At 64.6% G+C, this 56,296-nt stretch carries 55 protein-coding genes and 1 pseudogene (1 of these 56 cut by a window edge); 30 read left to right on the top strand and 26 right to left on the bottom strand.

What is annotated here, in order from left to right:
* Window positions 1–1,441: the 5' portion of a molybdopterin cofactor-binding domain-containing protein gene (locus PSV40_RS05460; RefSeq protein WP_300535212.1), read on the bottom strand. It extends 839 nt beyond the left edge of the window; 1,441 of the gene's 2,280 nt are visible here — the first part of the coding sequence; the start codon lies at window positions 1,439–1,441; the stop codon falls past the left edge of the window.
* Window positions 1,438–1,920, bottom strand: coding sequence for a (2Fe-2S)-binding protein (locus PSV40_RS05455; protein ID WP_300535209.1), 483 nt, complete (start codon window positions 1,918–1,920; stop codon window positions 1,438–1,440). The genes PSV40_RS05460 and PSV40_RS05455 overlap by 4 nt, the downstream gene beginning before the upstream one ends.
* Window positions 1,921–2,062: 142 nt before the next feature.
* On the opposite strand from PSV40_RS05455, the gene PSV40_RS05450 reads away from it, so the two are divergent.
* Together PSV40_RS05450 and PSV40_RS05445 are read left to right on the top strand one after the other, a co-directional pair.
* On the top strand, window positions 2,063–3,991 hold the full coding sequence (locus tag PSV40_RS05450) for an ATP-binding cassette domain-containing protein (protein WP_300535207.1): 1,929 nt from the start codon (window positions 2,063–2,065) through the stop codon (window positions 3,989–3,991).
* Window positions 3,992–4,106: 115 nt separating this feature from the next.
* Window positions 4,107–5,810, top strand: coding sequence for a phospholipase D family protein (locus PSV40_RS05445; RefSeq protein WP_300535204.1), 1,704 nt, complete (start codon window positions 4,107–4,109; stop codon window positions 5,808–5,810).
* A 119-nt stretch (window positions 5,811–5,929) separates the two neighbouring features.
* Here PSV40_RS05445 and PSV40_RS05440 read toward each other — a convergent pair whose 3' ends face one another.
* Window positions 5,930–6,445: a DUF2141 domain-containing protein gene (locus PSV40_RS05440; protein WP_300535202.1), complete on the bottom strand. Its 516-nt coding sequence runs from the start codon at window positions 6,443–6,445 to the stop codon at window positions 5,930–5,932.
* Between PSV40_RS05440 and PSV40_RS05435 the strand changes: the two genes are divergently transcribed.
* On the top strand, window positions 6,444–6,593 hold the full coding sequence (locus PSV40_RS05435) for a hypothetical protein (RefSeq protein WP_300535200.1): 150 nt from the start codon (window positions 6,444–6,446) through the stop codon (window positions 6,591–6,593). The genes PSV40_RS05440 and PSV40_RS05435 overlap by 2 nt on opposite strands.
* Window positions 6,594–6,609: 16 nt before the next feature.
* Here PSV40_RS05435 and PSV40_RS05430 read toward each other — a convergent pair whose 3' ends face one another.
* The 4 genes from PSV40_RS05430 to PSV40_RS05415 all read right to left on the bottom strand — a co-directional run bounded on the left by PSV40_RS05430 (window position 6,610) and on the right by PSV40_RS05415 (window position 10,679).
* Window positions 6,610–7,020, bottom strand: a complete 411-nt coding sequence (locus tag PSV40_RS05430) for a low affinity iron permease family protein (RefSeq protein WP_300535198.1) — start codon at window positions 7,018–7,020, stop codon at window positions 6,610–6,612.
* A gap of 215 nt (window positions 7,021–7,235) precedes the next feature.
* Window positions 7,236–8,414, bottom strand: a complete 1,179-nt coding sequence (locus PSV40_RS05425; protein WP_300535196.1) for an adenylate/guanylate cyclase domain-containing protein — start codon at window positions 8,412–8,414, stop codon at window positions 7,236–7,238.
* A gap of 118 nt (window positions 8,415–8,532) precedes the next feature.
* Entirely contained in the window at window positions 8,533–8,886 is a 354-nt protein-coding gene (locus tag PSV40_RS05420) for a GNAT family N-acetyltransferase (RefSeq protein ID WP_300535194.1), read from the bottom strand.
* Between the two features lie 296 nt (window positions 8,887–9,182).
* Window positions 9,183–10,679, bottom strand: a complete 1,497-nt coding sequence (locus tag PSV40_RS05415; protein WP_300535191.1) for a PLP-dependent aminotransferase family protein — start codon at window positions 10,677–10,679, stop codon at window positions 9,183–9,185.
* A 132-nt stretch (window positions 10,680–10,811) separates the two neighbouring features.
* Between PSV40_RS05415 and PSV40_RS05410 the strand changes: the two genes are divergently transcribed.
* The 9 genes from PSV40_RS05410 to PSV40_RS05370 all read left to right on the top strand — a co-directional run bounded on the left by PSV40_RS05410 (window position 10,812) and on the right by PSV40_RS05370 (window position 18,267).
* Window positions 10,812–11,432 (top strand): LysE family translocator, encoded by a 621-nt coding sequence (locus PSV40_RS05410; RefSeq protein WP_300535189.1) that lies wholly within the window; start codon window positions 10,812–10,814, stop codon window positions 11,430–11,432.
* Window positions 11,429–12,346 carry a DMT family transporter gene (locus tag PSV40_RS05405; RefSeq protein WP_300535186.1) on the top strand — a complete coding sequence of 306 codons (918 nt, stop codon included), beginning with the start codon at window positions 11,429–11,431 and terminating at the stop codon, window positions 12,344–12,346. The genes PSV40_RS05410 and PSV40_RS05405 overlap by 4 nt, the downstream gene beginning before the upstream one ends.
* Window positions 12,343–12,672: a DHCW motif cupin fold protein gene (locus PSV40_RS05400; RefSeq protein WP_300535183.1), complete on the top strand. Its 330-nt coding sequence runs from the start codon at window positions 12,343–12,345 to the stop codon at window positions 12,670–12,672. Before PSV40_RS05405 ends, PSV40_RS05400 begins: the two co-directional genes overlap by 4 nt.
* Before the next feature lie 20 nt (window positions 12,673–12,692).
* A complete protein-coding gene (locus PSV40_RS05395; RefSeq protein WP_300535180.1) occupies window positions 12,693–14,024 on the top strand; it encodes a PLP-dependent aminotransferase family protein in 1,332 nt (443 codons plus the stop codon).
* Complete coding sequence (locus PSV40_RS05390) at window positions 14,025–14,645, top strand: glutathione S-transferase (RefSeq protein ID WP_300535178.1); 621 nt, start codon at window positions 14,025–14,027, stop codon at window positions 14,643–14,645.
* A gap of 89 nt (window positions 14,646–14,734) precedes the next feature.
* On the top strand, window positions 14,735–15,718 hold the full coding sequence (locus PSV40_RS05385; protein ID WP_300535175.1) for a PhzF family phenazine biosynthesis protein: 984 nt from the start codon (window positions 14,735–14,737) through the stop codon (window positions 15,716–15,718).
* On the top strand, window positions 15,715–16,428 hold the full coding sequence (locus PSV40_RS05380) for a VOC family protein (protein WP_300535172.1): 714 nt from the start codon (window positions 15,715–15,717) through the stop codon (window positions 16,426–16,428). Before PSV40_RS05385 ends, PSV40_RS05380 begins: the two co-directional genes overlap by 4 nt.
* Window positions 16,429–17,460 carry a threonine dehydratase gene (locus PSV40_RS05375; RefSeq protein WP_300535170.1) on the top strand — a complete coding sequence of 344 codons (1,032 nt, stop codon included), beginning with the start codon at window positions 16,429–16,431 and terminating at the stop codon, window positions 17,458–17,460. It abuts the gene before it with no gap.
* Window positions 17,461–17,598: 138 nt separating this feature from the next.
* A complete protein-coding gene (locus PSV40_RS05370; protein WP_300535167.1) occupies window positions 17,599–18,267 on the top strand; it encodes a histidine phosphatase family protein in 669 nt (222 codons plus the stop codon).
* On the opposite strand, the gene cutA is transcribed toward PSV40_RS05370, so the two are convergent.
* The 4 genes from cutA to PSV40_RS05350 all read right to left on the bottom strand — a co-directional run bounded on the left by cutA (window position 18,262) and on the right by PSV40_RS05350 (window position 22,714).
* The gene (gene cutA / locus PSV40_RS05365) at window positions 18,262–18,597 is read right to left on the bottom strand and encodes a divalent-cation tolerance protein CutA (protein WP_300535164.1); all 336 of its coding nucleotides are present in this window, start codon (window positions 18,595–18,597) and stop codon (window positions 18,262–18,264) included. The two genes, PSV40_RS05370 and cutA, sit on opposite strands and share 6 nt — an antisense overlap.
* A 7-nt stretch (window positions 18,598–18,604) precedes the next feature.
* Window positions 18,605–19,954, bottom strand: coding sequence for a sorbosone dehydrogenase family protein (locus PSV40_RS05360; protein ID WP_300535161.1), 1,350 nt, complete (start codon window positions 19,952–19,954; stop codon window positions 18,605–18,607).
* Between the two features lie 126 nt (window positions 19,955–20,080).
* Complete coding sequence (locus PSV40_RS05355; protein WP_300535157.1) at window positions 20,081–20,899, bottom strand: creatininase family protein; 819 nt, start codon at window positions 20,897–20,899, stop codon at window positions 20,081–20,083.
* A 165-nt stretch (window positions 20,900–21,064) separates the two neighbouring features.
* Window positions 21,065–22,714 (bottom strand): DUF4080 domain-containing protein, encoded by a 1,650-nt coding sequence (locus PSV40_RS05350; RefSeq protein WP_300535154.1) that lies wholly within the window; start codon window positions 22,712–22,714, stop codon window positions 21,065–21,067.
* A gap of 17 nt (window positions 22,715–22,731) precedes the next feature.
* Here PSV40_RS05350 and PSV40_RS05345 point away from each other — a divergent pair, with 17 nt between their 5' ends.
* The 8 genes from PSV40_RS05345 (at window position 22,732) to priA (ending at window position 32,262) form a co-directional block, all read left to right on the top strand.
* A complete protein-coding gene (locus tag PSV40_RS05345) occupies window positions 22,732–23,520 on the top strand; it encodes an alanyl-tRNA editing protein (protein WP_300535151.1) in 789 nt (262 codons plus the stop codon).
* A 159-nt stretch (window positions 23,521–23,679) separates the two neighbouring features.
* The gene (locus PSV40_RS05340) at window positions 23,680–24,018 is read left to right on the top strand and encodes a DUF167 family protein (protein WP_300535148.1); all 339 of its coding nucleotides are present in this window, start codon (window positions 23,680–23,682) and stop codon (window positions 24,016–24,018) included.
* Between the two features lie 63 nt (window positions 24,019–24,081).
* Complete coding sequence (locus PSV40_RS05335) at window positions 24,082–26,235, top strand: thioredoxin family protein (RefSeq protein ID WP_300535215.1); 2,154 nt, start codon at window positions 24,082–24,084, stop codon at window positions 26,233–26,235.
* Between the two features lie 39 nt (window positions 26,236–26,274).
* Window positions 26,275–26,907: a thioredoxin family protein gene (locus PSV40_RS05330; protein WP_300535145.1), complete on the top strand. Its 633-nt coding sequence runs from the start codon at window positions 26,275–26,277 to the stop codon at window positions 26,905–26,907.
* 8 nt (window positions 26,908–26,915) lie between these two features.
* On the top strand, window positions 26,916–27,353 hold the full coding sequence (locus tag PSV40_RS05325) for a CoA-binding protein (RefSeq protein WP_300535142.1): 438 nt from the start codon (window positions 26,916–26,918) through the stop codon (window positions 27,351–27,353).
* 218 nt (window positions 27,354–27,571) lie between these two features.
* Entirely contained in the window at window positions 27,572–28,315 is a 744-nt protein-coding gene (locus PSV40_RS05320; protein ID WP_300535140.1) for a hypothetical protein, read from the top strand.
* A 246-nt stretch (window positions 28,316–28,561) separates the two neighbouring features.
* Window positions 28,562–29,662: a uroporphyrinogen decarboxylase gene (hemE, locus tag PSV40_RS05315; protein ID WP_300535137.1), complete on the top strand. Its 1,101-nt coding sequence runs from the start codon at window positions 28,562–28,564 to the stop codon at window positions 29,660–29,662.
* Window positions 29,663–30,027: 365 nt separating this feature from the next.
* Entirely contained in the window at window positions 30,028–32,262 is a 2,235-nt protein-coding gene (gene priA / locus PSV40_RS05310; protein ID WP_300535133.1) for a primosomal protein N', read from the top strand.
* A 183-nt stretch (window positions 32,263–32,445) separates the two neighbouring features.
* Here priA and PSV40_RS05305 read toward each other — a convergent pair whose 3' ends face one another.
* Entirely contained in the window at window positions 32,446–33,399 is a 954-nt protein-coding gene (locus PSV40_RS05305) for an AEC family transporter (RefSeq protein ID WP_300535131.1), read from the bottom strand.
* 135 nt (window positions 33,400–33,534) lie between these two features.
* Here PSV40_RS05305 and PSV40_RS05300 point away from each other — a divergent pair, with 135 nt between their 5' ends.
* From PSV40_RS05300 to PSV40_RS05260, 9 genes are all read left to right on the top strand, one after another.
* A complete protein-coding gene (locus tag PSV40_RS05300) occupies window positions 33,535–35,667 on the top strand; it encodes an ATP-dependent helicase (RefSeq protein ID WP_300535128.1) in 2,133 nt (710 codons plus the stop codon).
* A 20-nt stretch (window positions 35,668–35,687) separates the two neighbouring features.
* Entirely contained in the window at window positions 35,688–36,227 is a 540-nt protein-coding gene (locus tag PSV40_RS05295; protein ID WP_300535126.1) for a hypothetical protein, read from the top strand.
* Complete coding sequence (locus PSV40_RS05290; RefSeq protein WP_300535124.1) at window positions 36,221–36,361, top strand: hypothetical protein; 141 nt, start codon at window positions 36,221–36,223, stop codon at window positions 36,359–36,361. Before PSV40_RS05295 ends, PSV40_RS05290 begins: the two co-directional genes overlap by 7 nt.
* Window positions 36,362–36,376: 15 nt before the next feature.
* A complete protein-coding gene (locus PSV40_RS05285) occupies window positions 36,377–37,435 on the top strand; it encodes a phospholipase A (protein ID WP_300535122.1) in 1,059 nt (352 codons plus the stop codon).
* A gap of 285 nt (window positions 37,436–37,720) precedes the next feature.
* Complete coding sequence (acsA, locus tag PSV40_RS05280) at window positions 37,721–39,499, top strand: acetate--CoA ligase (protein WP_300535121.1); 1,779 nt, start codon at window positions 37,721–37,723, stop codon at window positions 39,497–39,499.
* A gap of 287 nt (window positions 39,500–39,786) precedes the next feature.
* Window positions 39,787–40,827, top strand: a complete 1,041-nt coding sequence (gene pdhA, locus PSV40_RS05275) for a pyruvate dehydrogenase (acetyl-transferring) E1 component subunit alpha (protein WP_366914962.1) — start codon at window positions 39,787–39,789, stop codon at window positions 40,825–40,827.
* Window positions 40,827–41,816 carry an alpha-ketoacid dehydrogenase subunit beta gene (locus PSV40_RS05270; RefSeq protein WP_300535117.1) on the top strand — a complete coding sequence of 330 codons (990 nt, stop codon included), beginning with the start codon at window positions 40,827–40,829 and terminating at the stop codon, window positions 41,814–41,816. The genes pdhA and PSV40_RS05270 overlap by 1 nt, the downstream gene beginning before the upstream one ends.
* The gene (locus PSV40_RS05265) at window positions 41,813–43,042 is read left to right on the top strand and encodes a dihydrolipoamide acetyltransferase family protein (protein WP_300535115.1); all 1,230 of its coding nucleotides are present in this window, start codon (window positions 41,813–41,815) and stop codon (window positions 43,040–43,042) included. The genes PSV40_RS05270 and PSV40_RS05265 overlap by 4 nt, the downstream gene beginning before the upstream one ends.
* On the top strand, window positions 43,039–43,302 hold the full coding sequence (locus PSV40_RS05260; RefSeq protein ID WP_300535113.1) for an acyl carrier protein: 264 nt from the start codon (window positions 43,039–43,041) through the stop codon (window positions 43,300–43,302). Before PSV40_RS05265 ends, PSV40_RS05260 begins: the two co-directional genes overlap by 4 nt.
* Before the next feature lie 29 nt (window positions 43,303–43,331).
* On the opposite strand, the gene soxB is transcribed toward PSV40_RS05260, so the two are convergent.
* The 10 genes from soxB to PSV40_RS05210 all read right to left on the bottom strand — a co-directional run bounded on the left by soxB (window position 43,332) and on the right by PSV40_RS05210 (window position 52,789).
* Window positions 43,332–45,068, bottom strand: a complete 1,737-nt coding sequence (gene soxB, locus PSV40_RS05255; RefSeq protein WP_300535111.1) for a thiosulfohydrolase SoxB — start codon at window positions 45,066–45,068, stop codon at window positions 43,332–43,334.
* Between the two features lie 65 nt (window positions 45,069–45,133).
* Window positions 45,134–45,781, bottom strand: coding sequence for a sulfur oxidation c-type cytochrome SoxX (soxX, locus tag PSV40_RS05250; RefSeq protein WP_300535108.1), 648 nt, complete (start codon window positions 45,779–45,781; stop codon window positions 45,134–45,136).
* A gap of 12 nt (window positions 45,782–45,793) precedes the next feature.
* Complete coding sequence (gene soxA, locus PSV40_RS05245) at window positions 45,794–46,597, bottom strand: sulfur oxidation c-type cytochrome SoxA (RefSeq protein WP_300535106.1); 804 nt, start codon at window positions 46,595–46,597, stop codon at window positions 45,794–45,796.
* An 84-nt stretch (window positions 46,598–46,681) separates the two neighbouring features.
* A complete protein-coding gene (gene soxZ / locus PSV40_RS05240; protein ID WP_300535103.1) occupies window positions 46,682–46,993 on the bottom strand; it encodes a thiosulfate oxidation carrier complex protein SoxZ in 312 nt (103 codons plus the stop codon).
* A 46-nt stretch (window positions 46,994–47,039) separates the two neighbouring features.
* A complete protein-coding gene (gene soxY / locus PSV40_RS05235) occupies window positions 47,040–47,498 on the bottom strand; it encodes a thiosulfate oxidation carrier protein SoxY (protein WP_300535100.1) in 459 nt (152 codons plus the stop codon).
* Between the two features lie 69 nt (window positions 47,499–47,567).
* A complete protein-coding gene (locus PSV40_RS05230; protein WP_300535097.1) occupies window positions 47,568–48,692 on the bottom strand; it encodes a c-type cytochrome in 1,125 nt (374 codons plus the stop codon).
* Window positions 48,676–50,043, bottom strand: a complete 1,368-nt coding sequence (gene soxC, locus PSV40_RS05225; RefSeq protein ID WP_300535095.1) for a sulfite dehydrogenase — start codon at window positions 50,041–50,043, stop codon at window positions 48,676–48,678. The genes PSV40_RS05230 and soxC overlap by 17 nt, the downstream gene beginning before the upstream one ends.
* Window positions 50,044–50,353: 310 nt before the next feature.
* The gene (locus PSV40_RS05220; protein ID WP_300535093.1) at window positions 50,354–50,671 is read right to left on the bottom strand and encodes a hypothetical protein; all 318 of its coding nucleotides are present in this window, start codon (window positions 50,669–50,671) and stop codon (window positions 50,354–50,356) included.
* Between the two features lie 162 nt (window positions 50,672–50,833).
* The gene (locus tag PSV40_RS05215; RefSeq protein WP_300535091.1) at window positions 50,834–52,108 is read right to left on the bottom strand and encodes an outer membrane protein transport protein; all 1,275 of its coding nucleotides are present in this window, start codon (window positions 52,106–52,108) and stop codon (window positions 50,834–50,836) included.
* Window positions 52,109–52,150: 42 nt separating this feature from the next.
* Window positions 52,151–52,789: a DUF302 domain-containing protein gene (locus PSV40_RS05210; RefSeq protein WP_300535088.1), complete on the bottom strand. Its 639-nt coding sequence runs from the start codon at window positions 52,787–52,789 to the stop codon at window positions 52,151–52,153.
* Between the two features lie 163 nt (window positions 52,790–52,952).
* Here PSV40_RS05210 and PSV40_RS05205 point away from each other — a divergent pair, with 163 nt between their 5' ends.
* Entirely contained in the window at window positions 52,953–53,270 is a 318-nt protein-coding gene (locus PSV40_RS05205) for a metal-sensitive transcriptional regulator (protein ID WP_300535085.1), read from the top strand.
* Window positions 53,271–53,437: 167 nt separating this feature from the next.
* Here PSV40_RS05205 and PSV40_RS05200 read toward each other — a convergent pair whose 3' ends face one another.
* From PSV40_RS05200 to PSV40_RS05185, 4 genes and pseudogenes are all read right to left on the bottom strand, one after another.
* Window positions 53,438–53,746, bottom strand: a complete 309-nt coding sequence (locus PSV40_RS05200; protein ID WP_300535083.1) for a c-type cytochrome — start codon at window positions 53,744–53,746, stop codon at window positions 53,438–53,440.
* A gap of 122 nt (window positions 53,747–53,868) precedes the next feature.
* A complete protein-coding gene (fba, locus tag PSV40_RS05195) occupies window positions 53,869–54,906 on the bottom strand; it encodes a class II fructose-bisphosphate aldolase (RefSeq protein ID WP_300535080.1) in 1,038 nt (345 codons plus the stop codon).
* A gap of 81 nt (window positions 54,907–54,987) precedes the next feature.
* Window positions 54,988–56,181: a phosphoglycerate kinase gene (locus tag PSV40_RS05190; RefSeq protein ID WP_300535077.1), complete on the bottom strand. Its 1,194-nt coding sequence runs from the start codon at window positions 56,179–56,181 to the stop codon at window positions 54,988–54,990.
* Window positions 56,178–56,296 (bottom strand): annotated as a pseudogene (locus PSV40_RS05185) (type I glyceraldehyde-3-phosphate dehydrogenase); the annotation flags it as partial. The gene PSV40_RS05190 and the pseudogene PSV40_RS05185, both read right to left, overlap by 4 nt.

Genomic DNA, 56,296 nt, shown 5'->3' with positions numbered 1-56,296 from the left:
GATGCATGGGCCGGTAAAAGTCGTGGGTGGTGTCTTCTTCCCGGGACCAGATCAGCTGCACCGGGCGACCGCCACACTCCATGGTCACCCGGACCGCCTGGGCGATGTAGTCCACCTCCAGCCGGCGGCCAAAACCGCCGCCCAGCAGGGTGACGATGACGCTGACATCTTCCACCGCCACGCCGGCCACACGCGCCGCGATCGCCGCGCCCATCTGCGGCACCTGGGTCGGCACCCAGAGAAACACCTTGCCGTCCCTTACCTGGACCGTGCAGTTCATGGGCTCCAGCGCGGCGTGCGCCAGGTAGGGCGCGCGGTACAGCGCCTCCAGCTTGCGGGCGGCGCCCGCCTCGGCCTGTGCCACCGACCCCTTTTCGTAAAAGGTGAAGCCCTTTTCGCTGTCTTCCCCGTCTTCCCCCTGCAGCGCAGCTTCCAGCGCGCGCTCGATCTGGCGCGAGTCGAGCGCGCCGGCGGGGCGCTGGTGCCAGTCCACCGGCACCGCCTGCGCAGCCTGCTGGCATTGCCACCAGCTTTTCCCCACGACGGCAAAACCCGCGGTGGAACCGGCGTAAGGGGGCAGGCGCACCAGGCGCTCCACCCCCGGCATGGCCAATGCCGCGTTCACATCGATAGACCCCGGTGCACCGCCCAACATCGGACACATGCGGATCGCCGCGTAAAGCATGCCGGGCAAACGCACATCGAGCCCGAAGCGGGCCGTGCCATCGACCTTGGCGGGAATATCCTTGCGCGCTGCGTTCCGGCCAATGACCTTCCAGTCCTTGCGCGCCTTGAGTGTCACACTGCCCGGCGGCGTGGCGACGGCAAAGCGGGCCAGCTCACCGTAATGCGCAGATTTGCCCGAGGGGTGCGAAATCACGCCGTTGCTGACCGTGAATTCGGCCACCGGCAGGCGCCACTGCAGCGACGCCGCCCCCAGCAGGGAGGCGCGCGCGGTGGCGGCCGCCGTGCGCAGCACCAGCCAGGCGTCGGCCACACTGCTCGATCCGCCCGTTGCATTGATGCCCAGCTCCCGTGCCAGCTTGCGAACCACCCATTCGCCCGCCCTGACCTTGAACGGGCGCTCCTCGAGCTCGAAGGGATGAAAGGGCAGGCCGGCGACCAGCATCGCCACATTGCCGTAAATGCTGTCGGCGCCGGCCTGCTCAAGATGGACGCGCGACAGCGGCAGATCCAGCTCTTCGGCCACCAGCATGGGCAGGGCCGTGTGGACACCCTGGCCCATCTCGCTGCGCGCCATGGCCAGCACCACCGAGCCGTCGGCGGTGATCTTGATCCAGCCGTTGAGCGCCACCTCACCCTCGGCCGGCGGCCAGAGCCGGCCGGAACCGGTGCGCGAGCGCGGCGGCAACGCACCCCAGCCCACAATCAGGGCGCCGGCGGCACCCGCCGCGCTGAGCAGCCAGGTCCTTCTTTTCATGAACGCTTTTTCACCGGCGCCCGGACGACACCCCCCATGCCTGCGGCCCGCTTGATCGCGAGGCGGACGCGCTGGTAGGTCCCGCAGCGGCAGATGTTGGTCATGGCGGCATCAATGTCGGCGTCGGTCGGTTTGGGCGTCTTTTCAAGCAGGGCCGCCGCCGCCATCAACATGCCGGACTGGCAGTAGCCGCACTGCGGCACCTGTTCGGCGATCCAGGCACGCTGCAGCGCGTGTGGCCTGGCGGGCGTGCCCAGCGCCTCGATGGTCTGGATGCGCCTGCCCGCCAGGGTGGCCACGGGTGTGACGCAGGCGCGCACCGCCTGCCCGTCCACCCGCACGGTGCAGGCACCGCAGGCCGCCACGCCGCAGCCGAACTTGGTGCCCGTCATATTGAGCAGGTCGCGCAGCACCCACAACAAAGGCATGGCCGGGTCGGCGTCCACCTGCACGGCCTGGCCGTTGATTTGTAGTTCCATAAAACGTCCGGTGGTGTCGGGCTGGCCCGATCCAAGCGGCTGCCCGCCGCAGATGTCCATTGCACTATAGCCATCCGGCCCCCATCTCCCAAAGCCCGGAAACCAGCATGCGAAATGGCGCACCCGGATAATCCCTGACAACATGGCATTAATTACACTTCTTGACGCTCAACTCGCTTTTGGGCACGTCGCACTGCTGGACCACGCAGATTTTTCACTGGAACCGAACCAGCGCATTGGCCTGATCGGCCGCAATGGCACGGGCAAGTCCTCCCTGCTCAAAATCCTCGCGGGCCTGGAAAAACCCGACGACGGCACCTTGCAGCTACAGCAGAACCTGCGCATCGCCTACGTGCCGCAGGAGCCCAGCCTCGATCCGCATGCTACTGTTTTCATAGCTGCCAGCGCAGGACTGGCAAGGACACGGCATGTGGTGGAGCTGTATCTGGCGGCCGACGAACACACCGACCTGGACGCCCTGCAGTCGGAAATCGAGGCGCTGGACGGCTGGAACTGGGAGCAACGCGTGGAGGAAACCCTGCACCGGCTGCACCTGGACAAGGACGCCATCGTCGGCTCGCTCTCGGGCGGCACCAAAAAGCGCGTGGCCCTGGCCCAGGCGCTGGTCGCCAAACCCGACGTGCTGCTGCTGGATGAGCCGACCAACCACCTGGACCTCGATTCGATCGCCTGGCTCGAAGAGCTGCTGGTCAACTTCAACGGCAGCATCATCACCATCACCCACGACCGGGCCTTCCTGGACCAGGTCGCGACCGTCATCGTCGAGCTGGACCGCGGCAAGCTGCTGAGCTACCCCGGCAACTTTGCGCAGTATTTGGTGCAAAAGGAAGAGCAGATGGCGCAGGAAGCCGTCATCAACGCCAAGGCCGACAAGTTGCTGGCGCAGGAAGAGGTGTGGATCCGCAAGGGCGTGGAAGCGCGCCGCACCCGCAGCGTGGCGCGCATCGGCCGGCTCGAAGCCCTGCGCGACAACCGCTCGGCGCGGCGTGATGCGGTCGGCCGCGTCAACCTCGATGTCTCGAGCGGCGACAAGAGCGGCAAGATCGTGGCCGAACTGACCAACGTGACGAAAAGTTTTGGCCACCCGGGTGCCTCCAAAATCATCGTCAACGGTTTCAGCGCCACCCTGCTGCGCGGCGACAAGGTGGGCCTGCTGGGACCCAATGGCGCCGGCAAAAGCACGCTGCTCAAGCTGATTCTGGGCGAGTTGCAGCCCGATGTGACCCTGCCCCCGGGCAAGGTGCGCCAGGGCGCGAACCTGCAGGTGGCCTACTTTGACCAGATGCGCGACGCACTGGACCTGGACGCGACGCTGGAAGACTTCATCAGCCCGGGCAGCGAGTGGGTCGAAATCAATGGCCAGAAAAAACACGTCAAGAGTTACCTGACCGACTTTTTGTTCAGCCCCGAGCGCGCCCGCTCCCCCGTGCGCAGCTTGAGCGGCGGCGAACGCAACCGCCTGCTGCTGGCGCGCCTGTTCGCGCGTCCGGCCAACGTGCTGGTGCTCGACGAGCCGACCAACGACCTGGACATCGACACGCTGGAACTGCTGGAAGACCTGCTGCAGAACTACGAAGGCACGGTCTTCCTGGTCAGCCACGACCGGCGTTTCCTCGACAACGTGGTCACCAGCACGATTGCCTACGAGGGCACGCCCGGCAACCCGGGCTTCTGGCGCGAGTACGAGGGCGGCGTGACGGACTGGATCACCCAGTCGAAACGTGCGGCGCAAATCACCGGCGGCGGCAAGGCGACTGCGACTCCTGCCAGCACCAAAAATACAGGCAAAAACACGCCGGAGCCCAGCAAGGACGTGCGCGAGCCGCTATCAAAAAAGAAGCTGAGCTACAAGGAACAGCGCGAACTCGACGGCTTGCCGGCGCTGATCCAGCAGCTCGAGTCGCAGCAGAAGGCGATCGAGCAGGAGCTGTTTGACGGCACGCTGTACACCACCAACGCCAAACGCGCGGCCGAACTGAACGCCCGCAACACGAAAATCGAGGAAGAACTGATGGCGGCGCTGCAGCGCTGGGAGATCCTGTCCAGTTAGTCGCCAACGGGGTCGGGTGAAACACCTACAGGATTTCGCGCCGGTGTCGGGGCGCGCGGCCCCCTTTGACACAGCGGCCTGCGCTACAGTGGCAGCATCCTCCAGAACTGGTTCCATGCCCCCACGTACGCCGCCTCCCGCCCGCCTTTTTCTTGCCCCCTGGCGCTGGATCGCTGCGCTGATGCTGGGTCTGTGGCTGACCGGTTGCGCTTCCCTGCCCAGCGAGGTGGACAGGCCGGTCTCGTCGGCGCTGGCCGACCCGACGGAAACCCGTATCGGCCGGGCCGTGCAAGCCCGCGCCGCCCAGGCGGAAACCCACAACGATTCCGGTTTTGCGCTGGTCAACAGCGCCGAGCTGGCCTTCACCAGCCGCATGGTGCTGATCAATGCCGCGCAAAAAACACTGGATATCCAGTATTACGCGATCCATGCCGACGAGACCACACTGCGGATGTTTGACGCCCTGCGCGCCGCCGCCGCCCGCGGCGTGCGCATCCGCATCCTGCTTGACGACTTCAATACCGCCGGCAAAAACGCCCAGGTGCTCAAACTCGCCTTTGAGAAAAACATCGAGCTGCGCCTGTTCAATCCCCTGTCCGGCGGGCGCGGGTCGATGTTTTTTCGCGTCCTCGGGGCGCTGAAAGACATGGACCGCCTCCAGCGGCGCATGCACAACAAGATTTTTGTCGCCGACAACGCGGTTGCCATCACCGGCGGGCGCAACCTCGGCGAAACCTACTTCGGCCAGGGCGAGGCCACCAACTTCATCGACGCCGACGTGCTGGCCGCCGGCCGGATCGTGCGCGACCTCTCACACAGCTTTGACCTGTACTGGAACAACCCGCTGGCCTACCCGGCGCAGTCATTGATGACCGCCGCGCAGCTGGAAGCCATGAAGCCACCGCCGGCAGCAACGGCCCCGCGGGCGGGCCAGGCCGGGCCTGTCCACGGCGAAGCCAGCGCTTCTGCCGGCGGCAATGCCACCGGCGCCGCCCGGCCCCCAACCGCGAAATCCGCCGTGCGCAAAGTCACCGCGCTTGACGGCTCGGTCAGCGTGGCCGAACCCCTGCCCGACAGCACCAACCTGGCCTTGCTCGAATGGATCTGGGCACCGTCGACGCTGCTGGTCGACAAGGCCTCCAAAATCGCCGCGGATGCCGATGCGGTGGAAGCGTCACAGGACACCACGGTCGATGGCCTGCTGCAGCTGATGGCAGAGGCCAAAAGCGACCTGCTGATCGTCTCGCCCTACTTTGTACCGGGCCGGCGCATGATGGACCAGTTCGCGGCCATCCGGCGCAAGGACGTGCGCATCCGGGTGCTGACCAACTCCCTGGCGTCCAACGACGCACCCGCCGCACATGTGGGGTATGCCCGTTACCGCAAGGAACTGCTGGGCCTGGGCATTGAACTGTATGAAATGCGCGCCGAGCAGGAAGGCACGCTGAGCGGCCTCAGCTCTCTCGGCAGTACCGGCTCGGCCGGCGGCTCGCGCGCCAGCCTGCACGCCAAGATCGTGGTGCTGGACGACACCCTGCTGGTGATCGGCTCCATGAACCTGGACTTGCGCTCCCAGCTGCAGAACAGCGAGGTCGCGCTGGTGATCCGCAGCAGCAAACTCTCGGCCGACACCACCCGGCTGATTGAACCGGCGCTCGCCAAGGGTGCGTACAAGGTCGAGCTGCAGGACGGCCAGCTTGTCTGGCGCGCGCCTCAAGGTTCGCAGCTGAAAGACTCCCGCACGGAGCCGGACGCGAGCCTGGGGCTCAAGCTCATGCTCATGCTGATCGGACCCCTCGCGCCCGACGAGATGCTCTGAGCGGCAACGCGGCGTTTCCTGTGCTGATTGTCAACCGCTGACGACACCGCAGGCCGGAAGGGCCCGCTTTTCCGGGGGGAGGCACAGACGGCCGGCCGGTCGCCAGGCGGCAAGCGTCGTCAGTAATTCAGGCTGATCGTCATCTCCAGGTTTTCTCCGTCATAGGGAAAGCTGGCGGCCGCAAACGAGGGGGCCCCGAGCAGGGCGCTGGCGTCGTTTGAAAAGCCGTAGCCCTCCACCGGGATGCCCAGCCAGTTCACATCCAGTTTGCCGTTCATGTTTTCATCATGCACAACGGCCAGGGCATAACTGCCCGGCGCGATGTCTTCAAAGTCGCAGCGTGCCTGCCTGTCCCGGACCTTGATGACCATGATCTGGGTGGCGGCGTGCAGGTACTCCGTCGGGAACCCCACCGACGACTCGAAAAGCGCGCAGGCCACGGCGCCTGTGCTGCTCCGGATGTCCAGAATCTTCACGTGAATGCCGGGGCAGGCCGACTGCGCCAGGACGCTGGCAGGAAGCGTCGCCACCAGCAGCATGGACCACCACGCTGCCCAACGCTGGCCCCGCGTGGCCCGCCCCGCCGGCGGGCGCGTGGCGCAGCAGGCACACTTGCTCGTGCTTGAGTGATTCATGGTCTTCCTCGCAGTCCTGGATGGCGCAAGCCGGGCCGGTCTTGTGTCAGGGTTCCTCGAGTTTCAACTGGATGACTTCGATATCCCGATTCTGCGTGTTCTGGAGCAGAAAAACCATGGGACGGTGATGATGGACGAGATGCCCTGATCGGCCGGGCACCCCCTCAGGCTTCCGGCGTGTCGGTGTCGCGCAGGCCGTCGCGTAGCCCCTTGCGCGCGGCGGCCGCCAGCGCGCCGTACCGGATCCTGAAGGCGTCCAGCGACTCTTCGTTCAGTTCCTCAAGATCGAGCAGCGCGTTGTGGGCGCCCTGGGTCGCCCGTATGAGTTCGTCCAGCTTGATCTGGATCGCCTCCGTGTCGCGGTTCTGCGAGTTCTGGATCAGAAAAACCATCAGGAAGGTGACGATGGTGGTGCCGGTGTTGATCACCAGTTGCCAGGTGTCACTGAAGCCGAACAAGGGGCCGGTGACGATCCACGCAGCGATCACGCCCACCGCGAGCACGAACACCTTGGGACGGCCGCAGAAGTGCGACGCCTGTTTCGCGAACCGGGAGTACCAGACGGTGTTATGCATGTAAAGCCTCATTGTTTGAAAGGAGTCGGACAACAGCTGCAACGACGGGCCATCCGGTCCGTCGTCCGCGCAAAGGGGTTTCAGGCACTTGCCGCTTCAAGCCAGCAGGCTCAGGCCGTCACGCCAAACAAAGCCCCGACAGCGACGGCGGTCACCCCCAGGACCGGTCCCATCGTTGCAGCGGCGCCTGTGCAACAACCCGCTTCGGCGATCACTCATGCAAACACAGCCACGCGCAAAGGCTCACGCTTGCCTTTGGCCAGGATGTCGCGCTGCTGCATGGGCGCAAGGCCTGCGGCGTCGCAGGCGACGATGCTCACCAGCAATTCGCCGGGCGCCGCGGCATCGCACAGGCGTTGCGCGGTATTCACCGTGTCGCCTATGAAATCATAGGCCTTGGCGCCCTCGCCGCCGAGCACCCCTTCGACGACTTGGCCACAATGCACGCCGGCACCGGCCGTCAGATTCGAAGCCGTCAGCAGCTTGCGCGTCGAGGCTAGCATGCGCGAGCCCGCGGTCACGGCCTGGGCAGCATCCGCAAACACGGCCATGACTTCATCGGCGGTGTATTTGAGTTTGATCGGAGGGTTCTCGCCCAGCGCCTCTTCCGCCATCCGGTAATAGGCGTTGAGCATGCGGACCACGGCCTCGGGCGTCTGCGACTCGCTCCAGGCGGTAAAGCCGCGAATGTCCATGAACAATATGGCGCGGCCCACGCGCTGCAGCGACAGGCTGCGCTCGTCAGCAATCGCACGGTCAAGAATGCCACGCCCGAGCGACCACTCCGAATACTGGCGCAGGCGCGCCGTCAGCGAGCGCACCGTAGCGAGTGAGCGGCGCAGATGGATGTCGGCAAAGCCCAGCAACACCCCGAGCAAAAGCAGCACCACCGCGAGAAAGTCATGCGCGCGGTCGGCGAAGAAGAGGTCGAACGATAAGGCGGTATTCTTGCTGCGGGCCTCGAACAGCGCATACATCACCAGCGGGATCGCCGAGCGCAGCACGTTCTCGGCCAACACCAGAGGGGCCGCGCCCCCCGCTTGCCTGGCCTGCGCCGATTGCAGCAGGGCGAAGCCGAACGCAAAAGCCCAGTAGGCCTGGTGATGCCACTGCTGGAAGAAAGCCGCGCCCTCGAGGCCCGTCTCGACCACGGAATAAAGCAGCGGGCCGGCCAGATTGGCGAGAAAAGGCCGCGGCCGGCCGCGCAGGGCCAGCCACTCCATCAGCCAGGCCTGCCCCATGCCCGAGGCCAGCAACAGATAGGGGTCGGCGCCGGCAAAGTAACCGGGGCGCGCCAGCAGCGCCTCGAGTATCAGCAATACCAGTGGCACATGACCACTGTGGGTGAAGAAGTTGCGCGCAGCGCGTGCGGAAAGCGTTTCAGCAGCATTCATTCGGTCAGTATGGCGGAATTCGACCCGGTTCCAGGAGCCGGTCGGCCGGCGTAACGCGAGGCGGCCTTGGCCGCGCTGGAATACCAGTTGTTCTTGCCTGCCATGGTGTGTTCCCGGGTCAGGAGAGGCTGGCATCGGGAAACCCGATGTTGCACCACATGTGGATCTTGGAGACATAGGCCGGACCTGCGGCGACGGCAAAGGGCTCGACACCGTAAGCGACAAAACCGCAGCTTTCATACAGGGCGCGGGCTGCATCGTTCCCCTGCGTGACCGTGAGCTGGACCAGCCGGACCCCGGGGCGGGCGCCCGCTTGGGCCAGCACGGCCTGCACCAGCCCACGCCCCAGCCCCTGCTGGCGACACCGGGCGGGCACATACATGCCGAAGAGGGTGGCCTTGTGGCGCAACTTCTCGCGCGTCTCGAACGACAGGGCCGGCAACGCCGGCGAGCCGGTCGTCCTGAAAAACACCAAGTACCCGCTCCGCGGCAAGCGGCTCTTCGCTGAGCCGCGCCTGCCACCACGACAGCGGCAGGGCGGCGCGCTCGGCGACGCTGGAGGTGAAGGCAGCGGGATGCAGGGCATAGGCCTCCAGCATCAGGGCCCGGTAGTCATGCGCATGGGCAGGCCGGAGCTGCTCGATCAGCATGGCTGGACCCCCTGCCTCTTGCTATTCCAGGGGACCGAACTTGCTATGGATTCAATAGCTGCCTGCGCCCGTCTCTCAAGGGCTGGAGGCCAAAAATACATGAAAACCGGAAGACGGCTCACGTCATTCCGTCCCGCAGCCGCGCAAACACCTTCCAGAACGCCGCCTCCTGGGTGGTCGCAAAGTTGATGCGCATCAGGGTGCTGGGCTTGCGCACCGCGTGAAACAGCGCACCGGGCGCGATCAGGTAACCCTCGTCGAGCATGCGCTGCGCCAGCGCGTCGGTGTCCACACCGGTCTCCACCCAGCCGAACAGCCCGGCGGGTTCCGCCGCAAAGCTGCAGCCGTGCGCCAGGGCCAGCTTGACGCTGCGCGCGCGGGCCGCGTCCAGCCGGGTGCGAATGCGTTCGGCATGGCGGCGCAGCTGGCCCTGGTCGATGCACCAGGCCAGCGCTTTTTCCAGCAGCGAGGGCGTGGTCAGCGTGCCCAGCAGTTTGGTGTCGAGCAGGCGCTCCACCAGGTCGGGCGGCGCGGCCATGAAACCGACGCGCCAGCCGGGCGCGAGGATCTTGGCAAAACCGCTGACATAAATCGTGCGCTGCAGGCCGTCGAGCGCACACAGCCGCGTCGCATGTTCGGGCGCCAGGTGGCTGTAGGTGTCGTCCTCGACGATGTGGAAGTTGTGCTGGTTGGCCAGCTGCAGCACGCGGTGCGCGCTGCCCGGCGCCAGGCAATAACCGGTCGGGTTGTGGAACACGCTGACACTGACAAACAGCTTCGGGCTGTGCAGCGCGCAGTACTGCGCCATGACCTCCAGGTCGGGCCCGTCGGCACGCCGCGGCACCGGCAGGATGCGCATGCCCAGTGCGTCGAGCCGCGCAAACTCCACGGCCCAGCCGGGCTCCTCGACCATCACGCAGTCGCCGGCGCGCAGCAGCGTGCGGCTCACGATGTCCAGGGCATGGGTGGCACCCACGCTGGTGATGATTTGTTCGGGCACCGCATGCACATTGAGCGCGCTGAGTTTTTGCGAGAGCGCGCGGCGCAGGCCGCTGTCGCCCATGGGTTCGCCGTAACTGAGTGAAAACTCGCGCAGCGCGCTGCCGCTGGTGACCCTGCGCACCGCCGCCGGCATGAAGCTGGTCTCCAGCCACTCGGGCGGAAACACGCCCATGCCCGGTTGCGGCTTGTTGCTGACCTTGTGGAACATGCCGCGGATCAGCGCCGTGGCATCCACCGGCGCCTGCCGGCTCGCCATCCAGGTCGCGGTGCTCCAGCTGCTCAGCGGTGGCGGGGTTTCGGGTGCGCCTGCCTCCAGCGCCCCGGACGCTCCGGTTTTTGCAGCAACATGCGCTGGATGGACGGGCGCCAGGACCGCATTGAACGATGCATCGCGGACAAAAAATCCGCGGTTCCTGCGCGCCACCACCAGGCCCTGCGCCTGCAACTGGTCATAAGCCGCGACCACGGTGGACACACTGACGCCCTGCTGCCCGGCACACAGGCGCACCGAGGGCAGGCGCGCGCCGGGCGCCAGCAAGCGGCTGCGAATACGCTCGGCAAACCGTGCGCTGAGCTGCTCGGTCAGGGACTGGGAAGCGGTTTTCATCAACATGGCGGATCCCGGCGGCCCCGGTGCAAGGCAACACCTGCGGCCTGTGTGCTGACAATTTGACCAGCACAGTTTGAAAATTTGTCACTACAACTGTATTGGTAGTGTGCTGGCTTGAACTATAAAGTCTGAGTCATGAATTGGCAAGAATTTACAGCCCTGCTGGTGCTGGCGACGGCGATGAGCTTTTCGCCCGGCCCCAACACCACTCTGTCCACCGCCCTGGCGGCCAACCACGGCCTGCGCCGCGCCATGCCGTTTGTCTGCGCGGTGCCGGTCGGCTGGGGCGTGTTGCTGAGCCTGTGTGCGCTGGGCCTGGGCGCGCTGCTGCTGGCGATTCCGTTGCTGGGCCTGGCAATCAAGCTCATCGGCGTGGTTTACCTGCTCTGGCTGGCCTCGAAGATTGCGCGCACCCGGCAGTTGGGCCAGCTCAGCGAAGCCGACGCAGAACGCATGAACGTCGGTTTCTGGCAGGGCGCGGCGCTGCAGTTCGTCAACATCAAGGCCTGGATGCTGGCGCTCGCGATTGTCAGCGGCTGGATCGCCGGGCGCAGCGACCCCGGCCTGCGTTTTGCCGTGGTGCTGCCGGTGATGCTGGCCTATGCCTTTGTCAGCAACCTGACATACGCGCTGGCCGGCTCACTGCTGCGCGAGTGGCTCAGCGGCCCGGCCGGCAGCGGCCGGCGTCTGGTCTGGTTCAACCGCGCCATGGCGGCGGTGCTGGTGGCCACGGCGATCTGGATGCTGTTTTTATGACGCAACAACAGATCAACAAGGGCCTGTGGCTGGGCCTGCTGGGCATTGTGATTTTTGCGGTGACCCTGCCGATGACGCGACTGGCCGTGGGCACGCCCGAGGCGCCACAGATGTCGGGCGTGTTCATCGCGCTGGGCCGGGCCGTGGTCGCGGCAGCGCTGTCGGCGCTGTTCCTGCTGGCCACCCGCGCACCGCTGCCGCAGCGGCAGGACTGGCTGCCGCTGGCCATCACCGCCGGTGGCGTGGTGTTCGGCTTCCCGCTGTTCACCTCGATTGCCATGCGTTATGTCGAGGCCATGCATGCCAGCGTGATCGTCGGTGTGTTGCCGCTGGCCACTGCCGCCGTCGGCGCGCTGCTGCACCGCCAGCGGCCCTCGGCCGGCTTCTGGCTGTGCGCGGCACTCGGCAGCGCACTGGTGGTGGTGTTTGCCGTGCTGCGTTCCGGCAGCACTGCCGGCCTGTCCATCCATTTCGCAGACGGGTTGCTGCTGGCCGGCATGTTGTGCGCGGCCGTCGGTTACGGCTACGGCGCGCGGCTGTCGCAGCACATGCAGGCCGAACATGTGATCTGCTGGGCATTGCTGATCTCCCTGCCCTTGACCCTGCCGTTGTCACTCGTCAACTGGCCAACGGTTGAACTCAAGACCAGCGCCTGGGCCGGCTTTGCCTACCTCGGCGTGTTTTCGATGTGGCTGGGCTTTTTTGCCTGGTACCGCGGGCTGGCGCTGGGCGGCACGGTGCGTGTGAGCCAGGTGCAGCTGGTCCAGCCCTTTTTGTCCATGCTGTTTGCGGTGCCGCTGCTCGGCGAGCGCCTGGACGCAGTCACCGTGGGTTTTGCCCTGGCCGTGATCGCCACCGTGTTTGCCGGCAAGAAAATGCCCGTCCACACCGTCACCTTGAAGGCAGCCACATGAAGATGAGCCACATTCCTTTCGGAACGACCGACTGGTCCACCGTGGCGCGCACCGAGCATTCGGCGCAGGCCGGTCAGGCCTTCTGGCGCACGCAGCAGTTTGGCGAGGTGCGCGTGCGCATGGTCGAGTACACGCCCGGTTACCTGTCCGACCACTGGTGCAGCAAGGGCCATGTCCTGCTGTGCCTGGCGGGTGAACTGCACACCGAGCTCGACAACGGCAGCCGGCATGTGCTGCTGCCCGGCATGAGTTACCAGGTGGCCGACGGCGCCGAGGCGCACCGCTCCAGCGCCCCCAAAGGTGCGACACTGTTTATTGTGGATTGACACAGGAAAAGACAACAACCATGGACACCAAGAATATGCACTGGACCCTGGCCGCACGCGCCGAAAAAATGAACCCTTCGGTGATCCGCGAGATCCTCAAGGTCACCGAAAAGCCCGGCATCATCAGTTTTGCCGGTGGCCTGCCCTCTCCCAGGACCTTTCCGGTCAGCGCGTTTGCCGAGGCCTGCGCCAAGGTGCTGCGCGAAGACGGGCCGGCGGCCCTGCAATACGCCGCCAGCGAGGGTTACGGGCCGCTGCGCGAGATGGTGGCGGCCATGCTGCCCTGGAAAGTGGACCCCGCGCAGGTGCTCATTACCACCGGCTCGCAACAAGGCCTTGATCTGCTGGCCAAGATCCTGATCGACAAGGACAGCCCCATCCTGGTGGAAACGCCGACCTACCTCGGCGCGCTGCAGGCCTTCACGCCAATGGAGCCGCAGGTGGTGAGTGTGGCCAGCGACGACGAAGGCATTGACGTCAACGATCTGGCGATGAAGGCAAAAGGCGCGCGTTTCCTGTATGTGCTGCCCAACTTCCAGAACCCGACCGGCCGCACCATGAGCGAGGCGCGCCGCGCCGCGTTGTCGGCCCGCGCCGCCGAACTGGGTTTGCCGATTGTGGAAGACAACCCCTACGGCGACCTGTGGTTCGACACGCCGCCGCCGCTGCCGCTGAGCGCACGCAACCCGGACGGCTGCCTCTACCTCGGTTCGTTTTCCAAGGTGCTGGCGCCCGGTCTGCGTCTGGGTTTTCTGGTCGCACCGAAAGCGCTCTACCCCAAGCTGCTGCAGGCCAAGCAGGCGGCCGACCTGCACAGCCCCGGCTTCAACCAGCGCATGGTGGCCGAGGTCATGAAAGACGGCTTCCTGGACCGCCATGTGCCGACCATTCGCGCGCTCTACAAATCGCAGCGCGACGCCATGCTGGCCGCGCTGAAACGCGAGATGCCTGAAGGCGTCAGCTGGAACACGCCCGACGGCGGCATGTTTTTGTGGGCGCGTTTGCCGGCCGGCATGAACGCAGTGGCGCTGCTGCCCAAAGCCGTCGATAAAAACGTGGCCTTTGTGCCGGGCGCCGCTTTTTACGCCGACAACGCCGACGAGCGCACCCTGCGCCTGTCGTTTGTCACGGCCAGCATCGCGCAGATCGACACGGGCATTGCTGCGCTCGCGGCAGCGATCCGGGAGAGCCGTCCCGCCCAGGCTCGCGCAACGACAAGCGCGGGGTTCCCCTCTTCACAAACAGGGGCCGCGGAACCGGCTTCGCCGGGCCGCAGGCGCAGCGCCCCCCCGGGGGGCAGCGAACCACACGCAGTGGGGAGCGTGGGGGCCAACAGTGTAGAGGTCAAATAGATGCTCAAGATCTGGGGGCGCATGAGCTCCATCAACGTCAAGAAAGTGGTGTGGACGGCACAGGAGCTGGGCCTGGACTTTCAGCGCACCGAAGCAGGCGGTTTGTTTGGCCTGGTCAAGACGCCCGAATACATGCAGCTCAATCCCAACTCGCTGGTGCCGGTGATCGAGGACGACGGTTTTGTGCTGTGGGAGTCCAACGTGATCGTGCGTTACCTGTGCGCCCGGCATTCATCGGGTGACATGTACCCAACCGACCTGCACGAGCGTTTCGACGCCGAGCGCTGGATGGACTGGCAGCAGACCACGCTGAACCCGGCCAGCCGCCCCGGCTTCTGGCAGCTGGTGCGCACGCCGCCCGAGCAGCGCGATGCCGCGCTGCTTGACGAGTCCAACGCCGCAGTCGAGGCGCTGATGGCGATGCTGGATGCCCACCTCGCGCAGCGTCACTTCATGGTCGGCGAGCATTTCACCGTGGCCGACATTCCCGTGGCCTGCGAGGTGCATCGCTGGTTCGGCCTGCCGCAGCCGCGCCAGAGCCGTCCCCACCTCGAACGCTGGTACGACAGCCTGTGCGCCCGGCAGGCCAGCAAGGGTGTGCTGGACCTGGCGCTAACCTGACAACTTCCACCTCTCACCTCTCACCTCTCACCTCTCACCTCTCACCTCTCACCTCTCACCTCTCACCTCTCCCCTTCTGATCCCGCACCATGAAAACCAGGCCCTTCAACCAAGTCGACGTCTTTACTGACCAGCCCTATTTCGGCAACCCGCTGGCCGTGGTGCTGGACGGCAGCGGCCTGGACGACGAAACCATGCAGCGTTTTGCGCGCTGGACCCACCTTTCGGAAACCACCTTTGTGCTGCCGCCCGCCGATCCTGCTGCCGACTACCGCGTGCGTATCTTCACGCCAGGCGGCGAACTGCCTTTTGCCGGCCACCCCACGCTGGGCAGTTGCCACGCCTGGCTGCAGGCCGGCGGCACACCCAAACGCCAGGACTTCATCGTGCAGGAATGCCAGGTCGGCCTGGTGAAAATCCGGCGCGACCCTTCGACCCTTCGACATGCGCAGGACAGGCCAAGCTCAGGACAGGACGGCGGGCTCCTGGCTTTTGCTGCGCCGCCCCTGCAGCGCTCGGCGCCCAGCCCCGCAGTACTGGCGCAGGTGGCCGCCGCCCTCGGCCTGAAAGCACAACACATCCTGGCCGCGCAGCTGCTCGACAACGGACCGGTCTGGCTGGGCCTGTTGCTGGACAGCGCCGACACCGTGCTGCAGCTGCAACCGGATCACGCCGCACTCAAGAAACATGGCCTGAAAGTAGGTGTAGCCGGCGCCCATCCAGCGCAGACAGCTCCTGTTTTAATAGCACGCACCAACCGCGAAGCGCGCGCTTTTTCCGGCAGCGCGCCCACCAGCCCCGCAGAAACAGCCACGGCAGACTTTGAGGTGCGGGCTTTTGCAGCGCCCATCGGCATCGAGGAAGACCCGGTCACCGGCAGCCTGAACGCCAGCCTGGCGCAATGGCTGATCGCCGAAGGCCACGCGCCCGAGCGTTATGTGGCCGCGCAAGGCACTTGCCTGGGCCGCGCCGGCCGCGTCTGCCTGACGCGCGAGACGGATGCGCAGGGTTCTGTGCAGGTCTGGGTCGGCGGTCAGTCGGTCACCTGCATCAACGGCACGGTGACGCTGTGAACCGTGCCCAGGTCGATCACCTGGTCGTCGTGGCGGCCAGCCTGGCGCAGGGCGTGGCGTGGTGCGAGGACACCCTGGGCATCACGCCCGGCCCCGGCGGTGAACATCCGCTGATGGGCACACACAACCGCCTGTTCAGCGTGGCCGGCCCCGCCTTCCCGCGCGCCTACTTCGAAATCATTGCGATCCAGCCCGGCGGCACGCCCCGCAGGGCGGCCGGCACGCAGCGCTGGTTCGACATGGACGACCGCGAACTGCAGGCGCGTGTGGCCGGTGAGGGCCCGCAGCTGGTCCATTTTGTCGCCAGCGTGCCCGGCGTGGTCTCGGCCGTCAAGGCACTGGCCGCCCTCGGGCTGGACCGCGGCAGCGTCGTGGGAGTCTCGCGCCAGACCGCGACGGCCCTGCTCCAGTGGCGCATCACCGTGCGCGACGACGGCCAGCGGCTGTTCTACGGCACGCTGCCGACCCTGATCCAGTGGGGTGAGGCCGGCGAGGACCCAGCGCGTGCCGCCCACCCACTGGACGCAATGCCGGCTTCGGGCGTCACGCTGCAGGCGCTGCAGGTCAGCCACCCGCGTCCCGAAAAACTGGAGGCCGCGTATGCCGCCATCGGGCTGGCCGGTGTGACCGTGACCCTGGGTGCACCCAATCTTCTTGCCACGCTGCAGACGCCGCGCGGCTTCGTCACACTCGAATCGAAAGGCGTCTGAATGTACCGAACGCAAGCGCTTGCTCCGCCCGCTACCCGCCCCAGTACCGGCCTGCCCGACCTGCCCTCGCTGACGGAGATCGAAGCCGCGGCCCGCGTGGTCTACCGCGAGTTCCAGGCCACGCCGCAATACCGCTGGGGCCTGTCGAGCCAGCGCCTGGGCACGGACTGCTGGATCAAACACGAGAACCACACGCCGGTGGGTGCTTTCAAAATCCGCGGCGGCCTGACCTACTTCGACGCCTTGAGCCAGGCCGGCACGTTACCGAAGGAAGTCATCAGCGCCACCCGGGGCAACCACGGCCAGAGCATAGGCTGGGCGGCACGCGCGCACGGCGTGGCATGCACCATCGTGGTTCCGCGCGGCAACTCGCTGGAGAAAAACGCCGCCATGCGCGCGCTCGGCGTCACGCTGGTTGAACACGGCGAGGACTTCCAGGAAAGCCGTGAGTTCGCGATGCGCCTGGCGACCGAACGCGGCGCCCACATGGTGCCGAGTTTTCACGCCGACCTGCTCAGCGGTGTGAGCACCTACTGGTGGGAGTTCATGGTGGCCGTGCCGCAGCTCGATGTGGTCTATGTGCCGATCGGCCAGGGTTCGGGTGCGTGTTCGGCGATTGCCGCCAAACTGGCGCTGGGGCGAAAGCTGCGCATCGTCGGCGTGGTCAGCGCCCATGCCACGACCTATGCCGACTCGCTGGCTGCCGGCCGCGTCGTCGAAGCGCCGGTCAGCACCCAATTGGCCGACGGCATGGCCTGCCGCATCGCCGACCCGGCCGCGCTCGACATCTTGCTGCCGCACCTGGACCACATCGTGAAGGTCAGCGACGACGAGGTCGCGCAGGCCATGCGCGACCTGTATGCCGACACCCACAACATCGCCGAAGGCGCGGGCGCCGCGAGTTTTGCCGCCGCCATGCAGGAACGCGCGCAGCTCGAGGGCCAGGTGGTGGGCACCACGCTGTGCGGCGGCAACGTGGACAGCGCCACTGTCGCCAAGGTATTGAGCCCCCACGCTTCTCGCTTCGCGTAGTGCGCTGCCCCCCGAGGGGGCGCTGCGCCTGCGGCCCGGCGAAGCCGGTTCCGCGGCCCCGGCTGGACTGACTGCTTTTTAGCGCTATCGGTCACACGCGTGACTAGGCGCACCTGCGGCACGCGCCACAATTTGCCCATGGGAACCCTTTACCTCGTGCGCCACGGCCAGGCATCGTTTGGCGCTGAAAACTACGATGTGCTGAGCAGCATGGGGCACAGGCAGAGCGTGCGCCTGGGGGAGTACTTCAAATACAAGGGCGTGACTTTCGACGCGGCGCTGACCGGCACGCTGAACCGCCAGATCCAGACCTTTGCCGGCATCTGCGAAGGCATGGGCACGGCGCTCGATGCCTTGCGGCAGCCAGGGCTCAACGAATACGACGCGGAGGCGGTGATCGCAGCCATCCATCCGGCGAAACTCGACAAGCCGACCTCGCCCGAGATGTATCGCAGTCACTTCCGCCTGCTCAAGGACGGCCTGGCGCAGTGGATGGCCGGCGTGGTCAGCCCGCGCGGCATGCCCAGTTACACCGATTTTGTGGCCGGCATCACCGGGGTGCTGGACCACGTCAAGACCAGCTACACCGGCAATGTGCTGCTGGTCTCCAGCGGCGGCCCGATTGCCACCGCCGTCGGCCATGTGCTGGGCACCAGCCCCGAGGCCACCGTCGACCTGAACCTGCGCATACGCAACTGCTCGCTGACCGAGTTTGCCTTCACGCCCAAACGCCACATGCTGGTGACCTACAACACGCTGCCGCACCTGGATGCACCGGAACACGCGGACTGGATCACCTACTCATAGGGTCTGGCTGCCCGTCCCCAGCGTGGAGGCGCCCAGCCATTGCAGGTAGGCGCTGGAGCCCGCGGTCACCGGCAACTGCAGAATCTCCGGCGTTTCGTAAGGGTGATGGGCAAGAATGAAAGTCTCCACCTGCGCATACAGCGCCGCGCGGGTCTTGATCAACAGCAGGTATTCGGCTTCGCGCCGGCTCTGGCCCTGCCAGACATAAAAACTCTTCACGGGCATCACCTGCACGCAGGCGGCCAGCTGTGCTTCAACCAGTTGCTGCGCCAACATTTCCGCCGCGTCCTCGCTGCCCATGGCCGTCATCACCATGCAGACCGCGTCCATGGTGACCCTAACGCGGCGCCTGGCTGCTGACGCGCCAGACCACATTGCCCACATCGTCGGCCACCAGCAAGGCGCCGCGTTTGTCCATGGCCACGCCGACCGGGCGGCCCCAGGCCTTGCCGTCCGGACTCACAAAACCTGTCAGCACATCAATCGGCAGGCCGCTGGGCTGTTTGTCCTTGAACGGCACAAACACCACCTTGTAGCCGCTGCGCGGCTTGCGGTTCCAGGAGCCGTGTTCGCCGACAAACACGCCACTGGACAAGGCTGGCGGCAGCGCACTGCCCTCGGCAAACGCCATGCCCAGCGGCGCCACGTGGTTGCCCAGCGCATAGTCGGGCGCAACAGCCGCCGCCACCAGGTCGGGACGCGGCGGCTTGACACGTTCATCCACGTTCTGCCCGAAGTAGCTGTAAGGCCAGCCGTAAAACGCACCGTCCTTCACCGAGGTCAGGTAGTCGGGCACCAGGTCGCTGCCGATTTCGTCGCGTTCGTTGACCACCGTCCACAAGGCGCCGCCCGGCGCCCAGCCCATGCCGTTGGGGTTGCGCAGGCCGGTCGCAAACAGGCGCTTGGCGCCGGTCTGCGGGTTGATCTCCCAGATCGCGGCACGGCCGGCTTCGGCCTCCATGCCGTTTTCACCGACATTGCTGTTCGAGCCCACGGTCGCATACAGCTTGCTGCCGTCCGGGCTGGCAATCAGGCTTTTGGTCCAGTGGTGGTTGATGGGTCCGCCCGGCAGGTCGGTCAGGGTGACGGCCGGCGCGGTGATGGCGGTCTGGCCGGTTTCGTAAGGGAAACGCACCACGCCATCGGTGTTGGCGACATAAAAGTTGTTGCCGATCAGCGCCATGCCGAAGGGTGAGTTCAGGCCCTGCAAAAACACCGTGCGGGTTTCGGCCACGCCGTCGCCATCGGCATCACGCAGCAGGGTGATACGGTTGGCGCTGGGCACGCCGGCGCCGGCGCGTTTCATCACCAGACCGGTGATCCAGCCCTTGAGGCTGAAGCCGGCCTGCGGCTGGGCCGGCTTGTTGCTCTCGGCCACCAGCACGTCGCCGTTGGGCAGCACGTGGAGCCAGCGCGGATGGTCCAGCCCGCTGGCCAGCGCCGTCACATGCAGCCCCGCCGCGGGCACAGGCAGCACACCCGCGGGCCAGCCGGTGGCCTCGGCGATATGCACGGTCGGGATCAGCGTTTTCGTCGGCGGCGGCAAGGTCGGCGTGGCGCCCAGGTCGGCACCGGGCGGCAGCTTGGAGGTGTCGCCGCAAGCCGTCAGGCCTGCCGCCAGCAGCAGGCACAGGGTCACCGCCCTCAGCCGGTGCTGGGTTGAATTCAGGGTTTTCGATGTCTGCATGAGGGTCTCGCCTTTGTCACGAAAAATACAGGGCTGCGTCAACGCAACTCTGGCACAGCCGGCACGCGCCGGCTGTCAGCCGGCCCCTCAGCCACCTGTCAGCGCAGGGGTATCGCGGCCGGCGCTTCAGGCCAGCGGCTGGAGCTGGCCGATCTCGCGCAGCAGGTCTGCCAGCGCCGCGCCGCTGGCCTGCAACACCGCCAGGCCTTTTTCGGCCGTGGCCGCCGCCGCATTGCCGGCCGCGCCCTGCGGGTTCAGGTCCTGCGCGGCCCAGGCCAGTTTGGCGCTGCTGCCGTTGCCGAGGATGGTGTGTTGCCGCGCCCGGTCCTGGCTGCTGGAGTGAAAGTTCTGCGCCAGCGCCATGTCCACCTTGTGCGGATGCAAGGCCAGCATCATGGAGGTTTCCATGTCGCCGCCATGCACGCCGAAGCGTTCTTCGTCGGGGCCGAACAGCTGTTTCACGGCAACCGGCAGCGGCAGGCTGAAGGTGTTGACGGTGAACACCGTCATGCCGAAACGGGCCCGCAGCTCGCGGCCCACGATGTCCAGCGTGGAGACGTTGCCGCCGTGCGCATTGAGAAAAACCAGCTTTTTGACGCCGGTGCGCGCGACCGATTCACCGAGGTCAATCCAGCTCTGGATCAAGGTCGCCGCGCCCAGGGTCAGGGTGCCGGGAAAAGCAATGTGTTCGATGCTGCGGCCCACGGTCTGGGTCGGCAGGAAGAGCACGGGGCCCCCTTGTTTCAGGTGCGGCAGGCTGTGCGCAAGCACACCGTTGACCAAATCGGTGTCCACGCTCAGCGGCAGGTGCGGGCCATGCTGCTCAATCGCAGCGACCGGCAAGACGGCGATGGCCGCGGCCGCATCGAGGCGGGCGAAGTCGGGGCTTTTGAGGTCAGCCCAGAAATGGGGGAAAGGTGCTGGGGAGGGGCGGGCGCGGTTCATGGGCGTATTTTGGGCCATTCTGCGCTGGGGGGTGTTCAGCCGTTCGGGCTGAGCTTGCCAACGCCTTCTTTGCTTCTGCTGTTGGAGGCTTGGTGGCAAGCACAAGACTTCACATAAGAGACGAGGCTTCGACAAGCTCAGCCCGAACGGTTCGAAGTTTCAACTCTAAGCCGCCGCCGCTGCCTTCTGAATCTCCACCCGCAAGTTCTGCTGTTGACTCAGATGCCGGCCCTGCCGCCGAGCCCCGTGTTGCTCCGCCGCTGTCGAAGGCGTTTTCTGCGGGCCGCCCAGCAACTCTGCCAGGCACTGCGGCCGCCCGCGCGCACCGCTGGCCTGGTAATCCGCCAGCAACGCAGCGCACACCCGCTGGTGGTCGAGCAAACGCACTTGCGTCAAATGCGCAAACAGCAGGTCCACCAATTTCTCCAGCGCAAACTCATGCGTCTTGCCCGTCGTCTGCCAGAGCCAGTCGCTGAAGGCCAGGAAATGCCCGAAGGCCGAGCCGGGCGCCAGCAGCAGATCGAGGCTCAAGGCAAACCGGCCCGAGTTGGCGACCATGTCCCAGTAACGCGCAAAGCGCTTGATGCGCTGCATGGTCGCAAAATCCACCGTCGAATTCTGCAAGATGGTGTAGGGCGTGTGCGGGTCATAGGCCATCGCAAATTCAAGCGTGTGCCGCGTGATCGGGGTGCCGCGCAGACGCTTGAGCACGCCGAACTGGATTTCGTGCGGCGCCAGGGCGTGCAGGCGGTCAAAGCCCTCTGCAAAACTCTGCAGCGTCTCGCCGGGCAGGCCAAAAATCAGGTCGGCATGCACATGGGCGCGGCTCTCATTGACCAGCCAGCGCAGGTTGTCGGCTGTCTTGCCGTTGTCCTGTTTGCGCGAGATGCGCTGCTGTACCTCGGGGTTGAAACTCTGGATGCCGACCTCGAACTGCAGTGCACCGTCGGGGAACTGCGCAATCAGTTCCTTCAGCCGGTCCGGCAGGCTGTCGGGCACCACTTCGAAATGCACAAACACATCGGGCGCTTCGGCGATGCGGTCCAGGAAAAACTGCAGGATGCGCACCGAGTTGTCGATTTTCAGGTTGAAGGTGCGGTCCACAAACTTGAAGTTGCGCGCACCGCGGCGGTACAGCGCCTCCATCTCCGCCATGAAAATGTCCAGGTCGAAGGCCCAGGCGGTCTTGTCGAGCGAGCTCAGACAGAATTCGCACTTGAACGGACAGCCGCGCGAAGCCTCGACATACAGCAGGCGCTGCGCCAGGTCCTCGGCCGTGTAGTCGTTGTAGGGCAGCGCCAGTTCATCGAGCGGCGGTTGCTCGCCGGCAATCACTTTCATCAGCGGCTGCGGGCCCCCACCTGGTAATTTAAGCAGCGTGCGGCACAGTTTCGGGAAACTCACATCGCCCCAGCCGGTGATGACATGGTCGGCCAGGCGGCAGATTTCCTGCTCCCCAACCTCATGGCTGACCTCGGGCCCGCCAAGCACAATTTTGATGTCGGGCCGCAAGGTTTTCAGCAGGCGCACCAGCTGCGTGGTTTCCACCACGTTCCAGATGTAGACCCCCAGGCCGATCACCTCGGGCTGCAGCGCCAGCAGGTCTTCCACCATGCGGGTCTCGGGCTGGCCGATGACAAACTCGCGCAGCTGTGTCTGCGCGCGCAGGCCGGCGCCGCCGTGGGTGTCCATGTTGGCCAGCAAGTAACGCAGGCCCAGCGAGGCATGGATGTATTTGGCGTTGAGCGTGGCCAGGACAATGCGCGCCCCGCCCCGAGGCTCAGGGAGAAGGGGCGAAGGCGCGAGGGAGTTCATGCCGGTATTATCAAACCATGACACAAACCCTGTTTCGTGATGACGCTTACCTGGCCGAATGCAGCGCGACCGTGACCGCGGTGACCGAGCAGGGCCTGGTGCTGGACCGCACGGTGTTTTACCCCCTGGGTGGCGGCCAGGCCGGCGACACGGGTGTGCTGGTGCTGGCCGATGGGCGTGAAATCCCCATCGCCGACACACGCAAGGGCAAAAACGCAGAAGGCCAGTTCACGGCGAACATCTGCCACCTGCCGGCTTTGCCGGACCCGGCGGCGTCGGTGCTGGACCACCTTTTGCGCATTGGCGTGAAAGCCGGCGATGTCGTGACCGCCCGCGTCGACTGGGCGCGACGGCACCGGCTCATGCGTTTTCACACCACCACCCACCTGCTTTGCCACCTGGTGCCGCAGCTGGTCAACGGCTGCTCGATCACGCCCGACTATGCGCGGCTGGACTTCAACATGACGGACCCGCTGGACAAGGACCTCCTGAGCGCCGGCATTGCCCGGCTGGTGGCCGCCGCGCACCCGGTGGCCGTGGGCAGCATCAGCGACGCGGAGCTGGACGCGAACCCGGCCCTGGTCAAAAGCATGAGTGTGCAGCCACCGCGCGGCAGCGGCCAGGTGCGCACCATTCGCATCGGCGGCGCCGGGGCAGACGACATGATCGACTTCCAGCCCTGCGGCGGCACGCATGTGGCCAATACCTCCGAGATCGGCGCGGTGGTGGTCACCAAAATCGAGAAGAAAAGCGCCACCACGCGCCGCGTGGTGCTGGTACTGCAACCCGAAAATATCGACACATGAAAGCGCGCCTTCGCACCCATGGCGGCGTTGCAATCCTTGCGAAGGCGTATAGCCTTCGCTGCGGCTTGCGCCTTGCCCTGGGCACGAAACCATCACTTTCATTTTTGTTTCGCTACTTCCGTGCTGCAGTACCAGGCTTCGCCGCCTGATCTTTGTCCGATGCGCCCGAAAAATGCCACCGGTGATTCCTTCTTTGCCTGGGACGGCGAGGTGCTGGTGGTCAACATCCTGGGCAAACCGTCGGCCAGCCGTGACGCGATCGGCAAACCCAAGGGCAGCCAGCTCAAGGTCAGCGTGACCGCCGCGCCGCAGGCCGGCAAGGCCACCGACCACATGCTGCGTTTCCTGGCGCCGCTGTTCGGTGTGGCGGTCAGCGACATCCAGGTGGTCTTCGGCCGGGAAAACGTCAACAAGCAGTTGCGCATACACGCGCCGAAAAAGCTGCCGGCGGTGTTTGCGCAGCCCGGCCTGCCCACCGACCCTGCCGGACGACAATAGGGAAGAGGGCCTGCGGGCACCGTCCCAGGAACTAAAGGCCCACGTGCCGCTCACACCATGACCATGATTTTTCACCGCTTCGCGTCCGCTCTGTTTTTGATAGCTGCCTGCGCTTTCACCACGGGCGCTACCGCCCAAATCAGCTTCACAAACAAGGCCACGGCGAATGCCGTGGTCAGCACCGACCAGGTGCGTGCCGAACTGCTGGCCTGGGCGCCCGATGGCGTGGAGCCGGGAAAACCGGTCTGGGTGGGCCTGCAGCTGGCGCACATTCCCGAGTGGCACACCTACTGGAAAAACTCCGGCGATTCCGGCCTGCCAACCCTGCTCGAATGGACGCTGCCGGCCGGTGTCACCGCTGGCGACATCGCCTGGCCCACGCCGAAAAAGATACCCATTGGCACCCTTGCCAACTACGGCTACGAAGGCACCGTGCTGTTGCCGGTGCCGCTCACCGTGGCACCCGGCTTCAACGCCGCCAACCTCGACATCCGGCTCAAGGCCAGCTGGCTGGTCTGCAAGAAGGAATGTATTCCGCAGGAAGGTGACTTTTCCCTGCAGATTCCGGTCCGGAGTTCGACCGGCAGCAGCAGCAGCCTGTTTGCCGCCGCTTTTGCCGCCGGCCCCCAGCCGCTGGCCGCAACCGGCAGCGAGGTGCAGGTCAGCACCCAAGCCATCCAGGTGACGCTCGCGGGCCTGCCCGCGCGCCTGCAGGGCAAAACCCTGGACTTTTTCCCCGAGACCGGCAGCGTGATCGAGCCCGCCGGCGCCTGGCAGCAAAAATGGCAGGGCGCGGTGTGGACCGCGCAACTGCCGCTCTCCAGCCAGCGCAGCGAAAGCCCGCGCGTGATGCCGGTGGTGGTGGCGCTGGACCAGACCGCCTACCGCGTCGAGCTGCCGGTCAAGGGCGACTGGCCGGCCGTGGCCGCCGCGGCCACGGTGTCGCCGGCGCTGGAAGCGGCGCTCAAGGCCAATGCGGCGCTGGGCGCGGCGCCCACCGGCCGTAGCGCGCCGCCGCTCACACTGGTCGCCGCCCTGCTGGGTGCGCTGCTGGGCGGACTGATCCTGAACCTCATGCCCTGCGTGTTTCCGGTGCTGGCCATCAAGGTGATGAGTTTCGCCAAGGAGAAAAACCGCGCGGCACGCCTGAGCGGCGGACTGGCCTACACGGCCGGCGTGGTGCTGTCCTTCCTGGCGCTGGGCGCCCTGTTGCTGGGCCTGCGCGCCACCGGCGAGCAGCTCGGCTGGGGTTTCCAGCTGCAGAGCCCGGCCGTGGTGGCCGCTCTGGCCGTGCTGTTCACGCTGATCGGCCTGAACCTCGCGGGCCTGTTTGAATTTGGCAGCTTTCTGCCGGGCAAGGTCGCCGGCCTGCAGGCCAAAAACCCGACGCTCAATGCCTTTCTGACCGGCGTGCTGGCCACCGCGATTGCCTCGCCCTGCACCGCGCCTTTCATGGGGGCGTCGCTCGGTTACGCCGTGGGCCTGCCGGCCGCCCAGGCGCTGGCGGTGTTTGGGGCCATCGGCTTGGGCATGGCCCTGCCCTACCTGGCGGCCAGTGCGGTGCCGGCGGTGGCACGCGCCCTGCCGCGTCCGGGCGCGTGGATGGTGACCTTCAAGCAGCTGATGGCGTTTCCGATGTTCGCCACCGTCGCCTGGCTGGTCTGGGTGCTGGGCCAGCAAAGCGGCATCGACGGCGCCGGCGCCCTGCTGGCGCTGCTGGTGCTGATGGCGCTGGTGTTGTGGTCGCTGACACTGCGGGGCCGGACCCGGACCGTGGCCGCTACGCTTTCGATAGCGCTTGGCGCTTTCGGGATATGGGCTATAGGCCAAAATGTCATCAAGCCGCTGGAGACCTCCAGCGTCGCCGCAGCAACCTCGGGCCGCTGGCAGGCCTGGGCGCCGGGCCGCGTGGACCAGCTCGCGGCCCAAGGCCAGAACGTGTTTGTCGATTTCACCGCCGCCTGGTGCGTGACCTGCCAGTACAACAAGAAAACCACGCTGGCCGATGCCGATGTGCTGGCCGACATGGATGCCAAAAACGTAGCCCTGCTGCGCGCCGACTGGACGCGCCGCGACCCGGCCGTGACCGCCGCGCTGGCGCAACTGGGCCGCAACGGTGTGCCGGTGTATGTGATCTACAAACCCGGCCGCGCGCCGGTGGTGCTGTCGGAAATCCTGTCGGTCGCCGATGTGCGGGCCGAACTGGCCAAGCTCTAGCACTGCCCGTCACTTCATTTTTCTGAAGGAGATCCAGCCATGTTGAATCACCGCGTCAATCGCCGCATCTTTTCCGGCGCCCTGCTCACCGCCCCGTGGGCGGCGACCTTCATACAGACCGCCCACGCGGCCGCGGTCGTCGGCCAGGCCGGGCCGGACTTTTCCGCGCCGGATACCGCCGGAAAAACCCATCGCCTCAGCGACTACAAGGGCAAACTGGTGGTGCTGGAATGGACCAACCCCGGCTGCCCGTTTGTACAAAAACACTACAGCGGCAACATGCAGGGCCTGCAGAAAGAGGCGGTTGGCAAGGGGGTGGTCTGGCTGGCCATCAACTCGACCGAAACCGGCAGCGGCGACTATCTGGCGCCCGCCAGACTTGCCGGCTGGATGCGCGACAAACAGGCGGCGGCCAGCGCCACCCTGATGGACGAGTCCGGCAGCATCGGCCAGCTCTACGGCGCCCTAACCACGCCGCACATGTACATCATCAGCCCGCAAGGCCGGCTGCTGTATGCCGGGGCGATCGACAGCATCGCATCGGCACGCGTGGACGACATCCGGACCGCGACCAACTACGTGCGCCAGGGCCTGAACGAAGCGCTGGCCGGCAAGGCCCTCAGCGTGGCGAGCAGCCGCGCCTACGGCTGCTCGATCAAGTACAAGGCATGAGCCCCGGCGTGACCGCTATCCCGCCGGCCGACCGTCTGCCCTACATCCTCACCCATTGCCGCACGATTGCGGTGGTGGGCCTGTCGCCCAAGCCGCATCGCGCCAGTTTCGACGTGGCGCGCTACATGCAGGGCCAGGGTTACCGCATCATCCCGGTCAATCCCAATGCCACCGAGGTGCTCGGTGAAAAAGCCTATGCCAGCCTGACGGAAGCGGCGCAGCACGAACACATCGACCTGGTGAACTGCTTTCGCAACAGCGAGGACATTGCGCCCATCGTCGACGAGGCGATCGCCATTGGCGCCAAAGCCGTCTGGATGCAGCTCGGCATCCGCCACCCGGCGGCCGCGGCCCAGGCCGAAGCCGCGGGCCTGCTGGTGGTGCAGGACCACTGCCTCATGGTCGACCACAGGGTGCTGCAGTCGCGCGGCTTGTTGCCGGCATAGTGTGGTGTTGCATGCTTGCCGGCACAAATAAAACCGATGGTTTTTTGTTCAGGGCAAGGCGCAAACCGCAGCCATAGTTCGACTATGGCGAGGATTTGCAACGCAGCCATGGGCAAAAAGCCGCGGTTTGATGTGCCGGATAGCGTGCAACACCACACCAGGGCGGCTGGCGGGTCCGCGGCGCTTGCGCCGTGCGGCGGCTCCGGGATAATCGCCGCATGCCTTCCCCGCGCCGGCCTCTGCTGTTGTCCCTGTTCTGTCTGCCGGCCTTGCTGCTGCTGGGCGGCTGCCTCCAGACGGCCCCGACACACCGCGGCGAGGCGCAGGTGGCGCCGCTGACCTCGGGCGAGCTGGTGCAATCGGATATGAACCGCATGGCCACCCTGGGCATGCGCGACAACCTCGACAGCCTGTACCGCCTGCTCGACAAGCTGTACCGGCGCAACCCCGTCGAATGGCGCAAGACCGGCAGCACCAGCCGCGAGGCGGCGGTCCAGCGCGTGCGCAGCGCCATCGACAGCCGCACGCCCTGGCCGGAGCTGCAGGGCAAACGCGACATCGCCGCCCTCTCGCTGGCCCTGAGCCCCGACTTCCGGGGCGACCGGGTGGCCGCTTTTGTGTATGCCAGCGCCGACATGCTGATCGTGGCGCACAACGGAAAAACCGACTTCTACCTGGTCGACAGCCTGGACGCGCAGTACATCTACAACGCCGCGCGCAACATCGAGTCGGCCGTCTGGCTGCTGGCCTCGCGGCGCAACCCGGCCGGCCAGCCCCTGCTGCTGGCCGACGAGATCTCCGAGCGCGAACGCAACCTCAGTTTCGAGCGCGAGTTCGGCAAGGTGATAGGCCGGCTCGACCTGCTCTCCGAAGTCCTGACCGAGAAATACCGCCGCGTCGTGATCACCTATGTGCAAAGCCTGGCGGGCGCTTCCTTCCTGCAGTTCCTGCCTGTCCGTTAGATAGGCCCCCACGCTCCCCACTTCGTGTGGTTCGCTGCCCCCCGAGGGGGCCGCTGCGCCTGCGGGCCGGCAAAGCCGGACCCGCGGCCCCGGCTGGTCTGAACAGCCCCCAGAGTCGTGAAGATTTCGTAGCGAGCGGGCCGAGGTGGCGTCGAGGAGCAGAGCCGTACAAGGGTACGGTGAGCACCGCAGGCGCCAGATCGGCCGGCGCAGTAGAAAGATTCACGGCTCTGAGACAATGGAGCCATGTTTGCTCCCCTCCAAAACGACACCTTTTTGCGCGCCTGCCTGCGTCAGGCCACCGATTACACCCCCGTCTGGCTGATGCGCCAGGCCGGACGCTACCTGCCGGAATACCGCGCCAGCCGCGCCAAAGCCGGCAGTTTCATGGGTCTGGCGACCTCGCCCGACTACGCCACCGAAGTCACGCTGCAGCCCCTGGAGCGTTACCCGCTGGACGCGGCCATCCTGTTTTCCGACATCCTGACCGTGCCCGACGCCATGGGCCTGGGCCTGTCGTTTGCACTCGGTGAAGGCCCGCGTTTTGCGACGCCCGTCCGTGATGAGGCGGCCGTGGCCAAACTCGAAGTGCCGGACATGGAAAAACTCCGTTATGTCTTCGACGCCGTCACCTCCATCCGCAAGGCGCTGGGCGGCAGGGTGCCGCTGATCGGTTTTTCCGGCAGCCCCTGGACGCTGGCCTGCTACATGGTCGAAGGCGCCGGCTCGGACGACTACCGCCTGGTCAAGACCATGCTGTACCAGCGCCCCGACCTGATGCACAAGATGCTGGCCATCAATGCCGACGCGGTGGCGGCCTATCTGAACGCCCAGATCGAGGCCGGCGCCCAGGCCGTGATGATTTTCGACAGCTGGGGCGGCGTGCTGGCCGACGCGGCCTTCCAGACCTTCAGCCTGGCTTACACCCAGCGCGTGCTGAGCCAGCTCAAACGCAGCCATGACGGCGCGGTCATTCCGCGCCTGGTGTTCACCAAGGGCGGCGGCCTGTGGCTGGAGCAGATGGCAGGACTCGACTGCGAGGTGCTCGGCCTGGACTGGACCGTGAACCTGGCCCAAGCCCGCGCGCGGGTAGGCGGGCGCATGGCGCTGCAGGGCAACCTGGACCCGAATGTGCTGTTCGCCAACCCGGCGCAGATCGAGCAGGAAGTGGCCAGTGTGCTGGAGAGTTTCGGTACCCCGCATGCGGATACACGCAGCAGCGGCCCGACCCACATCTTCAATCTGGGCCACGGCATCAGCCAGCACACGCCACCCGAAAGCGTGGAGGTGCTGGTCCGCGCCGTGCACGCCTATTCACGCCGCATGCGCACGGGAACCCCGCATTGAGGCCGGTTTTGCCGTCTCATAGCACAAATTCCGGCTCGGCAGACCGGACTTATTCACAAAATTTGTGCTGCGGTGCGGCATGAGGCTGTTACAGACCAGTCTCCCGCTATCAAAGGCATAGCGCTTCTAAGTGCTTGATTCATATAGGATTTTTAAACTGCTTTTTTTGCGGGCAATTTAAGCAAAGCCTTGATTTATAAGGCTCGGGCGCGTGCCAGAGCAATCTATCAACAAAGTTATCCACAGAAACCTTGGAAGACTGTCAAAGCTTTTTTAAATCAAGCACTTACAGCGATGTCCGTAAATGTATCTTAGGAATATCTGGTTAACTATCCCCTCTGTTCTCCGAATCGAATGCCCCGCACATGAGGTACTGGCTCAGGATTGTTGTCGCCACCCCCGCCCACAGCAGCGTGGCCGGGCCGCTGACCTATAGAAGCGAGTGGCCGCTTCCGCCGGGAAGCCTGGTGCGCGTTCCGCTGGGCAAACGCGAAGTCCTGGGCGTGGTGTGGGAGGCGCTGCCGGACAGCGGCGACCTGCCGGAAAGCCAGTCCAGGGCGGTGCTGGGCGCGCTGGACGGCTTGGCGCCCCTTTCGGCCACCTGGCGGCGGCTGGTCGGCTTCACCGCCAGTTATTACCAGCGGTCGATTGGCGAGGTGGCACTGGCTGCGCTGCCGCCGCAATTGCGCGAACTGAGCACCGTGCAGCTGGCACGCCGCCTCAAGCGGCCGGTGGCCCCCGCGTCGGATGCCCCGGACACTACTGATTTAATAGCACTCAGCGCAGAGCAGGAAAGGGCCATCGCCGAATTTGATGCCGATACCCGGCCGGCCCTGCTGTTTGGCGCCACCGGCAGCGGCAAGACCGAGGTCTACCTGCGTGCCGCCGCCAAGGTGCTGGCCAGCGACGCCAGCGCCCAGGTGCTGGTGATGGTGCCCGAAATCAACCTGACGCCGCAGCTGCAGGCGCGTTTCGAGGAACGTTTTGCCCACCTGGGCAAGGCGCAGGTGGTGGCCATGCACAGCGGCCTCACGCCGGCGCAGCGGCTCAAGAGCTGGCTGGCCGCCCATGCCGGCCAGGCGCGGCTGGTGCTGGGCACCCGCATGGCGATTTTTGCATCCCTGCCCAATCTGCGCCTGATCGTCGTGGACGAGGAGCACGACCCGAGCTACAAACAGCAGGAAGGCGCGCGTTATTCGGCGCGCGACCTCGCGGTTTACCGCGCGATGCTGGAAAGCGCACGATCACAGGCAGGCGACAGTGAGGGCGCGGAGGCTTTTCCCTTACCAGCCGGGGCCGCGGAACCGGCTTTGCCGGGCCGCAGGCGCAGCGCCCCCCCGGGGGGAAGCGCAGTACGCGAAGCGACAAGCGTGGGGGCCTGTCGCGTCCTGCTGGGTTCAGCGACGCCTTCGCTGGAAAGCTGGCAGGCGACCGTGGTAGGCCGCTACCAGCGGCTGACCATGAGCGAACGGATAGGGGGCGCGGAACAACAGGGCAGCCTGCCGGCCGTCAGGCTGGTCGACATGAACCACCAGCCCAAACACTGCACCATCGCGCCGCCGCTGCTGGACGCGATCGCCCAGCGCATCGCGCGCGGCGAGCAGTCGCTGATTTTCCTGAACCGCCGCGGTTACGCGCCGGTGCTGGCCTGCCACGACTGCGGCTGGAAAAGCGAGTGCCCGCACTGCAGCGCCTTCCGGGTGTTCCACAAAATTGACCGTACCTTGCGCTGCCACCACTGCGGCTTCACCGAACGCGTGCCACGCGCCTGCCCGGCCTGCGGCAACATCGACATCGCGCCCGTGGGCAAAGGCACGGAGCGGCTGGAGGAACACATCGCCGAGCTGCTGGCGGGCGACCACCCGGTCCGGCGCCCCGACGGCAGCCCCTTGCGCATCGCACGCATCGATGCCGACACCACCCGCCTCAAGGGCGCGCTCGAATCGCAGTTGGCCAGTGTGCATGCGCGCGAGGTGGATGTGCTGGTCGGCACGCAGATGATTGCCAAGGGCCACGATTTTCGCCACATCACGCTGGTTGCCGCGATCAACCCCGACGGCGCGCTGTTCTCCAGCGACTTCCGCGCGCCCGAGCGCCTGTTCGGCCTGCTCATGCAGGCCGCCGGGCGCGCCGGGCGCGACGCCGACCATGGCGAGGCCAGCGAGATGTGGGTGCAGACTTTCCATCCGCAGCACCCACTGTTTGCCGCGCTCAAAAAACACGACTACCCGGCGTTTGCGGCGCAGGAACTCAAGGAGCGCGAGGCGGCCGGCATGTCGCCCTTCGGCTTTTCAGCCCTGGTGCGCGCCGAGGCCCGGGACCAGGCCGTGGCCCAGGGTTTTCTGAATGCAGCGGCAGCGGCCGCGCAGACACAACAACTTCCGGGCATGGAAGCGGTCACGCCTTACCCGGCCGTGCCCATGACCATCCAGCGTGTGGCCAACATAGAGCGCGCGCAAATGCTGGTCGAAAGCCCCTCGCGCGCCGCGCTGCAGCGCTTTCTGGCGGCCTGGCAGCCGCTGCTGCACCAGACCCGGCAACAAGGCGACTTCAAAAGCCTGGTGCGCTGGGCCATCGATGTGGACCCTTTGGCTATATAAAGCCCCATCGTTTAGAGCCCCCACGGTCGCTCACTGCGTGTAGCTCCCTGCCCCCCGAGGGGGCCGCTGCGCCTGCGGCCCGGCAAAGCCGGTTCCGCGGCCCCTGCTTGACTGAAGCCCCCTCACTCGTCGCTTTGTGTACTGCGCGGCCCTGCGTGATTCAAGAGCTCCTTGGGCGCTTTCTCAGGTCAGCAGGGCCACCGCGCCGGAGAAACTGAAGAAGGCCAGCACGGTGGACAGCAGGATGATGCGCGCGATGCGGCCGTTGTTGGCGCCAAAACGCTCGGCCAGCAGCGACACGTTGCTGGCGCTCGGCAGGGCGGCCACCAGCACGATCACCGTCAGGGCAAAAGGCTGCAGCGGCACGCCCAGCTGGATGGCGCCCAGGCCCATCAGCCCGACCAGCAACGGGTGCAGGACCAGCTTGATCAGCGCCACCGGCACATAGTCCCGCAGGGGAATGGTTTCCACGCTGGTCATCTGGGAGCGCGCCAGCACCGCGCCTATGGTGAACAGCGCCACGGGCGAGGCGGCATCGGCCAGCAGGACCACCGTCTGCAGCACCGGTGCCGGCAGGGCGAGCCCCAGGCCGGACGACAGAGCGCCGAGCAGGATGGCCCAGGGCATGGGGTTGAGCGCCACGCCCTTGAGCGCGTTTTTGGCGGCCACCTCCGCGCCATGGATGTCGGCCGAGTCCAGCCGGGACAGGGCGATACACAGCGAACTCGTGACCAGCAGGTCCACCACGATGGTGACGATGGCCGGCCCGGCCGCCTGCGCGCCCAGCAGCGCGACCAGCAAGGGCACACCCATGAAACCGGTGTTCGGGAAAGCCGCCACCAGCGCGCCGAAGGACGCGTCGTTCCAGCCGATGCGCCGGTTGCGCGTCACGGCAATCGTGAACACCACCATGATCAGCGCGCACAGCAGGTACACCGCCACCAGCCAGCCGTCGAGCAGCTGCGCCACCGGCGTGTTCGCGCCGAAGCGGTACAACATGCAGGGCAGCGCGAAATACAGCACAAAGGTGTTGAGGCCCGGAATCGCGGCCTGCGGCAGCAGCCCGCGCCGCGCCGCCAGGTAGCCACACAGCACCAGCGCAAAGAAGGGGAAGGTGACCAGGAGAATGCTTAGCACAAACCGTATTGTCACCGCCAAAGGGGCCGCCCCGCTGACTGGCTATGATGGCCCGCTTGCGTCCACTTTTTCAGCCGGCCCCGTGGCGGGCCGTTGTACCTGCTTCGGCCTTTCCTGCCCGCCCCTCTTCACCGCATGTCGTCCACCCCGCCCTCCGCATCGCCCCAAGCTCACGGCCTGAACCTCGCCCAGCAGGAAGCCGTCAACTACATGCACGGCCCCTGTCTGGTGCTGGCGGGCGCGGGTTCGGGCAAGACGCGGGTGATCACGCACAAGATAGGCCGCCTGATCCAGGCCGGCCTGCCGCCGCAGGAGATCGCGGCCATCACGTTCACCAACAAGGCCGCGGCGGAAATGCGCGAACGCGCCAAAAAACTGATCGGCCAGCCCGCCCGGGGCGTGCTGATCTGCACCTTCCACGCGCTGGGCGTGCGCATGTTGCGCCAGGACGGCGAGGTGCTGGGGCTGAAGAAGCAGTTTTCCATCCTGGACAGCGACGACGTGACCAGCATCTTGAAGGACGCCGGCGGCAGCACCGACGCCGCCACGGCGCGCCAATGGCAGTGGACCATCAGCGCCTGGAAGAACAGCGGCCTGAACGCGGCCCAGGCCGAAGCCCAGGCGGCCAGCGACGAGGACCGGCTGGTGGCCCGCGTCATGGCGCGATACGAAGAACGCCTGACGGCCTACCAGAGCGTGGACTTCGACGACCTGATCGGGTTGCCGCTCAAGCTGCTGCGCGAGCATGACGCGGTGCGCGACAAATGGCAGGCCTCGATGGGCCATGTGCTGGTCGACGAGTACCAGGACACCAACGCCACGCAGTACGAGGTGCTCAAGCTGCTGGTCGGTGCCAGGGGCCGTTTTACCGCGGTGGGCGACGACGACCAGTCGATTTACGGCTGGCGCGGCGCCACGCTGGACAACCTGAAAAAGCTGCCGCTGGACTACCCCCAGCTCAAGGTGGTCAAGCTCGAGCAGAACTACCGCTCCACCAGCGCCATCCTGCGCGCGGCCAACAACGTGATCGCGCCCAACCCCAAGCTGTTTCCCAAGACGCTGTTCAGCGAACTGGGCGAAGGCGAGCCGGTGCGCGTGGTCGATTGCGACAGCGAGGAGCACGAAGCCGAACGCGTGGTGGCGCGCATCCAGAGCTTGCGCGCCGAAGGCACGCTGCAGGCGGTGGGCGGCCAGCACAAGGAGTGGGGGGACTTTTGCGTACTGTACCGCGCCAACCACATGGCCAAGCCATTTGAAAAAGCCTTTCGCAAGGCCAACATTCCCTACAAGGTCTCGGGCGGGCAAAGCTTTTTCGACCGCGCCGAGATCAAGGACCTGTGCAGCTGGATGGTCCTGATGGTCAACAACGACAACAACGCGGCCTTCATCCGCTCCATCAAGACCCCCAAGCGCGGCATTGGCCACACCACCCTGGGCGCGCTGAGCACCTTTGCCGACCAGTACAAGCTGAGCCTGTTCGAGTCGCTGTTCAGCAACTCGCTGAGCGCGGTGCTGCCGGCCAAGGCGGTCGGCTCGCTGCACGAATTCGGCCGCTACCTCAACGATCTGGAATACCGCGCCAGACGCACGGTGGGCGCCGAAGACGCACGCGCTTTCCTCACCACCTGGCTCAAGGAAATCGACTACGAAAAACACATCTACGACAGCGAGGACAGCGAGAAAGTCGCCGCCGCGCGCTGGACCAACGTGATGGATTTCTGCGACTGGATGGCGCAGCGCTGCGGCGGGCAGATCGACGACACGTCCGGCGCGGTGGTGGCAGCGGAAACCAAAACCATGCTGGAGGTGGTGCAGACGATTGCCCTGCTGTCGACCATCAGCGAACGCGAAGGCGACCAGAACGTGGTGACGCTGTCCACGCTGCATGCGGCCAAGGGGCTGGAGTGGCCGCATGTGGTGCTGGCCGGCGTGAACGAGGGCCTGCTGCCTTTCAAGCTCGATGACGACGACGGCAGCAACACCGAGAACATCGCGCAGCGCCTCGAAGAAGAGCGCCGCCTGATGTACGTGGGCATCACCCGCGCCCAGTACACGCTGGCCGTCAACTGGCTGCGCCGGCGAAAAAAGGGGCGCGACACCGTCGCCGGCATCCCGAGCCGCTTCATTGCCGAGATGGGTCTGGACAAGGCCACGGTCAGGGAAGACCCGCGCGAAAAAATCAGGGCGCTGCGGGCCGAGTTTGCCAAACGCGCCGCCGACAGCGCCGAAGCCAACCAGCTTGCCGAGGCGGCCCGCGACGCTGGCTAAGCCCTTACAGTGCACACCCGATGAAAAAATCACCTTCGCTCAAATTTGCTCTGCTTTTCATAGCTGTCAGCGCCTTGTCCATGAGGGCTTATGGCCAGAATGACGCCCAAAAGCAGCTTGGTCCAGTCAACCCGGCGGCGGCCGCCTCCTGCCCGCCCGTCCAACAATTCAAGCCGGCGCAAATCCATGGGACATGGCGGGTCAGGTTCACGCCTGCGCCGGCGGGTTTGCCAGCGGACGCCACACTGCAACTCCAGCGGCACGCAGAGTTCAGCGAGAGCGTGGCCGGCTTCGTCAACCGCGAGCTGGCCCCCACAGCCGACAAACCCGCCCAGGGCGGCCACGCGGCCAGGGCGCAGCTGGCCGGCGACCTGGAAGACGGGCACCTGACCCTTGACGAGTCCTCCAACGGCATCAGCATCACCGGGGCCTGGAACGGCAAAATGGTGGAAGGCACATGCGGAAGAAAAATCACGGGCACCTGGAAAGACATGAGCAGCAACGCGCCGCCCGACGCGCCCGATGTGCCGTTCACACTGGAAAGGTTGTCCGGATGGTAGTCATCAGCACACCCGAACGCAGGCGCCTTGCAGCGCCCTGGCTGTATGCAGCGCTGCTGGCCTCTGGCGCGGCGCAGGCCCAGACCGGCAGCGCCGCCCCCACCCTGCAGGAGCGCAACAACCGCCAGGGCTAACAGGCCTGCCACGCCATGAGTGGCGATGCCGCTGCGCAACTGGCCTGTTTCAAGAACTGGGCGGTCTCGCAATTGCCGGCGGACACGCCGCCGCCCAGCCTGACCACCGCGCCGGCCAATGCCGACACCGGGCAGAAGTCCGCCGAGGTTCTGCGTCTGCCGGCCATGGCCACCGAAGCCCCGGATGGCAAGAAAACCGGCTGCCGCAATGCCAGGTACTCCGAACTGTCCCGCTTTTGGGAACTGCAGCGCGGCTCGGACTGCGACACCTTCGGCCTGCGCGGCTACCGCCCCATCAGCCTGATGTGGTCGGGATCAAACAGCATCAACAACCAGCCGAGCTCGCCGGCGCCGGGATACTCGGCGAGCACGCCCTCCAACTACAGTCGCAACGAGACCCGGCTTCAGCTGTCAGTCCGCACCAAACTCGCCAAGGGCCTGCTGGTCTCGGGCAGCGGAGATGAATCCGGCAACGATTCGCTGTGGTTCGGCTACACCCAGCAAAGCTACTGGCAACTGTTCAACAGCGCGGCTTCGCGTCCGTTCCGGACCACCGACCACGAGCCCGAGCTGGTGTACATCTATCCGCATCAGATCGATCTGCCCGGCGGCTGGAAGTACCGCCTGAGCGGCCTCGGCCTGCACCACCAGTCCAACGGCCAGGGTCTGCCGCAATCGCGCAGCTGGAACCGGGTCTACCTCATGGGTGCGGCAGAGAAGGCGCTGGGCGGCGACGCCGGTCTGACACTGCAGGCACGCGTCTGGCAACGCGTGCGCGAACGCTCGGGTCAGGACGAAAACCCCGACGTCTCCGACTCCATCGGCCGGGCCGAGCTGGCCGGGCACTGGCAGGTCAACCGCACACACACCCTGGGCCTGACGCTGCGCCATTCGCTCAAATCCGAAGCGCGCGGATCGGCCCGGCTGGAATGGATGAAGGCGTCCACCTCGATCGCCGGCAGCGCCGCCCTGCGCTACCACGTGCAACTGTTCAGCGGCTACGGCGACAGCCTGGTCGACTACAACCGCCGCCGCACGGTGCTCAGCGTCGGACTGAGCCTGGTGGACTGGTAGCGGGCTGGCCAGCGGTCGGGGCGCGCTGCGGCAGGCGAAGAAAGGCAGGAACGGTTTGCCCGCCGGGCCCCGGCCGGGCTGAAGCAGCCGGCGCGGCTTTTTCCTCATCAAATCAGCCTCCAGTCCAACAGGAACGGGCGCATACAGCTATTTATTTGATAGCAAAAGCCGCCATCAGGTGGCGAACCCCGGCAGATCAGGTGTTTGCGGTTAATCAAGGGACGCGTCGCGCGGCAGGGCTAAGCTGACCTGCGGTTCAGCGGGAGCCGCGTGAAGGGGAAGACCGTGGAGAGACCCGAAGTCATCCGGAAGACGGCACGCGATCTGCGCGTGCCGCCCAACCTGTCCAGCTACGACGCAGAGTGCCGCGACTTCTCCTGGGACGCGGCCCGGCGGGCGCTGCAGGGCCTGCCCGACGGCGGCCTCAACATCGGCTTCGAGGCCGTGGACCGCCATGCCACAGGCCGCCTGCATGATCACATTGCGCTGCGTTTTGTCGCGCGCAACACACCGCCGCTGGACCTGCGTTACGGCGACCTTGCGCGGCAGACCAACCGCTTTGCCAACGTGCTGCAGGGCCTGGGCGTCGGCAAGGGCGACCACCTGTTTGTCATGGCCGGGCGTATTCCGGAGCTGTACATCACGGTGCTCGGGGCGCTGAAAAACGGCACGGTGGTCACGCCGATGTTTTCGGCCTTCGGGCCCGAGCCGATGGCCACACGCATCAACATCGGCGCCGGACAGGTGCTGGTGACCACCGACCTGATCTACCAGCGCAAGGTCAGGGCCATGCGCGGGAAGATGCCCACGCTGCACCATGTGTTGCTGGTGTCCGAAGACGGCGGCATCACGAACGAACCGGACACGCTGGACCTGGCCACGCTGATGCGCAACGCGTCCGATGTCTTCACCACGGTGGCCACCCAACCGGAAGACCCCGCGTTGCTGCATTTCACCAGCGGCACCACCGGCACGCCCAAGGGCGCCCTCCATGTGCATGGTGCGGTGGTCGCCCACCATGCCACCGGCCTTTACGCGCTCGACCTGCACCCCGGTGACCGCTACTGGTGCACCGCCGACCCGGGCTGGGTCACCGGCACGTCTTACGGCATCATCGCGCCGCTGCTGCATGGCGTGACCTCGCTGATTGACCGCGAGGAGTTCGACGCCGGGCGCTGGTACAGCCTGCTGGAGCAGGAGCGCATCAGCGTCTGGTACACCGCGCCCACGGCGATCCGCATGCTGATGAAGTCCGGCCTGGAGGCGGCGCAAACGCACCGTTTCCCTGACCTGCGTTTTGTCGCCAGCGTCGGCGAGCCGCTGAACCCCGAGGCCGTCTGGTGGGGCAAGCAGGCGCTCGGCCTGCCCATCCACGACAACTGGTGGCAGACCGAAACCGGCGGCATCATGATCGCCAACACGCCGGCCTTCGACATCAAGCCCGGTTCCATGGGCCGGCCGCTGCCCGGCATCAAGGCCTGCATCGTCGAACATCTCGAAGCCGAAGGCGAGCCGCCGCGCGTGCGCGTGATCGACACTCCCGATGTTGAAGGTGAACTTGCGCTCAAGGCCGGCTGGCCTTCGATGTTTCGCGGCTACCTCAATAACGAGGCGCGTTACCGCAAGTGTTTTGCGGGTGATCTTTACCTCACGGGCGACCTGGCGCGGGTGGACGCCGACGGTTACTACTGGTTTGTGGGACGCAGCGACGACGTCATCAAGTCGGCCGGCCACCTGATCGGCCCCTTTGAGGTCGAAAGTGTTCTGATGGAACACCCGGCCGTGGCCGAAGCCGGTGTGATCGGCAAGCCCGACCCGGTGGTCGGCGAGGTGGTCAAGGCTTTTGTCTCCCTCAAGGACGGGCACGCGCCTGACGAGGCCCTGCGCATGGACATCCTCGCGCACGCACGCAAGCGCCTGGGCGCGGCGGTGGCACCCAAGGAGATTGCGTTTTTGACTGTGCTGCCGCGCACGCGCAGCGGCAAGATCATGCGCCGTCTGCTCAAGGCGCGTGAACTCGGGCTGCCCGAAGGCGACACCTCGACGCTGGAGGATGGGGCATGAGCCGCCGGGCCGCTCCCAAGGCGAATACCGCAGCGCACAGCGCGGAGGCTTGCCCCACGAGCGCCGCCGGGCCGCCCCAGGGAAAAACGGCCCCCGAGGGGCTGGAGCCTGCGGCTCCCAACCTGCCTGCGCAGGTTGGGCCAGGCAACAGAGGCGAAGCGTCCCGCGAGCCGCGGCCTGCAAGGCCCCGTGCAGCACACGCAGTGGCAAGCCTGGGGGCGAGCAGCATTCAAGTGCCTGCACCGCCCAGCGGCCCGGTCCCTTGGGACAAGGCCTTTTCCCTGAACATGCTGGCCGACATGCTGCGCATCCGTCGCATGGAAGAGAAGTGTGCCGAGCTTTACGGCCAGCAGAAGATCCGCGGCTTTCTCCATCTCTACATCGGCGAGGAAGCGGTGGCCACCGGCGCCCTGCGCGCGCTTCAAACCCAAGACAACGCGGTGGCGACCTACCGCGAGCATGGTCATGCGCTGCTGCGCGGCGTCAGGATGGAGGCCATCATGGCCGAGATGTATGGCAAGCAGGAGGGCTGCTCGCGCGGGCGAGGAGGCTCCATGCATTTGTTCGACCGTGCCCGCCGGTTTTATGGCGGCAACGCGATTGTGGGTGGCGGCCTGCCGCTGGCGGCAGGGCTGGCGCTGGCCGACAAAATGCTCCAGCGCCAGGCGCTCACCGCCTGCTTCTTTGGCGAAGGCGCAATGGCCGAGGGAGCGTTTCACGAAGCGGCCAACCTCGCCGCGTTGTGGCAGTTGCCGGTGCTGTTTTGCTGCGAGAACAACCTGTACGCCATGGGCACGGCGCTGGCGCGTTCGGAGTCGCAAACCGATTTGTGCGTCAAAGCGGCATCCTATGGCATGACCACCGTGCGTGTTGATGGCATGGATGTGGTGGCCGTGCACGAGGCGGTGCAGCGCGCCGCGCAGCAGGTGCGCACCGCGGGCCGACCGGTGTTCATGGAACTGCAAACTTACCGTTTTCGTGCACATTCGATGTTCGACCCCGAGCTCTACCGGGACAAGGCCGAGGTCGAGGCCTGGAAAACGCGCGGCCCCATCCACACCTTCACCGCGCGCCTGAAGGCCCAGGACAGCCTGACGGAAGAAGAATTTCTGGCCCTCGATGCTGCAGCCCAGGCCGAGGTCGACGCAGCCGTGGCGTTTGCCGAAGCCGGCAGTTGGGAGCCCGTCGCTGACCTGCAGCGCGATGTCCATACGCCGTCTCCACTCCCTCTTCCTCGGACAGAGGGCAGGGGTGAGGGCCTTGGGCGTGCGAAGGGCCCTCACCCTAACCCTCTCCCGGAGGGAGAGGGGACAGGAGGGAGGATGTGATGACAAGGCGTATCAGCTACCGCGAGGCTTTGCGGGAAGCGCTGCGCGAAGCCCTGCAGGGCGACCCGCGCGTCTTCCTGATGGGCGAAGACGTGGGCCGCTACGGCGGAACCTATGCGGTGTCCAAGGGCCTGCTCGACGAGTTCGGCCCTGAGCGCATCCGCGACACGCCGCTGTCCGAGCTCGGCTTCGTCGGCGCCGGCATAGGCGCCGCGCTGGGCGGCATGCGGCCGGTTGTCGAGATCATGACGGTCAACTTCAGCCTGCTTGCACTCGACCCTATCGTCAACACGGCGGCCATGCTGCGCCACATGTCGGGCGGGCAGTTTTCGGTCCCCATCGTGATCCGCATGGCGACTGGCGCCGGTCGCCAGGTGGCAGCCCAGCACTCGAACAGCTTCGAAGGCTGGTATGCCCATGTGCCTGGCCTCAAGGTGCTCGCACCCGCCACGGTCGAAGATGCGCGCGGCATGCTGGCGCTGGCACTGGCCGACCCGGACCCGGTGCTGATCTTCGAACACGCGCAGCTGTACAACCTGGAGGGCGAGTTGCCGGACGATGCGTCGCCGTCGTCGGACATTTGCAGCGCGCGCGTGCGCCGCCCGGGCACCGACGTGAGCCTGATCACCCACGGCGGCAGCCTGCCCAAGGTGTTGCAGGCGGCGCAGGAACTGGCCGGACTCGGGATTTCCGCCGAGGTGATTGATCTGCGGGTGCTGCGCCCGCTCGATGATGCAACGCTCATGGCCTCGGTCCGCAAATGCCGCCGCGCGGTGGTGGTGGACGAAAGCTGGCGCTCGGGCAGCCTGGCCGCCGAGATCATGGCGCGCATCATGGAGCAGGCTTTCTTCGACCTCGACGCCCCGCTGGCGCGTGTGTGCAGCGAGGAAGTGCCGATTCCGTACGCCCGCCACATGGAAGAGGCCGCCCTGCCGCAGGTGCCGAAGATTGTGGCCGCCGCACGCGCCCTGTTCGGGAGCACCCCATGATCGAATTCAAGCTGCCCTCGCTGGGCGCCGACATGGATGAAGGAACGCTGCTCAGCTGGCATGTGAAACCGGGCGATGCCGTCAAGCGCGGCCAGGTGGTGGCCGTGGTGGACACATCCAAGGCGGCGGTCGATGTCGAGATCTGGCAGGACGGCGTGGTCGCCGAGTTGCTGGTGCACGCCGGCGAGAAGGTGCCGGTGGGCACCGCGCTGGCCACGCTGCTGGCCCCCGGTGAGGTAGCCGCCCCTGCAGGGGCCCCGGCACCTGGATCCGGGCCGCTCGCTGCACCTGCTGCTCCGCCGCAGCCGGTCACGCCACAGGTGCAGGAAGCTCAACCAACAAGCATGACGGCACGGCATCCGGTGTCACCCGCCGCGCGCAAGCGTGCGAAGGAGCTCGGCCTCGATCCCGACAACATGAAAGGAAGCGGCACACAGGGCGCGGTCACGCTGGCCGACATCGAGGCTGCGGCAGCGGGACGTGTGACGCCTGCGCCGGCGGCAAGCACGCCGGACCGCCAGAAGGAAATGCGCAAGGCCATTGCCGCAGCCATGAGCCGCTCCAAGCGCGAAATTCCGCACTACTACCTGAGCGACACCATTCCGATGGCCGCGGCGATCGCCTGGTTGCAACAGCGCAACGAGGGCGTGGCGATCACCGGGCGCATGCTGCCCGCCGTGCTGCTGCTCCACGCCGTAGCCGTGGCTCTGCGCCGCGTACCCCAGCTCAACGGCTTCTACCGCGACGGTGCGTTCCAGCCGTCCAGGGCCGTGCATGCCGGCGTGGCGATTTCGCTGCGCGGCGGCGGGCTGGTGGCGCCCGCCCTCCACGATGTGGGCGACAAACCGCTGGCGCAGCTCATGCACGAACTGGGCGATCTGGTCAGGCGCGCACGGGCCGGCTCGCTGCGAAGTTCGGAGATGAGTGATCCGACCATCACCGTGACGAATCTGGGCGATCAGAGTGTGGAGACGGTCTTCGGCGTGATCTACCCGCCGCAGGTGGCGCTGGTGGGCTTCGGCAGTCTGGCCGTGCGGCCCTGGGTGCAGGACGGCAAGGTGTGCGCGCTGCCGCTGCTCACGGCCACGCTTGCCGCCGATCACCGGGCATCGGACGGCCACCAGGGCGCGCTGTTTCTGGCCGAACTGCGTGACCTTCTGCAGCAGCCCCAAATACTGGCTGAAAACATCGCGCCTGCGGCGAACCAGGAAGGAACCGGCACATGACGAACGACCGCCCGGCCTTGACCGCTACCGTCCTGGGCATCCTGCGCACGATTGCGCCGGAAGTCGAACCCGAAGCCTTCGACCCCGCCCGCCCGCTGCGCCATCAGGTCGATCTGGACTCCATGGACTGGCTCAACTTTCTGGTGGCGCTGCATGAGCGCTTGAGCGTCAGCATCCCGGAGGCGGACTACGCCCAGCTGGTGACCCTCGACAATGTGCTCGACTACCTGCTGGCCCGGCCGGGGCCGGCAGGTGGGTGAAGGTTTTTCGTCCCCTTCCCGCGTTTGATTTATACCGGCGCGTAGCCCGGATTGGGCAACACGGCCGTGAGCTTGGGCGTATTGAGCTTGCGGGCACTGATCTTGCCACCCCGTGCCTTGAGCCAGATCTCCACGACCTCCGACATCTGCTTGTTGCCCTGGTTCCTGGCTTCTTCGGCGACCGGTGCCCAGCCGGCCACCTTGTACTTCTTGTCGGCCTCGATCAGCTTGCCGTTGAGACGCATCTCGTCGATGCGCTTGCCCATGCCGGCCAGCGGGTTGCAGCTGTATTGCAGGCCACCCACGCGCACCATGTCGCCACCCTGCTGGTAATAGGGGTCGGGGTTGAACAGGTTGTCGGCAACGTCTTCCAGAACGGTCTTGATGGTCTCACCCGACATCTCGGTCAGGGTGGCATACGAATAGGTGGTGGCCGTCATGTCCATCACCCATTCACGCGTGATGGCCTGCCCCGGCAACAGGCTGGTGCCCCAGCGGAAACCCGGTGAAAACGCGATGTCGGCCCCCTGGACATCCATCAGTGCATCGACCAGCAACTGGTCACCCGTGCCGTTGAAGTTGCCACGGCGGTACAGCGTGCCTTCGGTGATGGCCAGCTTCTCCGACAGCTTGGCCTCATACGGTGCGCGTATCCTGGTGATCAGTGCATCCATCTCGCGGTCGGCCGGCAGCATGTTGGCGAAAACAGGCAGCAGTTTGTAGCGGAAATCGCTGACCTTTTTGTCTTTGACATCAAAGTCGAGCACGCCCAGGAACTTGCTGTTCGAGCCGGCGTTGGTCACAATGGTTTTGCCGCCCTTGTTGCTCACCAGCGAAGCCACCGGCATGCCGTCGTGCGTGTGGCCGCCCATGATGGCGTCTATGCCTGTGACCCGGCTGGCCATCTTGAGGTCCACGTCCATGCCGTTGTGGGACAAAACCACCACGACCTGCGCGCCCTTGCCGCGCGCCTCATCGACCATCTTCTGCATGTTCTCGTCCTGGATGCCGAAGGCCCAGTCGGCGACCATGTAGCGCGGATTGGCAATCGGCGTGTACGGGAAAGCCTGCCCGATGATGGCGCAGGGAACGCCATTGATTTCGCGGATCACATAAGGCTTGAACACCGGGTCGCCAAAGTCATTGGTCTTGACGTTTTGGGCGACAAAGTCAACCTTGCCCGCAAAGTCCTTCTCGATGATTTCCTTCACGCGCTCCATTCCCAGCGTGAACTCCCAGTGACCGGTCATGACATCCACGCCCAGCAGCTTGCAGGCGTCGACCATGTCCTGGCCATTCGTCCACAAGGCGGTGCCCGAGCCTTGCCAGGTGTCGCCGCCGTCGAGCAGCAACGCACCCGGGCGGCTGGCCTTGAGGCGCTTGACCAGCGTCGCCAGATGCGCAAACCCGCCCACTTTGCCATAACGGCGCGCCGCCTTCTCATAGTCCAGGTAGGTCAGCGCGTGGGCCTCGGCCGTGCCGGGCCGTACCTTGGCCACCTTGAGCAGGTGTTCGCCGACCAGATGCGGCAGGTTGCCCTTCATGCCGCCAATGCCCAGATTGACATTGGGCTCGCGGAAGTAAATCGGCTTGAGCTGGGCATGACAATCCGTCATGTGCAGAAACGACACGCTGCCGAACTTGGGAATGTCGTAGAGCCCGTTGGAGGCCGTCGCGGCATCCGCTTCGGCGTAAGTGCCCAAGCCCATGCCCGCCATGGTGCCTGCACCCAGGACCTGGAAAAATTCGCGTTTTGTTAAATTCATAAATCTGCAACTACTGAAGTAAAGAAAAATAAAAAGACCCGGGACGGACCCGGGTCGGATTCAAATTACTGGTTGACCGGCGATTTTGGATCCAGCAACAGGGCCATGACATTCTTGACCTGCTGTTCGGTCAGGAAGCCATTGTGGCCAGCTCTCGGCATTTGCGAGCAGGCGTTGTAGGCCCGCGCGTTCCAGATCTTGCCCCAGGTGTATTCCACGATGGGCTTGGACGCCGGGTTGGCCGGATCCGCCACACCGCGCAGCTTGCCGTAGTTGTACAGGCTCGGGCCTATGGTGCCAAAGGAAATCTCCTGCTTGCTGATCTGATGGCAGTTGTAGCAGTTGCCGCCATTGACCGAACCGGCCTTGTCGGTCCATGTCATGCCGCGTCCATCCTGGGCGATTTTCTCGCCCTCTTTCCAGTCGCCCAGAAATTTGCCGTCGGACGGCCACTTGATGGCTTTGAGGTTGGCGGCTTCTATCGCTGCGGCCACTTTTTCATTGATCGGCTTGCCGGCCACATCAGCCGCACTGCATTCGCGGTTCGCATCATCCTGGACCAGACGATCCACTTTGGCTTGACCTTCGTCACGAAACGACGCCTTGGTGATTTCGGCGGTCAGTTTGTCCAGATCGGCGCCGGAGGGCATGATGGCACAGCCGGCCAGAAAAACTGCAAGGGCTGGTACAAGGTATTTAATGGTTTTTTTCATGATGCTGTCTCCTTAACGCTTGAGGGCCGGGGCAATCGACTCGCCGCCCTTGCCGTTGACACCCATATAGACACCGAGCGCGATGGTCGCATCGCTGCCAAACAGGGGATAAGGAAAGCGCTGCTGCCGGTAGCAGTCGTTCAGACGCAGCTGCATGCCCCACAATTGCCCGTTGGAGACGCGGTAAGCCGGCCAGGCGCCAAACCCATTGCCGGCGCCCGGCTGTTTGGTCAGGTTGGGCAGGTCCTGCAGACGGATGCGCTTGTCGTCCGTGCCATGGCACGAGGCGCAGGCAAAGTCATGGGTGCCACCCCGGGCGAAGAAAAGCCGCTTGCCCACTTCATACATGGTTTTTTCCTGCACATGGTCTTGCGGCAGGTCGAATTTCATGCCTCTGGATTCAGCCGATATCCAGGCCACCAGCGCCGTCACGTTGGTTTGCTCGCCCTTGCCGAAAGGCGTCTTGGCAATCTCGGCAGCATTGAAACCCTGCAGGTTTTCCATGCAGGTGAGCAGGCGGGACTCCAGATCCTGTACCCGCCTGGTATCCGCAAAATAACGCGGCAATTCCACAAAAGCACCCTTGACCACGCCGGGGCCCTTGCCCAGGTCGCACTTTTCAAGCGACTCCTTTTTGGCACCGCGTTTCTGCTTCCAGAGGTCCTGGCCCTTGGCTTCAAACAATTCTGCCGGGTTACCGTCCTGCAGCATGGCGCGGTATTCAGCAATGCCCTCTGCAGCAGACTTCTGCGCCAGCACGTTGCCTGCCATGGCAGCAGCCACCGCGGCCGTGATCAGTAGTTTTGCTCGTGTCATTGTCACCTCTTGAATTTGTTATGAAGCCAAACGCAAATGGAGAAGAGCATGCCCTTCTCCATTACCAACACGGGATCTGGAAGCTCAGGAAACCGTTGCTTCGTCAGTCCGGCTTTCGCCCTTGTTGTCTTTCCAGCTCACGCCGACTTTATCACCGGCCTTGGCACCCTTGACGCTGAACTGCAGGAACGGATTTTTCGAAACCGCCGGCCCCCATTCTGCCGTCATGACGGTCTTGCCGTTATGCGTGGCGGTGACTTCGGCGATATGCCAGGCCGGCACAAGCTTGCCTGCCGAGTCCTTGCGCTGGCCGGACTCCATTTCGTGGCTCATCAAAACACGGACGGTTGCATTGCTGCCTGCTACCTGGGCGCGAATACGCATCGGATCTGCCATTTTTTACTCCTGAATCTGTATTGAATTGTTCAAAAAAAAGGGGCGCTCAGCCGCCGCAACCGCCAAGCGTGACCTTGACTTCTTTTTTTGCAAAAAATGCCTTGCCATCCGCCATCACAGCCACGGCATACACGTCCGAGGACTGGCCCATCTTGGCGCGCGTGGCGAAGTTTGGCTCGACGCTGTCGGTCATGTTGAACAGTGCCACCAAAGCGGATGGGTTCTTCTCGACCAGAATCAGAATCTGCTTCACACCGGGCAGCGAGGTACTGGCGGTCAATGGAACCACAGCACCGTTTTCAGCAATATCGGGGCCGCCAATGGTGACGTCTTTGCTCTCGACCGGTGCGCCAGCGCCCAGTGCCTTCAGCACGTCCGCCGGCGTTTTGGCTTCGAACGCGGCCTTGTTGTAGGCCGCCATTGCATACTGGGGGAACAAGCCAGTGGATGCCAGCAGGCCCGCAACGATGGCGCCATGTTTGAGTGTCTCGCGACGAGTTTGCATGTTAAGTCTCCTTGATCAAGTTGATACTAATATAAGAATACAAGCTGTGCACTGGTATTTTCCCGGTCTTCATTTTCCCGCACCCGAAGCCAGCCAAGCACCAATGGTCTTGGCTTCCGCATCGCTCAAAGCCTGCGCCGGCATGGGCATGGACCCCCAAACCCCGACACCGCCCGCCTTCACCTTCCCCGCGAGATACTCGGTCTTCCCGGCATGCTTCTTGGCAATGTCCAGGAAACTGGGGCCGATGATCTTTTTGTCAATGGAATGACAAGCCGTACAACTGTATTTTTGCGTCAACGCTATCGCCGCCTTGCCGTCAACACCAGCCGGGTCGGTCCTGGCGGCTGGTTTAGCGGGCGCCGCCTCGGCAGCTTTCTGCGCGACAGCCGCCTCGGCCGCTGCTGCTGCACCCGGCACCAGCGCCTTGCCCTCCGGCCTGGTCGTGTCAACGCCACGCTGAGGGCCAACCGGCCGGTTTTGCTCCGCAAGATTTCCATGTGCGTTGCGTGCAAAGTCTGGCAGGAAGGATGCCACCTTGGGCTCGGGCGTGCAGTCCTTCATGCAGGCCACATTTTTGGCATCGGGGCTGGCCGTGCCGCCAAATTCACTGCCTGGCCACATCGCGTGTTTGGTCGTCATGCCATTGCGGTTGGGCATGCGATTTTGCACTTCGGCCATGTTTTTGTCGGACAGAGTGAAGTCGTCCGGAACAATGCCTCCGAGATTCAGCATAAAGGCCGTGACGGCATACACTTCTTCGGTGCTGAGCGACTTCGGGGCCGTCCAAGGCATGGCGCGGTTGATGTAGTCCCACAAGGTCGAAAGTGTGGGCACCTTCATCAAGGTGGTACGCCCCGGATAGGTCGTGTTCATGAGATTGGCAACACGACCCTTTTTGATGTCTTCGGCCGTGGTTCCACCCACGATCGGGCTGAATACTTCGCCTGATTCGCCAAAAATCCCGTGGCAGGACGCACACTTGCCTTCCCAGACAACCTGGCCTTTGGCCACCGTACCCGAACCCGCCGGCAGACCCTTGAAGTCCGGCCGCACGTCGATATCCCATGCGGCGACTTCCTTGGGCGTCGCGGCGCGTCCCACCCCCGGGTAGGCACCGGCAGTCTGCGCGCCCGCGAAGCTGACCGCGGCCAGCATGGCAGCAGCCAAAACTGCTTTACGAAACCTGGACATTTTTCACCTCGCCATTTTCCTGAACCAACCAAGACTGGATCGCATTGTTGTGATAGATCGAGCGCGTGCCGCGCACCGCGCGAAGCTGCTTGTAATTCGGCTGGACGTAACCGGTGTCATCCATGGCCCGACTCTGGATGATGGCTGGCTTGCCGTCCCATACCCAGTCGAGGCTGAACCGTGTCAGCGCCTTGGTCAGCACCGGTGACTCCAGCCGCGCTGTGCGCCAGTTTCGGCCGCCATCGACCGACACATCGACCCGCTTGACTTTGCCGCGACCCGACCATGCCAGGCCGCTGATGCTGTAGAAGCCCTTGTCCAGCAAGACCTGTCCGCCCGACGGCGTCGTCACAACACTCTTGCACTCCTGGATGCTGGTGTACTGGCGATGCGTGCCGTCAGGTTGCAAATCGATGTAGTGAATCGCCTCATCCTTGGCGGCATAAGGCTTGTCACCCACCTCCACACGGCGCAGGTACTTGACCCAGCTCACGCCCTGCACACCGGGCACGATCAGACGCAGCGGGTAACCCTGCTCGGGGCGCAACATTTCACCGTTCTGGCCGTAAGCCACAAACACTTCGCCGGACTTGATCAGGCTCATGGGAATGGTACGCGTCATCGAGGAGCCATCGGCACCTTCGGCGAGCACAAATTTGCCGTTTTTGAGGTCGGCCCCTGCCAGCTCGAGCAAGGTAATGAGCGGCACACCGGTGAACTCACTGCATGAAATCATGCCGTGGGTGTACTGCACCGTCGGCACAGCCACATTGCCCCATTCGACCGCCGTATTGGCGCCGCATTCGATAAAGTGGAAGCGCGACACCGAAGGCAGACGCATGATTTCGTCCAGCGTGAACACCTTGGGCGACTTGACCATGCCGTTGATCATGAAACGGTGCTTGGACGGATCAATATCCCACCAGCCTTGATGGTGTCGCTCGAAATGCAGGCCACTTGGCGTGACGATGCCAAACAGCGACTGCAATGGCGAGAACGACACCGAGGCCTGCGGGGTCTGGGTCAGACCTGGACTCTGGCGGCGCTGCACATTCGCCTCATATTTGGACGGCTTGCCATAGCCACCATCGGAGGCCACGGGCTGACCCAAGCCCTTGCTGTGCTCAGGCAAATTCAGGATGTTGGTATCGCCGCCTTCAGCCGGCACCGGATTTCCCTGCGCCAGCGCTACCGGAACGGCCAGCCCCGCTGCCGCAGCGGCGAATGCGCTACGGATGAAGTCGCGACGCCCGTGGCGGGCCTCTGCGACCACCGTTTTGATGCCGTCCCGGCTCAAAAAGCTCTCGGGCGCCTTCAGGACTCTTCCTGAGCTCAAATCGTCTGGATTCACACAGTTTCCTTTGATAAATAGTCAGGGCCTGACTCCGCATCTCCACCCGGATCTGCCGGGTCAGCCCGCATGCACCTTGCAATCCTGATTGCCAACCCATGGCGCTCAGGGAATAAACCACATTTCTTCCCCACACTGTCGATTCAACCGCGATGCTGCAAAAAATCAACGCCTCGCGACGCGGCGCCAGCATCAATTTCCGCAAAGTCTGGGTCTTTTTACAGATTCCAAATATTCGGATGCACGAATATATATGATAAGTTGAAATTGGCGTCGAGGGTTTTCACTGATCACCGGGAATTTGAGTCAGCTATTTGAAGCGGTAGTGGTCGCGATTCAGGACGGCCGAGATCGCCGTCACCTCTTCAGGGAATAGCCCCAGGTTGAGCTCGGTGTTGCACGACTCCACCATCCCACGCAAAACGCCCGGAGCGTTGACGCGTCCGGCGGGTCGGTAAATGGCACTGCCATCGCCGCCTACCTTCTGCTGATGACATGCCGCACACTTGTGCTCCGCAATCAGCTGCTCACCCAACTTGAGGTCGGCGCCCTGGTACAGCGCCGGCATTTGCGCGCTGGCGGAAGTCAGGGCCAGCAGCAGGAGAAGGGGAAAAGTGGATGTGATCATGGAGCGTTAGCGTACCGGAAGAAGTCCATTCAATGCAATACCTTGCAAGCCGCCAGACACCCGGCGCAAGCCGAAGGCCGGATGGCATTTTTCGCCATGGGATAGCCCTCAATAACAGAAGGGGCTGATGGTCCAAACCTTCAGCCCCTTCAGACCTGCGGTTTACAGCTTCCAGCCGTAGGCGATGCCGATGGCGTTCTGCTTCATTTTGAGGTTGACCGGATAGCCTGCGACAGATTGGCCGTTGCCATTGGCAACGCCGCTGACGCCCTTGCTGAACGCATGCATGTAGCTCATGCTCAATTCCGCCTTGTTGGCCAGCGTCCAGGTCGCTCCGAGCGTGACATGCTGCTCGACCGTCGCCGGCGCAAGAATGTTGAAGTAGGTGTTCTGGCTGGTAATCGGCATCTTGCCGTGGTTGTAGCCCGCACGCAGCGTCAGGTTCTTGCTGTATTCATGCGACACGCCGAGCTTGAGAACCGTCATGTCGTTCCAGCCAAAGCCGGAACCATTGGCAGGACCCATGGGGGTTCCGGAGACAGCAGGAAAGAGCGTGCCGGGGTTCGAGATGGACTTGATGCCGCCGTAATTGATTTGGTTCACATCAAGCGCCACGGTGGTTTTGGGCGTGGCCTTGACCGCCACCCCAAAGCCATAACTTTCAGGAATATCGAAACCGCCTTCTTCGGCCAGCAGGCCTTTGTATCGGTCGAGCTTCGACATTTTGGTGCGACTCTGGTAGACCGCGCCCAAGGTGACGGTCGGCGATACCTGACCCGTCCAGCCCAGCTTCAGGCCGACCCCGGTTGATGAATCCTTGCCCCGATTGGTCACCGAGCCGACATAGCGGCTGTTATTGGCATTGTCGAAGGCCTCGAGGCCTTTGGCTTCGAAGGTCTGGTAGACCAGGTTCAAGGAAGCGCCGAACGAGTGGCTGCCTATCTTTTTCGAGATCGTCGGAGCGATGAACAATTGCTCAAGGTTGGTGTAGGTATGGGAGCCGGCCGAGGTGATGAGATTGGTGCCATAGTTGGTATTCATGCCACCATTGCCATACACCACCACACCGGCCGCCAGGTCGCTGCTCAGCATGCGGTTGTAGCCGAAATCCGGAACCAGGAAGTTGCGCTGGCCGCTGCGGTAGTCGCCGGCAGCGACGCCCTGGTACGCGGAGGTATAGGTCACGGTCCGGTCTGGCATGAACAGGTCCGCGCCGAAGTCGACGCGACCGCCCACATCAACCATGCCAGCCGGGTTGGTTGCTGCGGCCAGAGCATCCTGCGGCAAAGCGATGCCAACCCCGCCCATGCCTTTGGCTTTGATACCAAAGCCATGTGAAAAATAGCCATTGGTGGCCATGGCCGCCGTCAGGGGGCCCGCAATGATGGCGAACGCGGCCAGATTACGAACCGCTTTTGCTGTTTTTGACTTGTTCATCAATTGTCTCCTGTTAGTAGTGGTTTTCAAGCTGTTAATCGGTCAGAACTCACCCTTGGCGCCGCGGTCCATCATTTGGTAAATGGTTTCGCGGACCTTCCAAGCCTCCTCTTTCAATGGCGATGGCAGCTTGCGCCCCATCTTGACCATCATGTCCATGTTGAGCGTGTAGATCCACAGACCATCGTCGCGCTCAACCACGGTCAGGCGGCAAGGAAGGTACGCCCCCATGTGCGGACTGAAGTCCACCATCATGCGCGCCGTCACGGGTGAGCAATAGGAGTAGACCTTGAGGAATTTCTGCTTGGTCCCGGTACGCGCCTCCAGCTCTTTGGACAGAGGCAGCTCGCCCACGCTCTTCATGTTTTTTTCCGCCGAAATCTGGGAGAAAACCTGCTCGATGTCGGCAACTGTCACGCCGGTCTTGACCTTGCGCTCCCAGGTGGTCGCCACTGCGATGTCGCCTTCAGCTTCAATCCAGCGATCCCACATCTTGCTGGCTTCGGCACCGGCGCCGCTTTCAAGCTTTCCCATCGTATTGATGGTGCCGCAACCGGTCAATAACATGGCCGCCAGCAAGGGTAGCCATTTCGAAAAATTTGTCAAAGCGTTCACCAGCAGTTCCTTGTTCAATAGGTTTGTCGTCGATAGGGGGTCGACATCAGCAGCAGAAAATTCCACGTTACCAATGTGCAGCGATAGTGCGTCAGCAATCATTTTTCGGCCACTGGGAACAACCCTATACCCTGGGGGGTAGGGTATTTAAACAACAACAGGACCTGCGTTCTACAGGCGGCTATCTGGCAAAATCAGCGCAGATCAACCATCGCGACAATGGATTCACATGGCAACCAAAGGCACCCCGCGTAGACCCGAGGCTCCAGCCCCGGTTTCCTCCTACCGTGACGATCACCAGAAGGATGTGGTTAACCGCTTGCGCCGTATCGAAGGGCAGGTGCGGGGATTGGTCGAGATGATCCAGAGCGGACGGTCATGTGAGGAAGTGGCGCTGCAAATGTCTGCTGCGCGCAAGGCCATGGACAAGACTTTTTACCGCATGATGGCCTGCTCCCTGATGGAGGCCGTCCACGAATCCACAACCGATGCGCAAGCGATTGTCGAGGTGGAGCGTGCGGCGCACCTGCTGGAAAAATTTGGCTGACATCGGGTGGACAACAGCACCTCCCGCGAGGCCTGCACTCATCTGGCCCAGCCCGGACACCGTGTTGATCCTGGGCTGAGTCCGGCACAGGACGGGTTTGCCCTCGCGTCCCTGCGTTACAAGGCGGCCCCGCGCCGGGGCCGGCCCACTTACCTGCCTTTTTCTGCTTACTTGGCGCCGGCGAGTATCCACGCAGCCAGCGTCGCCGCCTCGGCATCACTCAGGCCAGCCTGTGCCGGCATCGGAATCGGACCCCATTTGCCGGAACCGCCCTTCTTGATGCTGGCGACCAGATTGGCCTCGGCATCCTTGTTGCCTGCGTATTTTTTGGCTACGTCCTGGTAGGCAGGGCCCACCAGTTTTTTCTCGGCAGCGTGGCAGGCCATGCAGGCCTTCTGGCTGGCGAGTTCCTTGTTGGCAAACGCGGGGGCTGAAACCAGCGCAGTGACAGCGATGAGGATGGGGGCGAATTTCAAGATCAGTCTCCTGGGAAATGGATAAAAAAAACAGACTCTATATCAGTCTTCGCTAATTTAACGGAGTTTTGATGTTTGCCGCGACCAAGATGCATCCATCTGGTCAGGGAAATCCCCAACCCTCAGACGTACCGGGCGCTCATGGCCTCCAGGCTGACAGGCTTGATGCGGCTGCCCATGCCGGCGCAGCCAAACGCCTCGAAACGCGCCTTGACAATGCCACGTGCTGCATTCTTGGCTGCCACCAGCGCCTTGCGCGGATCAAACTCGCTGGGCTGCTGCGCGAATACCCGGCGCATGGCGCCGGTCATGGCCAGCCGGATGTCGGTGTCGATGTTGATCTTGCGCACGCCACTCTGGATGCCGCGCTGGATTTCCTCCACCGGCACGCCATAGGTCTCCTTGATGTCGCCGCCAAACTGGCGAATGATCTCCAGCCATTCCTGCGGCACGCTGGAAGAGCCATGCATCACCAGATGCGTGTTGGGGATTTGCGCGTGAATAGCCACGATGCGGTCCATGGCCAGAATATCGCCGGTAGGCTTGCGGGTGAACTTGTAGGCACCGTGGCTGGTGCCAATGGCAATCGCCAGCGCGTCAACACCGGTTTTCTCGACAAAGTCTTTGGCCTGCACCGGGTCGGTCAGCATCATGTCGTGCGTGAGTTTGCCTTCGGCGCCGATACCGTCCTCCTCACCGGCCTCGCCGGTTTCCAGCGAGCCCAGGCAACCGAGCTCGCCTTCCACGGACACGCCAATCGGGTGCGCCATCTCGCACACGCGGCGGGTGATGGCCACGTTGTAGTCATAGCTGGCGGGCGTCTTGCCGTCCCCCATGAGCGATCCGTCCATCATCACGCTGGTAAAGCCGGAACGAATGGATTGCTGGCAGACGGCGGCCGAGGTACCGTGGTCCTGGTGCACCACCACGGGAATGTCGGGGTGTGTCTCCACCGCTGCCAGCATCATGTGGCGCAAGTAGGCTTCACCGGCATATTTGCGGGCTCCGGCCGACGCCTGCAGGATGACCGGGCTGTCCGTCTCCTGCGCCGCTTCCATGATGGCGATGATCTGTTCGAGGTTGTTGACATTGAAAGCAGGTACGCCGTAGCCGTTTTCGGCAGCATGGTCCAGCACTTGGCGAAGGGAAACAAAAGCCATGGGAATCTCCTGAAAATTTAAACAAAATCAGCTTCCAGCCCCCGCGACATATGCGCAAGCAGCTATTACATTAATAGCAAATTACTCGACCGCGCGTTTCTGCAATATCTCGAATGCCGGCAAGGTTTTGCCTTCCAGCACCTCGAGAAAAGCACCGCCGCCGGTGGAGATATAGCCCACATCCTTCTCGATGCCGTACTTGGCGATGGCGGCGAGCGTGTCACCCCCGCCGGCAATGCTGAAGGCGCTGGATGCGGCAATGGCCTGAGCAATCACCCGGGTACCGTTCTCGAACGCCGCAAATTCAAAAACACCCACCGGGCCATTCCAGACAATGGTGCCGGCCTGTTTGAGCCGTTCGGCCAGCCGCTTCGCCGTCTCGGGGCCGATGTCCAGGATCAGGTCGTCGTCCGCCACGTCGGCGGCCGGTTTGGTGGTGGCGACGGCGTCGGCGCTGAAGGTCTTGGCGGTGACCACGTCGGTCGGGATCGGCACTTCAGCGCCACGCGCTTTCATGGCCTCGATCACGGCTTTGGCCTCAGCCAGCAGACCGGGTTCGGCCAGGCTTTTGCCGATGTTCAGGCCCGCGGCGAGCATGAAGGTGTTGGCGATGCCGCCGCCCACGATCAGTTGGTCTACGTTTTTGGCCAAGGCTTGCAGAATGGTCAGCTTGCTCGAGACCTTGCTGCCCGCCACGATGGCCACCAGCGGGCGCTTCGGGTTGGCCAGCGCCGTGCTGATGGCGTCAATTTCAGCCGCCAGCAGCGGCCCGGCGCAGGCGATCGGCGCGTACTGCGCAATGCCGTAGGTGCTGCCCTCAGCCCGGTGCGCGGTGCCAAAGGCGTCGTGCACAAAGATGTCGCACAGGGCCGCCAATTTGCGGGCCAGCGCTTCGTCGTTCTTTTTCTCGCCGACGTTGAGACGGCAGTTTTCCAGCATCACCAGTTGACCGGGTTTGACGTCCACACCATCGACCCAGTTGGACACCAGCGGCATATCGCGGCCGAGCAATTCGCCCAGACGTTTGGCCACCGGGGCCAGCGAATCTGCGGGCTTGAAGGCGCCCTCGGTGGGGCGGCCCAGGTGGCTGGTGACCATCACCGCGGCGCCAGCATCGAGCGCCATCTGGATACAGGGCACGCTGGCGCGGATGCGGGTGTCTTCGGTGATGCGGCCAGCCTCGTCTTGCGGAACGTTCATGTCGGCGCGGATAAAGACGCGCTTGTCGATCGCCAATCCGCTTTTCACGATGTCGCTAAAACGCAAGACGTTCACGGTGCCCGTCCCGCGGTCCTGCCCACAACGCGCACCATCTCCAGACACTTGTTGGAGTAACCCCACTCGTTGTCATACCAGGCGACGATCTTGACGAAGGTGCTGTCCAGCGCGA

It is taken from the genome of Polaromonas sp., from assembly GCF_029945925.1.
In the GTDB taxonomy this organism is placed as follows: Bacteria; Pseudomonadota; Gammaproteobacteria; order Burkholderiales; family Burkholderiaceae_C; genus Polaromonas.
Note: the sequence above shows the minus strand (reverse complement) of the source record. Positions and strands in the feature narration are given on the sequence as shown.

Excerpts from the sequence above, each read along its gene's own strand:
- PSV40_RS05370 (WP_300535167.1), top strand. The coding sequence starts at position 17,599 with ATGGGAACCCTTTACCTCGTGCGCCACGGCCAGGCATCGTTTGGCGCT.
- PSV40_RS05455 (WP_300535209.1), bottom strand. The coding sequence starts at position 1,920 with ATGGAACTACAAATCAACGGCCAGGCCGTGCAGGTGGACGCCGACCCG.
- cutA (WP_300535164.1), bottom strand. The coding sequence starts at position 18,597 with ATGGACGCGGTCTGCATGGTGATGACGGCCATGGGCAGCGAGGACGCG.
- PSV40_RS05350 (WP_300535154.1), bottom strand. The coding sequence starts at position 22,714 with ATGAACTCCCTCGCGCCTTCGCCCCTTCTCCCTGAGCCTCGGGGCGGG.
- PSV40_RS05345 (WP_300535151.1), top strand. The coding sequence starts at position 22,732 with ATGACACAAACCCTGTTTCGTGATGACGCTTACCTGGCCGAATGCAGC.
- PSV40_RS05335 (WP_300535215.1), top strand. The coding sequence starts at position 24,082 with ATGATTTTTCACCGCTTCGCGTCCGCTCTGTTTTTGATAGCTGCCTGC.
- soxA (WP_300535106.1), bottom strand. The coding sequence starts at position 46,597 with ATGACACGAGCAAAACTACTGATCACGGCCGCGGTGGCTGCTGCCATG.
- PSV40_RS05450 (WP_300535207.1), top strand. The coding sequence starts at position 2,063 with ATGGCATTAATTACACTTCTTGACGCTCAACTCGCTTTTGGGCACGTC.
- PSV40_RS05440 (WP_300535202.1), bottom strand. The coding sequence starts at position 6,445 with ATGAATCACTCAAGCACGAGCAAGTGTGCCTGCTGCGCCACGCGCCCG.
- PSV40_RS05435 (WP_300535200.1), top strand. The coding sequence starts at position 6,444 with ATGGTCTTCCTCGCAGTCCTGGATGGCGCAAGCCGGGCCGGTCTTGTG.
- PSV40_RS05300 (WP_300535128.1), top strand. The coding sequence starts at position 33,535 with ATGTCGTCCACCCCGCCCTCCGCATCGCCCCAAGCTCACGGCCTGAAC.
- PSV40_RS05390 (WP_300535178.1), top strand. The coding sequence starts at position 14,025 with ATGCTCAAGATCTGGGGGCGCATGAGCTCCATCAACGTCAAGAAAGTG.
- PSV40_RS05260 (WP_300535113.1), top strand. The coding sequence starts at position 43,039 with ATGACGAACGACCGCCCGGCCTTGACCGCTACCGTCCTGGGCATCCTG.
- soxY (WP_300535100.1), bottom strand. The coding sequence starts at position 47,498 with ATGCAAACTCGTCGCGAGACACTCAAACATGGCGCCATCGTTGCGGGC.
- PSV40_RS05290 (WP_300535124.1), top strand. The coding sequence starts at position 36,221 with ATGGTAGTCATCAGCACACCCGAACGCAGGCGCCTTGCAGCGCCCTGG.
- PSV40_RS05360 (WP_300535161.1), bottom strand. The coding sequence starts at position 19,954 with ATGCAGACATCGAAAACCCTGAATTCAACCCAGCACCGGCTGAGGGCG.
- PSV40_RS05230 (WP_300535097.1), bottom strand. The coding sequence starts at position 48,692 with ATGTCCAGGTTTCGTAAAGCAGTTTTGGCTGCTGCCATGCTGGCCGCG.
- PSV40_RS05205 (WP_300535085.1), top strand. The coding sequence starts at position 52,953 with ATGGCAACCAAAGGCACCCCGCGTAGACCCGAGGCTCCAGCCCCGGTT.
- PSV40_RS05415 (WP_300535191.1), bottom strand. The coding sequence starts at position 10,679 with ATGTTGATGAAAACCGCTTCCCAGTCCCTGACCGAGCAGCTCAGCGCA.
- pdhA (WP_366914962.1), top strand. The coding sequence starts at position 39,787 with ATGCTGGCCGACATGCTGCGCATCCGTCGCATGGAAGAGAAGTGTGCC.
- PSV40_RS05295 (WP_300535126.1), top strand. The coding sequence starts at position 35,688 with ATGAAAAAATCACCTTCGCTCAAATTTGCTCTGCTTTTCATAGCTGTC.
- PSV40_RS05445 (WP_300535204.1), top strand. The coding sequence starts at position 4,107 with ATGCCCCCACGTACGCCGCCTCCCGCCCGCCTTTTTCTTGCCCCCTGG.
- PSV40_RS05215 (WP_300535091.1), bottom strand. The coding sequence starts at position 52,108 with ATGAACAAGTCAAAAACAGCAAAAGCGGTTCGTAATCTGGCCGCGTTC.
- PSV40_RS05385 (WP_300535175.1), top strand. The coding sequence starts at position 14,735 with ATGAAAACCAGGCCCTTCAACCAAGTCGACGTCTTTACTGACCAGCCC.
- hemE (WP_300535137.1), top strand. The coding sequence starts at position 28,562 with ATGTTTGCTCCCCTCCAAAACGACACCTTTTTGCGCGCCTGCCTGCGT.
- PSV40_RS05285 (WP_300535122.1), top strand. The coding sequence starts at position 36,377 with ATGAGTGGCGATGCCGCTGCGCAACTGGCCTGTTTCAAGAACTGGGCG.
- PSV40_RS05425 (WP_300535196.1), bottom strand. The coding sequence starts at position 8,414 with ATGAATGCTGCTGAAACGCTTTCCGCACGCGCTGCGCGCAACTTCTTC.
- soxB (WP_300535111.1), bottom strand. The coding sequence starts at position 45,068 with ATGAATTTAACAAAACGCGAATTTTTCCAGGTCCTGGGTGCAGGCACC.
- PSV40_RS05220 (WP_300535093.1), bottom strand. The coding sequence starts at position 50,671 with ATGATCACATCCACTTTTCCCCTTCTCCTGCTGCTGGCCCTGACTTCC.
- soxX (WP_300535108.1), bottom strand. The coding sequence starts at position 45,781 with ATGAAAAAAACCATTAAATACCTTGTACCAGCCCTTGCAGTTTTTCTG.
- PSV40_RS05430 (WP_300535198.1), bottom strand. The coding sequence starts at position 7,020 with ATGCATAACACCGTCTGGTACTCCCGGTTCGCGAAACAGGCGTCGCAC.
- PSV40_RS05400 (WP_300535183.1), top strand. The coding sequence starts at position 12,343 with ATGAAGATGAGCCACATTCCTTTCGGAACGACCGACTGGTCCACCGTG.
- PSV40_RS05265 (WP_300535115.1), top strand. The coding sequence starts at position 41,813 with ATGATCGAATTCAAGCTGCCCTCGCTGGGCGCCGACATGGATGAAGGA.
- PSV40_RS05330 (WP_300535145.1), top strand. The coding sequence starts at position 26,275 with ATGTTGAATCACCGCGTCAATCGCCGCATCTTTTCCGGCGCCCTGCTC.
- soxZ (WP_300535103.1), bottom strand. The coding sequence starts at position 46,993 with ATGGCAGATCCGATGCGTATTCGCGCCCAGGTAGCAGGCAGCAATGCA.
- PSV40_RS05410 (WP_300535189.1), top strand. The coding sequence starts at position 10,812 with ATGAATTGGCAAGAATTTACAGCCCTGCTGGTGCTGGCGACGGCGATG.
- priA (WP_300535133.1), top strand. The coding sequence starts at position 30,028 with ATGAGGTACTGGCTCAGGATTGTTGTCGCCACCCCCGCCCACAGCAGC.
- PSV40_RS05405 (WP_300535186.1), top strand. The coding sequence starts at position 11,429 with ATGACGCAACAACAGATCAACAAGGGCCTGTGGCTGGGCCTGCTGGGC.
- PSV40_RS05355 (WP_300535157.1), bottom strand. The coding sequence starts at position 20,899 with ATGAACCGCGCCCGCCCCTCCCCAGCACCTTTCCCCCATTTCTGGGCT.
- PSV40_RS05340 (WP_300535148.1), top strand. The coding sequence starts at position 23,680 with ATGCGCCCGAAAAATGCCACCGGTGATTCCTTCTTTGCCTGGGACGGC.
- PSV40_RS05375 (WP_300535170.1), top strand. The coding sequence starts at position 16,429 with ATGTACCGAACGCAAGCGCTTGCTCCGCCCGCTACCCGCCCCAGTACC.
- PSV40_RS05395 (WP_300535180.1), top strand. The coding sequence starts at position 12,693 with ATGGACACCAAGAATATGCACTGGACCCTGGCCGCACGCGCCGAAAAA.
- fba (WP_300535080.1), bottom strand. The coding sequence starts at position 54,906 with ATGGCTTTTGTTTCCCTTCGCCAAGTGCTGGACCATGCTGCCGAAAAC.
- PSV40_RS05270 (WP_300535117.1), top strand. The coding sequence starts at position 40,827 with ATGACAAGGCGTATCAGCTACCGCGAGGCTTTGCGGGAAGCGCTGCGC.
- PSV40_RS05320 (WP_300535140.1), top strand. The coding sequence starts at position 27,572 with ATGCCTTCCCCGCGCCGGCCTCTGCTGTTGTCCCTGTTCTGTCTGCCG.